Here is a 57,671-nt window from a genome sequence, read left to right as displayed (position 1 = left end):
TCACGCCAAAGGTGCCTGCCGTTACGAAAAAGGTGGAGGCAATGGAGTCGGCGGTGTAAACCAGGAACACCACGCCCAGGGTAAGGCCATTGAGCAGCGCGTAGCCCACAAAGGCCGCCTGCGTCTGCCCTATTGTCCAGTCGAAAGCCTTGCGGGACAGGAAACCGACCACCACCAGCTCCAGCAGCAGCAAACCCATAAATACCAGGCGGTTGCCGAATACCAATTGCTGCACCATAGGCGAGGCGCCTACAAACAAGGCCACCCCACCCGTGAGGGCCAGGGCCACCGTCATCCAGGTATACACCTGGCGCATATAACCGGAAATAACCTGCGAAGCTTCCTCCGCTGACAGCATCAACTCGGGCTGCTCATTGATTTCTTCGGGTACAAATTCTTCCATAAATCAGGTAAAGGTTAAAAAGTAAAAACACAGAATTAGCCACCCAAAATACTGGATTAGCAGGACTGCACCACGCTGCGATGCTGGTTTTCTTCTGCCTCGGCCCTGGCTGCTACAACCCTCCAGGGGATGTTGTGTATCTTAGCATAGGATTTCCACCTTGCCGCCTTTCTTCTATGTTCCGATTTGGTGCTCTTTTCGCTGCCTTGAGCCTGCTGGTTAGCTCTGCTTCGGCACAGACAATGGCTAGCGGAGCTGCCACGGCCTCGCGCCCGGTCCCCGGTCTGCTGGGCGGGCGCGCTTCCTACAGCCTCACGGCCGGCGCCATGTTTGCGGGTCGTTATGGCTCTGCTTCTTACCTGAGTCCTTCCGTGGTATACCGGCTTGCTCCCCGCTTTTCTGTGTTTGGGGGCGTTACGTACCTGCGTACCATGCCGGGGGCGCCGTATGCCACGGCCGAAAACGGCGGCTCCCGTTTGGGACCTATGGGTACCCATCATTATTTGATTCAGGCTGGGGGAATTTATGCGGTATCGCCGCGTCTCTCCCTCACCGGAACGGCCTGGAAAGACCTGACGCCTACTATGGCCGGCCGGCCAGTAGTAAATCCTTACGCGGGCTTTGGCACGCCAGGCTCCGGCATGAATCTGCGGGCCGACTTCCAGATTTCCGAGAGTGTTTCGGTTTCCGGCGGCATCCGGGTTTCCTCCGGCGCTGCGCCGGGCAACGGCATGTACTACGGCCCGGCTTCGGGACAGCCCTTAGGGTACTAACCTGCTTTTTTGTTTTGCTGAAGCTCTCTGAAATCGATTTTTCAGAGAGCTTTGTTTTAAGCTGATAATCCATACAAACCCGCCCGCTGCCGGTTTTTCCCTGTTACCACCTGCCACTTATTTATGGCTGAACGCATTACGTACGCCCGCAACGAGCAGCTGCGCACCATCAAGCCCAACTACCCCGGCAACAAGCTCTTCGGCCAACAGTTCGCCAATGGCGATAAGCTGTACAACCCCGACTTCAGCAACGTTATCCGCTGGAAGCTGCTCACCGAGAATCCGCAAAAGCAGGAAAAGAAGCAGGATACCTGGGCCCCGGCCGTAGTACCCTGCACCGACTTTTTCACCTCGGCCAACGACGCGCTGGTATGGCTGGGCCACGCCACCTTTCTACTCCGCGTGGCGGGCCTTACCCTGCTCTTCGACCCCGTCCTGTACGACTCTCCGTTTCTGCGCCGTCGTCACCCGCTGCCTTGCCGCCCGGAGGATATCGTCGGAATTGATTACCTGTTGCTCAGCCACGGCCACCGCGACCATCTTGATGAACAGTCGGTGAAGCGGCTGGCCGGCCAAAACCCCCAAATGCAGGTCCTGACTTCCCTGCGCATGCAGCCCCTGCTCCAAAAAATGGCCCCGACACTCCGGGTGCAGGAAGCCGGCTGGTGGCAGCAGTTTGACCTGGGTCCCAATGCCCCGCTGGAAATTTTCTACCTGCCCGCTGCCCACTGGCACCGCCGGGGCCTTACGGATATGAACCAGGTACTCTGGGGTAGCTTTATGATTCGCACCCCGGATGGCCGCCTGATTTTCTTTACCGGTGATACAGCCTACGCGGAGCACTTCGAGGAAATTGAAAAGCTCTTCGGTCCCATTGATGTCTGCCTGCTGCCCATTGGGGCCTACAAGCCCGCCTTTATGATGCAGCTAAGCCACGTAAACCCGCATGAAGCCGCCAAGGCGGCCAACGTGCTGCGCGCCGGCCACGTGGTACCCATGCACTACGGCACCTTCGACCTCAGCGACGAGCCCGCCTCGGAGCCCCTGCGCCTGCTGCAGGAAGTGGCAGCCGGCGGCATGCTCCGGGGTGAGCTCCACGCACCCGCCGTGGGCGAGGTGCTGCGCTGGAGTGAGTGGGAATAGGTAAGTAGCCGAATAGCTGGATGCTTCGGTGTACGCTACAATTTGATACCGGCACAAGCAGAAGCATGTGCTACATTTGTCTTTATGTCCCCTACCCTGATTCTGAGCCTGATTGCGGGCTACTTCACTGTTCTCATCATCATTGCGGTGCTCACCTCCCGCAAAGCCACCAGCGAGTCGTTCTTCATTGCTAACCGCAATGCGCCGTGGTATATGGTAGCGTTTGCCATGATTGGCACCTCGCTGTCGGGCGTCACGTTTATTTCGGTGCCGGGCATGGTGCAGTCGCAGGCCTGGAGCTACATGGCGGTGGTATTTGGGTATCTGGTGGGGTATTTAGTGATTGGGCTGGTGCTGATGCCGCTGTACTATCGTTTGCAGTTGGTATCTATCTACACTTATCTGGAGCAGCGGTTTGGGTTCTGGAGCTACAAAACCGGCGCGCTGTTTTTCCTGATTTCCCGGGCCATTGGCTCGGCGTTCCGCCTGTACCTGGTGGCGGGCGTGCTGCAGCTGGCCGTGTTTGATCAGATGGGCGTGCCGTTCTACGTGACGGTGATTGTCAGCATTCTGCTAATTTATCTCTACACCTTTAAAGGCGGCCTCAAAACCATTCTCTGGACCGACACTTTCCAGACGCTGGCTATGCTGACCTGCGTAGGCGTGAGCATTTACCTGATTTCTTCCGAGCTGAACCTGGGCCTGAAGGAGCTGGTGAAGACCGTGAAGGACAGCTCCATGTCTCAGATCTACTTCAGCCACCTGAAAGACGACAAGTTCTTCTGGAAGCAGTTTGCCTCCGGCGCCTTTATCACCATTGTGATGACCGGCCTCGACCAGGACCTGATGCAGAAAAACCTGAGCTGCCGCTCCCTGGCCGATGCCCAGAAAAACATGTTCTGGTTTACGCTGGTGCTGGTTTTCGTGAATGTGCTGTTCCTGACGCTGGGCGTTCTGCTCTATCAGTATGCCGCCGTAAAGGGAATTCAGCTGCCCACCAATGCCGAAGGAAAAATCATTGGCGACAACGTATTCCCGCTGCTGGCTACCAACCATTTTTCCCTGTTTGCCGGCATCATCTTTATTCTGGGCATTATTGCCGTTACCTACGCCTCTGCCGACTCGGCCCTGACGGCCCTGACCACCTCTTTCTGCGTCGATTTTCTCAACATCAAGCAGTACCCCGAAAACCGGCAGAAAAACCTGCGCCAGCTTACCCACCTTGGCTTTTCCGTGGTGCTGATGGTGATTATTCTCATTTTCCAGGCCCTGAACGACCAGAGCCTGATTACGGCCGTGTTTAAGGCCGCGGGCTACACCTACGGGCCGCTGCTGGGCCTGTTCTCCTTCGGTATTCTTACCCGTTTGCAGTTGCGCGACCGGATGGTACTGCCCGTGTGCGTGGCCGCGCCTATCATTACGTACATCATCAACGTTAACTCTGAGGCCTGGCTGGGCGGCTACAAATTTGGGTTTGAGATTTTGCTGCTCAACGGCGCCCTCACGTTCCTTGGGTTACTGGCTATTTCCCGTACAGCGCAGGTACACGAATTGAACCCGGCTCACGCCTGAGGGGTTAGGCAACAACGGTAATGGGAGCAGTTGTGTGTACCTTTACGGGTCCGTGCGGTGCCTGCCTGTTTTTACCGGTTTGTCCTGTTCACCTTGTAAGCCTGCTCCCTCGTGAAACATCTGTTTTTTCTCCTGCTGCTGGTTGGCTTGGCGGCCTCAGCGCAGGCACAAACTCAGCCTGCTCCCGCTGCTAAGCAGCCCACCGTACTCCGGCCCGGCCATATGCAGGTGCAGCGCACCCCCGCCACCAACCGGCCCGATATTCCACCGCAGTTTCCGGGCGGTGCGGAGGCCCTGGGCGAATTTTTTGCCCTGAATGTACAGTATCCGGACGCCGCGCGCGTCAAGCATATTACGGGCAGCGTGCTAACCACTTTTACGGTAGAAGCCGACGGCCACCTGAGCAATGCAACGGTGGTTAAAGGCCTCTCGCCGGAGTGCGACGCCGAGGCCCTACGCGTGCTGGCCTTGCTACCGGCCTGGAAGCCTGCCACCCGTAAGGGCGTGGCGGTATCAGTACCGGTACAGTTGCCCGTGCCATTTGCTGACAGCTCTATTTTAGAATTTGAAAAATCGAAGACGAAAGTCAAGTTTGAATAACCCTCAATGAGTAGAGCTACGAGTTAAAAGTTAGTTCCCCTCCTCAGATGAGGAGGGGCTAGGGGTGGTTGAAAACTAGAGCTAGAAACCTAGAGTTAGTTATCGTTCAACGACAGTCAACCACCCCGCCCTTCGGGCACCCCTCCTCATCTGAGGAGGGGAACTAGTCCCATCCGATATATAGCTCCGAATACCCCAAACATGGCCCGAAGCGGAATGAATACCAGCGGTACAACCCTTGATCCGGATGTACCCAAGAAGAAATTAACGAAAGAGAATCTGCAGAAAGCCCTGCGGATTTTCCGCTATGTACTACCGTATCGGACCAAATTCATTGTGGGCATGGTGCTGCTGGCCTTGTCCAGCGCTACCGTTATGTGCTTCCCCTGGGTAATTGGCAAGCTTACGGACACCGCTAACGGCAAGCCCTTCATCCTCCCCAATGGCAGCGCCATTTCTATCAATCAGATTGCGCTGGGCCTGTTTGTCATCATTGTCTTCCAGGGGCTGTTTTCGTTTGGCCGCATCTGGTTTTTCACGCAGGTAAGTGAGTTTACGGTGCGTGATATCCGGCAGGCGCTTTACGGCAAGTTCGTGAGCCTACCCATTCCGTACTTCGAGAAGAACCGGGTGGGCGCCATCACCTCGCGCATCACTTCCGATGTCAGCCAGATTCAGGATTCTTTTTCGCTGACCCTGGCCGAGCTGTTCCGGCAGATTATGACCTTGGTGGTGGGCATCGTGTTCATCATGATGGTGTCGGTGAAGCTGTCGATGTTTATGCTGCTCACCTTCCCGCCCATTGTGGTGCTGGCCATGGTGTTCGGGCGCAAAATTCGGGTGTTGGCCAAAGCCACGCAGGATGAGCTGGCTAAGACCAACGTTATTGTGGAAGAAACGCTGCAGGGCATTAACACGGTGAAGGCCTTCACCAACGAGCAGTTTGAAACCCGCCGCTACTCTGCCTCGCTTACCAATACGGTGCGGGCAGCGCTGAAAAGCAACCTCTACCGCGGCGGCTTTGTGTCGTTCGTCATTATCGGCCTGTTTGGTGGCATTATTCTGGTGCTGTGGCGCGCCGCCTCCCTGGTAGCCGCCGGTCAAATGACTATCGGTGACCTGACGTCTTTTGCGCTCTACACCATCTTTATTGGCGCTTCGGTAGGCGGCCTGGGCGAGCTGTACGGCAAAGTGCAAAGCACATTGGGCGCCTCCGAGCGGATTCTGGAAATTCTGGATGAGCCCTCCGAGCCTACGCACCGCGCCCGCGTGGCCGGTACTGCCCCGCTCCAAGTGCGCGGCGACATCGACTACCGCCACGTGGCCTTCAGCTACCCTACCCGCCCCGATCTGGCGGTGCTCAAAGACATTACCTTCGATATTCAGGCCGGCGAGAAAATTGCGCTGGTAGGCCCCAGTGGCTCCGGCAAAAGCACCATTGTACAGCTGCTGATGCAGTTTTACGAGCTAAGTAGCGGTAAAATCCTCATCGACGGCCACGACATCCGCCAGTTCGACCTGACGGAGCTGCGCAGCCACATCGGCATTGTGCCCCAGGAAACCCTGCTGTTTGGTGGGTCCATTCGGGAGAACATTGCCTATGGCAAAACCAACGCTACGGACGAGGAGATTATCACAGCCGCCCGCAAGGCCAACGCTTGGCAGTTCATCTCCACCTTCCCCGAGGGCCTGGACACGCTGGTAGGCGAGCGGGGCGTGAAGCTCTCCGGCGGCCAGCGCCAGCGCGTGGCCATTGCCCGCGCCATCCTGAAAAACCCCGCCATCCTGATTCTGGATGAAGCCACCTCCGCCCTCGACTCCGAGAGTGAAAAGCTGGTGCAGCAGGCCATGGACGAGCTGATGCAGAACCGCACCAGCATCATCATTGCCCACCGGCTGAGCACCATCCGCAAAGTGGACAAGATTCTGGTGATTGATGGCGGCCGCATTGTGGAGCAAGGCACCCATGATGAGCTGGCTCACAATGAGAATGGCCTGTATGCGAATTTACTGAAGCTGCAGTTTGAGCTGAGTTAAGGCTTCCCATATCATCTGAGAAAAGGGCGAAGCATAGCTTCGCCCTTTTTCGTTACATTGATTCGGTCAACTATCTAAACAATTGATGCGCACTACTTCATATTCCCTCCGTCGTGTGCTAACCCTCGAGTTCGGGTCAGTTATTTTCTTTGGGGTGTGGCTGATGGTGGTGCTATTCTATATGCTGACTTCTACGGGTCCGTCGCCCATTACGGCTCCTTATGTAAATACTCCTACTTGCAGTAATAACTGCTCTAAAGGGCTTGAATATGCCCTTATAGTTCACCTTGATGCGCAGGACAGGTTTCACCTTTCTGCAAACCAGCCGCACCTGTTAGCAGCCATTATACAACGGGTAGCAAAACAGCACAACGTCTTGTTCACACCGCAACAAGAAGAGCAGCTTGAACAGTTGCCTTTTCTCAGTCAGGATGTTAGGCAATTGCCAAAGTGGCTCGATATGCCACCTGCACGGCGTCAGCTACAGCTTAATGGAATTCCACTAACGCTTGAAAACGATTCAGGGCTATTAACAGAACTTCTCTTAGCCGGGCTTCAGGAAGTGGAGAATCAAAGCCCCGCAAATACATTATCTCCGCCACCGGATCTGGGAGTAGAGCCGGAAAATGATACAGGTCGTGCTCTTGCTATTCGAGCTGATAAAACGGTTCCTTCTCATCGGGTTATGGCTTTGATTCACCAATTTGAAGAGATAGGTATTCGACGAGTAAAGTTTGTGACTGAAATGGAATAGCAAACTCTATTCTCCGGCTGATAAGCTTCTTTCATATACCTTCTTCATGAGTGTACATATGCCTGACCAATGTCACCTCCCCCTATGATATATATCAACGCATAAGCCCTTTATCCCCCGCATCTTAACGATTCCTCCTCACTGGCTGCCAGTAACCCGGCCGTATTGCGAGAACAGTCATGGACGCGACCTACACTATTCCTTTCCGGGATTTATCCAGCAGCGAGGTAGCCATAGTTGGCGGCAAAAATGCCTCGTTGGGCGAGCTGTTCAACCAGCTGACGCCAAAAGGCATCAACGTGCCGGATGGATTTGCCACCACGGCCGCCGCGTATTGGCTGCTGCTCGATGAAACCGACATTCGGGAGAAGCTTACCACCCTTCTGCATACCGTCGATGCCCAGGAGTTCAGCAACCTGCACGAGGTAGGAACTGCTGCCCGGGCATTGGTGCAGAATGCTACCATACCGGAGCCAGTACGCGCTGCCATTACTGCCGCTTATCAGCAACTTAGCGCCGATACGCCGACCGGCGCCCAAGTAGCAGTCCGCAGCAGCGCTACGGCCGAAGACCTGCCCTCCGCCAGCTTTGCAGGCCAGCACGACTCATTTCTGAACATCGAAGGCACAGACGCGGTGCTGGAGGCTTGCCGCCGATGCTACGTGTCGCTGTTTAACGACCGGGCCATCAAATACCGCATTCAGAATGGCTTCCCGCACATGCAGGTGGCTTTATCAGTGGGCGTGCAGCGCATGGTGCGCTCTGATCTGGCCTCGGCGGGGGTGGCGTTTACCATTGAGCCCGAAACTGGCTTTGAGCCCATGATTTACCTGACGGGCAGTTGGGGGCTGGGCGAAAACGTGGTGCAGGGCGCCGTGAACCCCGATGAGTTTTACCTTTTTAAGACTTCCATGCGGGCCGGGCACCAGTCGCTGGTTAGTAAAAAGCTGGGCGACAAGGCCCGTACCATGCGCTATGCTGCGGCGCACACTGGCCCCGGCCCTACTATTGAAAATGTGCCCACGCCTCCGGAGCAGCAGGCGCAGTTTGTGCTCACTGATGCCGAAGCCGAACAACTGGGCCGCTGGTGCCTGCTGATTGAGGAGCACTACGGCCAGCCCATGGATATAGAATGGGCTAAAGACGGCCAGAACAACCAACTCTACATTGTGCAGGCCCGCCCGGAAACCGTGCACCACGGCCACCAGGAGCTGCAATTGCACGAATATCACCTGAAAGAGCGCGGCCCCGTTCTGGCGGTGGGCAAAGCCGTGGGGCATCAGATAGCCTCCGGTATAGCGCGCATCCTGTCCTCTCCCGCCGAAGGCCACCGCCTGCAGCCCGGCGACATTCTGGTGGCCGACATCACTAACCCCGACTGGAACACGGTGATGCGCAAAGCCTCCGTACTGGTTACCAACCAGGGAGGGCGCACCAGCCACGCGGCCATTGTAGCCCGGGAGTTGGGCCTCTCGGCCGTGGTGGGCACCGGCAACGCCACCCAGCAGATTCAGGATGGGCAGCGCATTACTGTTTCCTGCGCCGAGGGCGACGAGGGTCAGGTGTTTGCCGGTGAGCTGCCCTGGCAGGAAACCACCATCAACCTGAGTACCATCCGGCTGCCGCGCACCAAGCCCATGTTTATTCTGGCCGACCCCGATCAGGCCATACGGCTTTCGCGCTACCCTAACCAGGGCGTGGGGCTAATGCGCATGGAATTCGCTATCAGCAGCAACATCCGCATTCATCCTATGGCTCTGGTCAAGTTTGACGAGCTGAAGGATGAAGCCGCGCGTCAGGAGATTGATAAATTGACGCGCTACTACTCATCCAAATCGGAGTATTTCGTGGAGAAGTTGTCGCAGGCCATAGCACTGGTGGCCGCCGCGTTTTTCCCCAAGGATGTAATAGTGCGCATGAGCGACTTCAAGACCAATGAATACGCTAACCTGTTGGGCGGGCGGCAGTTTGAGCCGGAGGAAGAAAACCCCATGCTGGGCTTCCGGGGCGCCTCGCGCTACTACCACCCCGCCTACTGCGACGGTTTCCGGCTGGAGTGTGAAGCCCTGAAACGGGTGCGCGACACGCTGGGCCTCACCAACGTAAAGGCCATGATTCCTTTCTGTCGCACGGTGGAGGAAGGCCAGAAAGTAGTGGATATTATGCGCGACTTTGGGCTGGTGCGGGGGGTAAACGGGCTGGAAATCTATGTCATGGCCGAAATTCCCAGCAACGTGCTGCTGGCCGAGCAGTTTGCCACCGTGTTCGATGGGTTTTCCATCGGCTCCAATGACCTGACGCAGCTCACCTTGGGCATTGACCGGGATTCAGCCATCATTGGTCAACTGTTTGATGAAAATAACCCGGCGGTGAAGCGGCTGCTGCACCAGGTCATAAAGGCGGCGCACCAGAGCGGCTTGAAGATTGGCCTTTGTGGCCAGGCCCCCAGTGACTACCCGGAGTTTGCGCAGTTCCTGGTGGCCCAGGGTATCGACAGTATTTCCTTTACGCCGGATGCTTTACTGCAGGGCATTCAGAATATGGTGCTGGCGGAAACCGGCCAGCAGACAGCGCCTGTCTCCAAGGGTTAGCGCCTTTTCTGATTGCCTATAAACGGATGATACAAAGCATGGAAGCACCCTCTGGGAACTAACCTCCTGGGTCCAGGGAGTACCGCTGGCGGCCGGTAAATGAAATTTTCTGATTTTCAGGGAGTATTTAATGTACTTTTACCAGTAATGCGGAGCAGGGCAGTGCCCTCCCCCAGTCGGAGTGGGCATAATAAGCGGCTCCGGCTCTACCTGCCCCTGCGCAGCTTTAAGGCGCTTCTTCCACCTTCCCTTCCGATTAGTAGATGACCATTCAGAAGCTGGCCACCGGCATAGCAGCCTTCGACCACATTTCCGACGGAGGCTTACCTCTGGGCCGTACCACCCTGCTAGCGGGCAGCCCCGGCTGCGGCAAAACATTATTCGGGTCGCAGTTTCTGGCCATGGGCATTCAGCACTTTGACCAGGCGGGTGTGTTCGTCACCTTTGAAGAGCAGGTAGAAGACATCCGCCTTAATCTGCGCAGCCTGGGCTGGGATATAGACCAGTGGGAAAAGGATGGCAAATGGGTGTTTCTCGATGCTTCTCCCAAGGATGGCGACGCGCCGGTGACGGTGGGCACCTATGATTTAAGTGCCTTTCAGGTGCGCCTGGAGCGGGCCGTAACCAAGTGCAATGCTCAGCGCGTGGTGTTGGACTCGATGGGCAATGTGTTTGCCCAATACCCGGAGATGAACAGCTTTCGGCGCGAGCTGTTCCAGGTAACCCAAACCCTGGGGCGCCTGCGGGCTACCTCGCTCATTACCACTGAGCGCAGCGAGGAGTATGGGCGGGTGTCACGTTCGGGGGTGGAGGAGTTTCTCACGGACAACGTCATCATCCTGCGCAACGTGCTTTACGATGAAAAGCGGCGTCGCACCATTGAAATTCTCAAATTCCGGGGCAGTAAACACGAGAAAGGCGAAAATCTGTATACCATCGTACCTGAGCGGGGCATTGTTATCATCCCACTCTCGGCAATGGATCTGCGCTACCGCTCCTCGGGAGTGCGCGTCACCTCGGGCGTGGCCAAGCTGGATGAAATGTGTGGGGGCGGTTTCTACCGCGACTCCATAGTGCTGGTATCTGGCTCAATTGGAGCGGGCAAGACGCTGCTAGTGGCCAGCTTTCTGAACGGAGTACGGGAGCGGAAGGAAAGGGCCCTACTGCTGGCCTTTGAGGAAAGCCGTGAGCAGATCTTCCGCAATGCTGCCGGATGGGGTTACGACTTTGCCGGCCTTGAAGCCGACGGCTCCCTGAAAGTGGAATGTCTTTACCCGGAAGTGTCTTCGCTGGAAGACCACTATCTGCACATTCAGCGGCTGGTGGAGGAATTCAAGCCTGACCGAATTGCTTTAGACAGCCTTTCGGCCCTCTCGCGCACCAGCACCGATAAGGCCTTCCGCGAGTTTGTTATTGGCCTTACTTCCTTTCTGAAGCATCAGCAAATTACCTGCCTGCTCACCGTTACTACCACGCTACTCTCGGGTGGCACGTCCGATACAGAGGGTAACATCTCCCCACTCACTGATACTATTATACTGCTGCGCTATGTGGAGATGTCGGGTGATATGCAGCGTAGCCTTTCCGTGCTGAAGATGCGCGGCTCCAAGCACGACTCCTCCATTCGCGGGTTCACCATTGATGACAAGGGCCTGAACCTGGGCGCTCCTTTTACGGGCGTCAGCGGCATACTTACCGGCATTGCGCCAGTGCATAAGCTTTAGTAATCGGCTCCTGTAACACAGCAAACACGCACACACCGGGTGTTTTCACCCTATTCCATGGCCAAACCCATTCTTCAGCTCTTTGTCAACGGCAATAGCCCCACCTCGGTGGAGGCCATCGGCATGCTGAATGGCATCTGCAAAGAGGATTTAAAGGGCACCTACGAGCTCGAAATCATTGATATTCAACTTGACCCTGACCGTGCCGAAGAGGCCGGCATTATGGCTATTCCAACGCTGATCCGTAAGTGGCCGCTGCCGGAAACCCGCCTGATTGGGGCATTAAGCGTGAAAACCCGGGTGCTCACCGGCCTGGGTTTAGTTATGTCGTACACCTGAGTCCCGGTTCATCAGCCGCCTACTAAACCCGCTATTTCTAAAGCGCCTTTTGCCCCTAAAATACCCGAAATAAGGGCAGAAGTTAGCTTAGGCTGCATGCCAGTATAGTGGCTTTTGGAAAGATGACTATGCCCCCCGCAGCTCATTGATGCACGTTCCCTTTTGCTCCCAGCAGGTGATGTTGGCTATGGTGGTGGTGGCAATGTTAGTGAGAGCCTCGTGGGTGAGAAATGCCTGGTGGCCCGTTACCAGTACGTTGGGCTGAGTGACCAGTTCGGCGAGCAGCGCATCGGTTTCCAGTAGTGGCTTCTGGGAACGGTCGTTGAAAAACAGCCCTTTCTCAAACTCATATACGTCGAGCCCCAGGTAGCCTATCTGCCCCGATTTCAGCGCAGCCAGGGCGGCTTTGGTATCTAAGACACCACCGCGGCCGGTGTTCACCAGCATAACGCCGGGTTTCATTTGCGCCAGCGCTGCCTCATCCAGCAGGTGGTGCGTTTGGGCCGTGAGCGGGGCGTGCACCGTGATAATATCGGCCTGGGCATACAGCTCCTCGCGCGACACATACGCCAGCCCGAAGCGCTGACACAGTTCCGGGTTTTCTACTACGTCGGCTCCCAGCAGATGGCAGCCAAACCCGTGCAGAATGCTGGCCATAACGGATCCGATGCGTCCGCAGCCCAGAATACCAACGGTTTTACCATGCAGATCGAAACCCACCAGGTTATCGAGGCGGAAGTCGCCGCGGTGTAACTGCTCGTTGGCGCGGCAAAGCTGACGATTGAGGGCCAGCATCAGCGCTACGGCATGCTCGGCCACGGCGTAGGGAGAATATTCGGGCACGTTTGCGACGCGCATGCCCAGGCGGGTGGCCGCGGCCAGGTCTACCTGGTCGTGGCCCACGGCACGCACGGCTAGGTAGCGCACCCCCAGCGCGTGCAGGCGTTCCAGCACCGGAGCTGAAGCATCGTCGCTGGTAAAAAGTGCCACGGCCGTGCTGCCCTGTGCCTTTTCTACAGTATCGGGTCCCAATACTTCGGTAATAAAGCGCAACTCATGGCTTTCCTGGGCAGCCTGGGTCAGGTAAGGCTGTTCAAAGGCGTGGGCACTAAAAACGGTGAGCTGCATATAAAAGGTATTACACCGGGAGAAAGAGGCCGCCAACTTGCGCATGACGGTAATACCAAGGCTGTGGTCGTGTGCATGAAGGTGCGGCCCTCACAGAATCAAACCAATGATATATATCAGTAATCTAAGCTTATTAGCGGCACTTCCATCCTAAAATCAGGGATATACAGCCAGGCAGGTACTTAGCCAGGCAGCTATGGGGCCGCAGTACCGGGCATAGCCCAAAAGGTGTACTTTTACCCCACGTATCCACCTTTCTTCTACTTTCTATGATGCTGAAAACATCTTCTGCTTTGCTGACCAGTGTGGCACTGGCCGGCGCCCTGTTACTCACCGCGCCTACCGCCCAGGCGCAGCTAAACACCCCGGCGGCCAGCCCTAAAAGCACCGTAACACAGCGCGTAGGCCTCACCGACATTACAATTACCTACTCTCGCCCCAGCGCCAAAGGCCGCATGATTTTCGGCGACTCTACCAGCAAAGCCGTGGTAGGCTATGGTAAGCGTTGGCGCACGGGCGCTAATGCTACTACGGCCATCAAGTTTTCGGATGATGTGACGGTGGAAGGCAAGAAAGTGCCGGCCGGCGAATATGGTCTGTACACCATTCCCGGCAAAACCGAATGGACCGTAGTTCTCAACAAAAGCCTGAAGCAGGGCGCCGACGTAGCTGGCTTTAAGGCGGCCGACGATGTAGCTTCCTTTAAAGTGAAGCCTTACAAGCTGGGCCAGAAGGTGGAAACCTTCACCATTAACTTCACGGACCTTACCCCCGCCACCGCTAACGTGGATATGCAGTGGGAAATGACCGGCGCCAAGTTCAAGGTGATGGCTGATGTAGACAGCAAAGTGATGGCGCAGATTGACGAAAAAGTCGTTAAAAACGCTTCACCTAACGCCAACGACCTGGCCGCTGCTGCTGCCTATTACCACGATAACAACAAAGACCCCAAGCAGGCGCTGGCCTGGATTCAGAAAGCCAATGCCACAGACCCCAAGTTCTGGAACATGCTGACCGAAGCTAAAATCCGTATGAAGCTGAAGGACTACAAAGGCACTGTGACGGCCGCAGAGCAATCCAAGAAACTGGCACAGGAGGCAAAAAATGCTGACTACGTAAAAATGAACGACGCCTTAATTCTGGAAGCCAAGAAAGCCGGCAAGCTGTAAGCGGCTGGTTCCTACTCTACCGGGATTCTGACCAAAGACGTCCTAATCCATCTTTCATTGAGAAAGCCCTGATGTCCAGCCGGACATCAGGGCTTTTTTATTACAGCGAAGCCGGCTGCTGCAGGCGGATTTCTCGCCGGTTTGCCAGCCTTTGAGCGCCTTCTGCCAGCAGCATCACGGCAAAACAGCCCAGTATATTATACCACAGATAGGCAATGTCAGTGAGCCAGAAAGCCAGCAAGGTTGCCAGCTGCGTAACGACAGCCGCCCAGAATACTGCCCGGCCATGTACCCGCTTCTGGAAAAAAGCCACCGCAAAAATGCCCAGGATAGTGCCGTAGAACAGGGAGCCCAAAATATTGACGGCCTGAATAAGATTTTCCATTTGCGCCGCAAACAGCGCAAAACCTACCCCCAGCACACCCCAGCCCACCGTAGACCAGCGCGAAACGGCTACCAGGTGCGCATCGGGGCAGTGCAGGCGGCGCGTGAAGGGGCGGTACAAATCAATAACGGTTGTAGAGCCCAGGGAATTGAGGCCGGAGGCGGCAGAGCTCATGGCCGCGCTCAGCACTACGGCCACTAAGAGCCCCACTAGCCCGCGTGGCAGGTAGCGCAGCACAAAGGAAATGAAGACATAGTCAGTGTCTTTGGAATCGGCAGCGGGGGCTACCTGCTGCACCAGGCCTTTCCACGATGCTCGAATGCCGGCTGCGGCTGCCTGGGTGGTCTGCAGGCGCAGATTGGCGGCAGCCTGGCCCGGGGTGTTGCCTTGTTGGTGGGTGGCCACCAGTGCCGTAGCCGCCTCGCGTTGCGCGTCCTGAATAAGCGTATACTGCTGCTCCAATTGCCTGGCCTGTGGTGCCATGTCGCTGCGCATCACCCGCTCATACATGGGGCGGTTAAAGGTGAGCGGGGCGGGCTGAAACAGGTAGAATACGAACAACAGCACGCCTACCAGCAGAATCCCGAACTGCATGGGCACTTTTACCAGCCCATTCATGAGCAGGCCCAGGCGGCTTTGGGTCACGCTCTGGCCGGAGAGGTAGCGCTGCACCTGGCTTTGATCGGTACCGAAGTAGGAAAGTGCCAAAAACAAGCCGCCCGTCATACCGGTCCAGAAGTTGTAGCGGTTTTCCCAGTCGAAGTGGAAGTCAACCAGGTTTAGCTTGCCCATGCGGCCGGCCACATGCATGGCATCACTAAAACCTACCTCCCTGGGCAGATAATGCACCAAAAGGTAGCCGGCCACTACCATGCCACAGAAGATTACCGCTACCTGCCCTTGCTGTGTTACGGTAACGGCGCGGGTGCCGCCGCTAACCGTGTAACCAATAATAACGGCCCCCAGCAGGCATACCGTAACAGTAGTATTCCAGCCCAGAATAGCCGACAAAACCAAGGCCGGAGCATACAGGGAAAGTCCGTTGCTGAGCCCGCGCTGCAGCAGAAACAAGCCGGCCGCCAGGGTGCGGGTACGTTTATCAAAGCGGCTTTGCAGGTATTCGTAGGCCGTAAAAACCTGTAGCCGCTGGTAAATGGGCACGGCTACAATGGAAATCAGCACCATGGCTATAGGCAAGCCAAAGTAAAACTGGATAAAGCGCATGCCATCGGCATAAGCCTGGCCCGGCGTGCTGAGAAAAGTAATGGCAGAGGCCTGCGTGGCAATAATACTCAGCCCCACGCCCCACCAGCGGGTTTGGCGGCCGCCCAACAAATAGCCATCCAGGGAGGAGCCGGCTCGGCGCGTACGCCAGGCCCCGTACCCGATGATAAACGTCAGCGCGCCTGTCAGCACGGCCCAGTCCAGCGCGCTCATGTAACGAAGTAGCGACTAAGCCACACAAATAGCGCTATTTCCGCCGCCAGCGCCGCCAGCACCAGCCCATACCAGGCACGCCAGGAAGGCAGCATGGGCGGCTTATTTATTTCGGGGGTTGCGGGCATGGAATTAAAAAAGTTTGTCATCCTGAGGTTTGCAAAGGATGACAATTATGTGCGCTAGACGATTACTTCTTACCTCCCAACTCAATCATGTTCGTGAGCAGGCGGTAAGCCCCTGGTACGCCGGCCGGCAACTCCCGAAAGAATGAGAGGCCGGTATAGATATAGTGACCTTTGCCATAATCGGCTACCAGAATGGCGCTTTCCTTGGCTGCCTCGCCGGGGTCGTGGCTGCTTATGATAGTCTGATATTTTGGGTCCCATTGAGAAGGGTAATATAGACCCTGTTCCTGCACCCAGCCCTCAAAATCCTTGCTGGTAATCTTGTTAGGTGCGTTCAGCAAGGCGTGCTGGGGCTTGAGGAAAGTTATGGCTGCATTTTCCACTGTAACCCGGTCGTTGGAAAGCTTCATGGGGTACGGCCCTATTTCGGGCAGCACCGTGCCGCGGCTTACCGTGTACTGCACCACCAGATTGCCACCATCCTCCACGTATTTCAACAGGGCAGGTTGCAGGTACTTGAGGCGGTCTATTGTGTTGTAGGCGCGGATACCGACTACCACGGCCTGGAAGCGGCGCAGACGCTCGGCGGTCAGGTCTTCAGGCTTGAGCAGCGTTACGTTATAGCCAATCTGGCGCAGGGCATCCGGCACGTCGTCGCCGGCCCCCATGAGGTAGCCGATATCCTGCTTCCGCCGCATCAGGTCCAGCTTAACCAGTGGAGCTACGGCTTCGGGGAAGAGAGTTTGGGTGGGAATATGGTTGTAGGCAATAACCTGAATGCCGCGGCTATATGCCTGGCCATTCATGGTTGCCACGGCGCGAAGCTGGCCGGTGCTCTGCTGGCTATTAGTGGGTTGCACCCGGAACTCCACCGTGCGCTCTTCGTCCTTGTTCTTGATATCGAACGGTATGCTGGCAGGTTCTACTTTCCAGCCAGCGGGCACTTGCAGCGCTACCGTGCCTTTTGCATCTGCCTGGCCAGCTTTTAGGGTAATGGGGACGGTTTTGGGCTTGTTTTCCGCAAAGACGTAGGCATGGCCGCCGATGTTCACGGCTACGGGCGGCACTATTGTTAAGGGGCGGTACTTCTCTCCTTCTACCGGGTCGGTGCTTTTGTATTGGACGGGAATACCACGACCTATATAAGGTTCTAGTGATAGATGAACTGTAGCGACAGGATTGCTTTCTGGCTTGCTTACTAATATACCAAGATCTGGGTAAGACCAATTTAGTGATTTACTATAGATACTATCAGACAGTTTGTACATGCCAATACTACCATTTTCTTGAAGCCAGTAAGGCTGTGAAACTAGTTGGTCTTTGGGAAGCTCAATCGAATACTTAAGCTGAAGACTTTTACCTGGTTTCAATACATAACTTTTAGTTGTGTCGCCAACCAATTTTGCTTCTTTAAAACCGTTTAATAAGCCACTCACCGAATTCATAGTCAACGTTGTAGATGACCTGTTTACTACGTCTAAGCTCAGATTAATTGACTCTCCTGGCGCATAAGATGGTTGACTTGCTGTTGCTTCGATGCTAATTCCTAAACAAGCAGCAATCATATTATCTACCTCTGCTAATTTCTGTCGAACCCAGAACCTATCTGTTGGCGAAGTCAGTAGCCTTGGATGTTTTGATATTATCATTACCTGTAGCTCTCCTTGAGCCTTTTTCAAGGCTGATACACTAGCTGCAGGATTGTTCGCATCAAATTTTTTGATGATTTCATCTATCAGTTTCGCAATGTGTACCCCGTGAGACACCCGGTTCCAGCTCATATCCACGCCCTCAAACAAATCCTTCTCCGCCTTCTCCCCTTTTAGGGGCTGAAAGTATTCCAGCGCCTCACCGCGCGTAGCGGCCGCGCCAAAGCCCTGGCTTTTGTGCTGGGAACGGCTGCGGGCCGCAATTTCGCCGTAGCTCTGACCCAGCAATGGGTTGTAGCCGCCGGCATCCAGCTTGAGGTAACCCCTCATATCATCTCCTGCCTTCACGAAGAAGGAGCCGGTGTTCCAGAGCAGGCGCTTGGGTTGCCAGGCCTGCACATATTTTAGCTGCTCAGGAAAGCGCTTGGGGTCACCGGCGGCATCAAAGGCCTCAATGGCCAGCATGGCCGAGGCGGTGTGGTGCCCATGGCCGGCGCGGCTGTCGGGCGGAAAGCGGGTGATAAGCACATCGGGCCGGCGCTGGCGGATAACCCAGACCATATCGGACAGCACCTGCTCCTTGTCCCAGATGGTAAAGGTTTCTTCGGCGGTTTTGCTGAAGCCGAAGTCATTGGCGCGGGAGAAGAATTGCTGGCCGCCATCAATACGGCGCGCCGCCAGTAGCTCCTGGGTGCGGATAACGCCCAGCTGCTCGCGCAGTTCCGGGCCAATAAGGTTCTGCCCCCCGTCGCCGCGCGTGCAGCTGAAATAGCCGGTTTCCAGCAGGCGCCCATTGGCCATATAGGCAATCAGGCGAGTGTTTTCATCATCGGGGTGGGCGGCAATATAGAGTACCGAGCCTAGCACGTTGAGCTTCTTCAGGCCCAGCAGGATTTCGGAGGAAGTGTAGGTTTTGGGGGCTTGGGCTATGGTGCTAAATGGTAGCAGCAGTGTAGCCAGCAGCAGAATACGAAAACCAGAGAGGCGCATATGAATTCGGAAGAAATAGGGCGTGAAGATACAGGCCGGAACTGAAGTACTCCTGCCAGTGCCAGGTAAGTATACTTCGAACAGAAAAGTTGGGCAACCTTCCTGAAGCATGGCTTCACGAAACAGGTACCACCTGTTTTTCTCTACAGACAGGAGTAATATCCGAGGCACTGCTGTTTTTCTCCCTGTACCTTTGTACATATGACTGCCTCTCCCCTTACGCTCTCCGCCCTTTATATTTATCCTGTTAAGTCCCTGGGCGGTATTGCGCTGAGGGAGGCAGAAGTAGAGCTTCGCGGCCTGCGCCACGACCGGCGCTGGCTGATTGTGGATGCCCGCAACCAGTTTATGACGCAGCGGCAGCTGCCGCATATGGCTCTGCTACAGGTTTCGCCGGCCTATAATGGCTTCCTGCTCACCCACCGGCAGCGCCCGGATCTACTCCCATTATATATCCCCTTTGAAGCTACTCCCGAGCGCACCCTGTTTGTGACTATCTGGGACGATATGGTTTTTGCGTGGCGCGGCAGCCAGGCCGCCGATGAGTGGCTCACGCAAGCTCTGGGCCAGCCCTGCAAGCTGGTTTATATGTCGGATATGGTGATGCGGGCCACGGAGCCAGAGCGCAACCTGGAAGGTCAGATGGTTAGTTTTGCCGATGCATACCCATTTCTACTGGCCGGCGAGGCCTCCCTGCAGGAGTTAAACTCGCGGCTGACCGAGCCCGTACCCATGGACCGTTTCCGGCCCAACTTTGTCTTTTCTGGTGGCGCACCCTGGCAGGAAGATACCTGGGGCCATTTTCTGATTGGCAAAGTGAGTTTTCAGGCAATAAAGCCCTGTGCCCGCTGCCCGGTTACGACTATTAATCAGCTAACCGCGCAAAAGAGCGCTGAGCCCCTGCGTACGTTGGCATCCTATCGGGCAGCAGGCAATAAGGTGCTGTTCGGGCAAAACCTGACGGGCCCGGGCCGGGGCACTGTGCGCGTGGGTGATGTGCTGACGATACAGCAACTGAAAGAAATACAGCTATAGCGCCACAAAAACAGTTGCGTTCCAAAGCGCCAAAACCGTCAGCAAAGTCCCTGCGCTGGCTGACCAAACCCCGGCCAAATAGCCGATAAATGCGTTTGCAGCCTTCTCAAAGGCTTTTTGAAGCCAGGCGAGGGTAATAAGCCTCTGATTTATCTGGAGTTATGGTGCATTTTCTGGGCAAGTAATTACCTTTGACTAGCCCAATTCTGCTTTTAGCAATAAAAGCGGCCTGGGGCCTTGTTACTGCTCTCTTACAGGCTGGCCTTCAAACCGCTTGCCTGCCCCGCTCCTCACCTCTATTGCATTTCTTCATGGTTTTCCCTTCTCGGCTCCTACCCGCACTAATGGGTTGGTTGGTGCTGTGTATGCTGTACACCAACGCCACGGCGGCCGATAGCCCTGCTCAGGTACACCAGCTTTGGAATGAACTGCTCTTCCAGCACGTTACCCCCGACGGCCGCGTTGATTATCAGGGTTTTTTAGACGATGAGGACAAGCTGGCTGAATACCTGCAGGTATTAGCGCATACTACCCCCAATGAGCAAACCTGGAGCCGCGATGATATAAAGGCATTTTGGCTGAATGCCTATAATGCCACCACTGTCTCGCTGGTTCTGGAGTACTATCCCATCAACAGCCTGAATACCATTCGGCTGAAGTCTGGATCAGGCTTCTCCCCCTGGGAAGCCCTTACCGTAGCCGCCGCCGGGCACGAATATTCGCTGAACCAGGTAGAACGCACCTTATTGCGCGACCAGTTTCACGACCCCCGCATTCATTTTGCTTTGGTTTGCGCAGCAGTTTCATCCCCCGTACTGCGTAACGAGGCCTACGAAGGCCATCGGCTGAATGCTCAGCTAGATGATCAGACCCAGCGTTTTCTGGCTGATCCGCTACTGAACACCATTACGGCAGAGCGACTACAGCTCTCCAGCCTGTTCGACTGGTATTCCGCCGAATTTGGCAGTGGCGAAAATGCCCTGGTGGCTTTTCTCAACCGCTATTTGCACACCCCGGTACCAGCTACGGCCAAAATAGAGTTCCTGTCGTTTGACTGGCGCCTGAATGACCGCCAGGCCCTGAGTGGCACGCAGGCCCTCACTCGCTAGTCCGGTTTTCCAACCTCCGGTACCCCTGCCGAGTTATAGCAGGTATGGATAGAGCTTTTCTTCTGGATTTCCTGCGCCAACTGGCAGCTAACAACCACAAAGCCTGGATGGATGCCAACCGGGCCGACTACCACCGTGCCCGCGCCATTTATACCGAGTTTGTAGCGGAGCTTTTGCGCGGGGCAGCCCGCTTTGAGCCGGACTTAGCACCGCTCACGCCCTCCGACGTGATGTTTCGCATCAATAAAAACGACCGATTTCAGCAAAGTAATGAGCCGTATAAGCGCCACATGGGAGCTGGCGTAAAGCCTGGTGGTCGGCATAGCCCATGGGCCGGCTATTTTATTGCTCTGGAGCCTGGTGGGGCAAGCTACGTAGGGGCCGGCCGCTGGATGCCGGAGCCCGCCCAGCTAACCCGCATTCGCCAGGAAATTCACTACAATGGGGCTGGGTTCCATGCCATGCGGCAGCAGCCGGACCTGCTACGCCACTACCCCAATGGCCTCGACCGGAACCAGGTGCTGAAAACCGCGCCTAAAGGCTACGACCGCGCCGACCCAGACCTGGAATGGCTGCAGCTGAAAAGCCATTTTGTGTGGCACTCCATCCCCGATACCCATGTGCTATGCCCCGACTTCCCCGAGCAGGTGCTGACGGCCTGGCAAGCGGCCCAGCCCTTGGTGCATTTCTTGAATGAGGCCATGCAGCCGGACGCTGATTAAATTTTTTAGAAAAGCCTTCGGCGCACGAATCAGGTTATTCCGGGCCCTAAGCATTCTTAATCAAAAAGCCCTGGCCATCTGTATAGATGGCCAGGGCTTTTTGGTCTGGCTCTTCAACTGTCAACAGCTTAAAATAAGCCAAACAGAGTGCTGTTAATTCGGTCGACGATGACACCCAGGTCTTCCGGGTTGTTTACGTAATCGAGGCCGTTCACATCGATTACCAGCAGGCGACCGGCATGGTAGTTACTGATCCACCGCTCGTAATGCTCGTTCAGATTCTTGAGGTACTCAATCTTAATGTTGTTTTCGTAGTCCCGGTTGCGCTTCTCAATTTGAGAAATCAACTTCGGCAGATCCGCTTTGAGGTAGAGCAGCAAATCCGGCGGGTCTACCATGCTTACCATCGACTCGAACAAGCCCAGGTAGTTGTGGTAGTCGCGCTCCGGCATTAGCCCCGACTCGTGCAGGTTGGCCGCGAAGATATGCGCGTCTTCGTAAATCGTGCGGTCTTGAATAACACCCTTGCTGGCCCGTTGCAATTCCTTAATGCGCTGGGTTTGGCGGAAGCGGCTATTGAGAAAGTACACCTGCAGGTGAAATGCCCAGTGGTGCATATCGTCGTAGAAATCTTTCAAATAGGGATTGTGGTCCACATCTTCCAGAAAGACTTCCCAATTGAAATGATGCGCCAGTTTGTTGGCCAGCGTGGTCTTGCCGGCGCCAATGTTGCCGACGATTGCAATATGCATGAGCGAAATGAGGGACGATAAGTGAGCTACAAAAGTAGTGGAAACCCTCGGCCTCCGCATCATGCACTGCCCAGCTTAACTGCACAAATTGCGACTAAGCAACCTTGTCTTTTTACAGAACTAAATCCTTAAAAAAAGGTATCTTTTCGCTTCTTGCTCATTCAGGATTAACCCGAAGAGGCCGGCAGCCAGTATCAGGCACGGCTGTAGATGCCTTTCCCTTCCTGACTCTGACGGTGCTGCTCCTGCTGTGTTGTTGACTTTTGCTTCTCGCCCATGCCATTTTTCTCCACTACCTACGCCGATTTAGGAACTGTCTCGGATAAGCATGGCGTGGCCATTGCCACCTTTCGGCACTACCCCAGCGAGCAGCTTTTGTATATCATCTGGAATGGCAACCTGACCGGAAAGGAAGTGATTCAGGTAGCAAAGGAAGGTTTGAAAATCCTCGAAGAGTTTCATATTCCTTTGGTGCTTAACGATAAAACCAAAGCGACCGGCGACTGGTCAGAGGCCTTGCCTTGGTTGGAATATGAGTGGCTGCCGGACGCTATGCAGGAGGGACTACGCGCCTTTGCCTATATTTTCTCGCCTGATGTACAGAGCCATATCGTGTCTGCCGAGTTCGTAGAAAAGATTGGAAAGTACCTGCCTATCCAACTTTTCTACGACATGCCTTCAGCTATGCAGTGGCTGCAGCAGCAGCATAAAGCGGCCTGACTATACGGCACCCTCCTTATTTGTCGCCTAAATATTCTTTGGTAGCCCGGGCGGTTTCCAGCGTGCGGAACTCACCTTGCAGGGAGCGTACCTGAAGCCGCTCTTCCAGGGAGAGCTGCTGGCGCACCTGCTCATAGCGCGTGTTCAATCGGGTTAAAACTTCGCTGGCCGAGGCCCAGTCTTGGGGTGTCCATTGGCGACGATGCTCCCGCGTATAAGCCAGTAGGTGTTCATACAAAGTGGGCAGATCTGTAGCGCGGGCGCGGCTGATGTTTACCTGCTCGTTCAGCAGCCGGTTTTGCGTTTGCTGGGCCGTCTCGGGCTGGCGGGCCTGGGCTTCCAGACGCTGCTGTTCTTTGGACCAAGCCTGATAGCGGGCCTTTTGGGCGCTGTACTCCCGGCGCGACTGCACCGATAAACTATCAGTTACCTTATCCAGGCGCTGGCTTTGCCGGTCGAAATCAGCCATCATGCGGGGCCACTCGCGGCGGGCACCTGTTTCGGCCTTGTCCATCTTTTCGCTTACCCAGTCCACAAAGGAGCGTAGGTCGCGCTCAGCGGCAGAAGCCGTTGGCTGGATAGCGCGCGTAGCGCCGGTTTGCTGGGCCGAGGCAGCCAAGGGTGATAGGGAAAGGCCGGCGGCCAGCAGTGCAAAAGCAAAGGAAAGTCGTTTCATGCGGTGGAAAAGTGTACAGGTAAGTAGAACGGAAAGCCTCATTGATGAGGTATAGGCAGCCCGGCAATTTCCTGCCCAAAAACGTTGCCATACCGGGTACAGGTTCGTTTTTTGTTTAAAAAATGACGTTTTTGCACCGGTTATGACGTCTGCTGCCTCTGCTTCTGTTACCATCCGGCCTGCTACACTGGATGATATTCCTACCATTATTGCGCTGGCAGAGGCTACCTGGGAGCCCACCTACCGGTTTATTATCTCCCGGGAGCAGATTGAGTACATGTATCGGGTGATTTACACCCCGGTTTCCCTGCAGCGGCAGATGACGGAGGACGGGCACACCTTTTTGCTACTGTATTCAGATGAGCATCCGGCGGGTTACGCTTCTTTTTCCCGTCAGCCAGCCGGCGAGGCGTTATACAAACTGCACAAGATTTACCTGCTTCCGTCCCATCAGGGGCAGGGTCTGGGCCAGCATCTCATTCAGGCAGTAGAGCAGGCTACCAGCCAACTGGGGGGCCGTACGCTGGAGCTGAATGTAAACCGCTACAACCCCGCTATTGCGTTTTATGAGCGCCAGGGCTTCCAGCGCCACCAAGAGGTCGATATTCCCATTGGCCCTTATTGGATGCACGACTACGTAATGCGTAAAGAGCTGCCGTAAAGAGTGCCGGTGGCTATTTAGCAGGAACAGGCTGTACCCGGCAGCTTTTTTCATTGTTTTTCAACTGCTATTCCGCCACTTCACTGCCCGGCGCAATGCCTTTCTTCCTTCTCAATCAAGTTTAAAACCAAGACCCTATGGCCACTAAAATCACAGTACTCAGCAACGGCTCCCTCCGCGTAGAGGGCGAATTTGAAATTGTAGATGCGCAGGGTAATACCTATGGCCTGGCGGGCCGAGAGCGGGTCAGCATCTGCCGCTGCGGGTTGTCACAAAACAAACCCTTCTGCGACGGTTCCCATAAAGGCCACTTCGAGCACAATGCCGTAGCCTTTGATTTGCCAGCACCCAAGGCCGTATAGTGCGTCCTTGCCAGTCATAAAAAAGCCCCGGCGTATCTACGCCGGGGCTTTTTTGCTGGGTTTTATTCCTGAAAGCTACGCGCCCTGAAACAGGGAATCTACCAGCGCTACATACTCCTGGCGAGCCTCGTCCTGGTTTTTGCCGTTGAGGTTGGCCCAGGCATCGTACTTAGCAATGGCTTTAAAATCGAAGCCACCGGGCCGGTCGCCCTGGATGTCGCCTTCGGTGGCTTGCTTGTAGAGGGCATACAGCTGGAGCAGCACCATGTTGGAGGGTTTGCTGGGTAATTGCTGGGCACGCTGGGCAGCAGCTTCAAATTCTTCCTGAGTTGCCATGAAAAAACGGGGCTATTAAGAGGGAAAATACGCTATACTCGTGGCTGGCAAGTTACTTATCCTACCGGAAATAATGCTGCATGCAGCATTATTTCCGGCTCTCCTCTTTCGTTACCTATGCGTCGTCCTTTCCTGTTGCTGGCTTTCATGGCCGGCACTTTGCTGAGTAGCTTCTCTGCTCAGGCCCAAAAAACCTACGTGCATTGCGGCCGGCTGCTGGATATGCGCAGCCCCCGGCCCCAAACCAGCATGACGGTGGTTATCGAGCAGGGGCGCATTGTGGCAGTTTCCCCGGGCTACCAGACGGGCACGGCAACCGATAAGGTGATTGATTTAAAAAATAAAACCGTGCTACCGGGGCTGATTGACTGCCATGTGCATCTGGAAGGTGAAACCAGCAAGGACAACTTCCTGAAGGAGTTTACCCAGAACCCCGCCGATGTAGCCTTTGCCTCCCTGGAGCATGCCCGCAAAACATTGCTGGCTGGGTTCACTACGGTCCGTGACCTGGGCGGCACGGGTGTGAATACGGCGCTACGCAATGCCATTGCCCGCGGGCAGGTAGTGGGCCCCCGGGTGTTTACTGCCGGCAAAGCCATTTCGGGTACGGGTGGCCACATGGACCCCACCAATGGCTACCGCCAGGACCTGATGGGTGTGCCTGGCCCCGCCGAAGGTGTAGCCAACGGCCCCGACGAATGCCGACAAGCCGTGCGGGAACAGTACAAGCGCGGCTCCGACCTCATTAAAATTGCCTCTACCGGCGGGGTGCTAAGCGTGGCGAAAGATGGCAGCGGCGCCCAAATGACGGAGGAGGAAATAAGAGCCATTGTACAAACTGCCCACGACCTGGGCCTAAAGGTGGCCTGCCATGCCCACGGGCCGGAAGGCATTAAGCGGGCCATTCGGGCCGGGGTAACCAGCATCGAACACGGCTCTTTGATGGATGATGAAGGCATTAAGCTGATGAAGAAATACGGCACCTGGTACGTGCCCACTATAACGGCCGGCAAGTCGGTTGCCGACTCAGCCAAAATACCCAACTACTATCCTGCTCTCGTTACGCCCAAGGCGCTGGCCATTGGCCCCAAGCTACAGGACACGTTTGGCCGCGCCTACAAAGCAGGGGTAAAAATTGCATTTGGCACCGATGCATCCGTGTTCCGGCACGGCGTAAATGCCCTTGAGTTTCAGTATATGGTAGAAGCCGGCATGCCTGCCCGGGAGGCGTTGCAGGCGGCTACGGTGCGGGCGGCAGAACTGCTGGGCCAGCAGGAGCAGCTAGGCACGGTGGAGACCGGCAAGCTGGCCGACCTGGTAGCCGTGGAGGGTGACCCGGAGCAGGATATCCGGGTCATGCAGCACGTACGTTTTGTGATGAAGCAGGGCGTGGTGTATAAGCAGGAGTAAAATGAGCTGACCAGAAAACCTACTGGCATCCGCCTGGAAAAGCTATTGCGCCGTGTTTCTGCCTAGCAGGAGCACGGCGCTTACATTTAGAAAATTGATCAGTCTACGAATTCCTGCAACTCCCCAAGGGTAATCCGGCGTATGGGAGCCATACTTACTATAGTACTGCTACCCCCCTTTATGAAAGATACGTTAGTTGATGACCTGGTGAAGCAATTCCTGCAGCATAAGCTTAAGCTGGCCCTGGCCGAAAGCTGTACCTGTGGTTGGGTAGCCGCCCTGCTGGCTCCGGCCCAGGGGGTGAGTGAAGTCCTGCTGGGCTCAGTAGTCACCTACCACGGCGAGGCCAAGCAGCGTTTGCTGGGCGTGAAGAAGAAAACCCTGGACACGTATACCGCCGAAAGTCAGCAAACCACCAATGAAATGGCGCAAGGCCTGCATCAACAGCTTCCCATGGCTGATGTGTGCGTGGCCATTACCGGCTTGTTTGGTCCGGGCGCCTCCGAAACACCGGATAAGCCCTCCGGCACCATTTTCGTAACTATTTTGCTGGAAGGCCATGCCCAAGAGTACCGGGAGCTGTTAAAGGGCCCCACCGACAAGTTTCGGGACCAGGCGGCGGCGTTTATCTTCACGAAGCTGGATGAGCTGCTCACGCGCCGGCAGGAAGCGCCAAGCTCCAGGGTAAATGGCAGTTAGCCAGGGGACGGGAGTAGCTTTTTTTGCTGGGTTTTCTATTGCTGATTAGCCACTATTTTTTCTAAATGGCTGCATTTCTCCATGCAAACCATCCATATTTGTGGCACTATGAAATTAGCTATACTACTGGCCGCTGGCCTCACCTTCACTGCTCTCAGCAATGCCGATGCACAGACGGAGCTAAACGCTCAGCCTACTGCCCCGGCCCAGCCTACAACGCCGGCGGTTTCTACCCCGGCCGCCCCGCTGCTCTCTCAGCAGCCTTCCCACTACACGGGTTCTTTGCTGAGTATGGAAGTGGGCTGGGGTGCTCCTTATGGTGGCTTAGGATTTTCCTACGGGCACCACGTGTTGCCCAATTTGGATATAAATGCAGGCCTGGGCCTGGGTGTGGGTGGTAAAATAGGCGTAGGTGCCCGGTATTACCTGCGGCCGCAAAGCCAGGTGTCGCCGTATCTCGGCGTAAATCTGGTGCGCTCCGGTCGGCTGGATAATGTAGAGGTCACGCTTGATCAGGAAACGGCCGTATATAGCATGGCGCCCAGCGGGGTGCTGCACCTGCGCGGCGGCTTGCGCTGGCAGCCCGGCCGTCTGGGCTTGCTGGGCACATTGGGCTACGGCGTGCGCGTCACCGGCGACCCGGTGACGTATCAGAACGGCTATAACCCGTCGATGGAGCTGCGCAATCTGGTGCAGACCATCAGCCCGGGCGGGGTTGAAATTTCACTGGGACTGGCCATTAACCTGGGCCATTAGTAATATTAACTATAAATACACAACCCTAATTAAATTAATATATAAGGTGAAATATCCTTTTATACTATGCTTGCTATTACTCACGGGTTGCGACCCAAATGATGTACGATTTAAAATCGTTAATAAATCAAATAAGCCTATCTATTTTGTCCTTTCGAAGGATGACTCTTTTAAAATGGATGACTGGCCCCGCGGTTATACTACTGAAGATGATCCATTGTGGAAAGTTCAAAATAGCCTCTTACCAGATTCCAGCAGTTCTGACTATCGGGCTGGCCCAGATGGCTGGCCCGATTATATTAATCATGAATGTAAAGACAGCCTTTTAACGATTTTTATATTTACTCAAGCTCAACTCGCACATAACACTTGGGAGTCCTTGTATAAAAAGCAATTATATTCAAAGAAATATAAACTATCAGTTCAAGACTTAGAAAGAATTAATTGGCAAGTGATTTATAAATAAAAGCAACATCGACAGATAAAATAATTCTACTTAGCCATCCGGGCCCGGCCCAGCATCAGTTTCAGATGCAGGTGCACCACATCACCCATGGAGTCGCAGCGGCTGAACCGGGTGCTGTGGTGATATTGATTGAGCTCTAATTTCAGCTGCTCTACTTTACCACGGGGGGCCAGTTCGTCCTGCCGCATGCAGTCAATGAGGTTTTTAAGGCGGTAGCGCTCGGCCCGGGCGCGACGCAGCATGAGTGTGCGCTCCTCCGTCTGGTACTGCCGTATGGTTTCCGGGGCCAGCAGGCGGGTACAAAGCTGCACAATGGCGCGGTTATCCTTGAAATACTGGGGCAGGTACATGGTTTTCTTGCCCTCGTAGCTCTGCTGGTCAAAGTCAATGGCGCGTACCCGGTACTGCTCGTCCTCAAAATCGGCCGTTACATCTACCACGTAATTGTAGGCACGCATATCGCCCAGCAGACGGGCAAAGCACCGCTCATTAAACTTCACAAACTCTTTGGCAATGCGTACCTGGTTGAGGTGAGGACGCTGCAGCCGGTCCCGGATGAAGTCGTCGCCGGGAATGCCAGCAATGTGTTCCTCAATTAAGGTGTCGCCGCACACCAGGTAGTTAATACTGTTGGGGGCCAGCACGTGCTCCAGCTCCAGGCCATATACCCGTGAAGCATCGGCCCGCTTCACGTAGAAATAATCATAATTATCATTGAACTGATTCACGATGCGTACCCGGAAGGGCTGGCTGTTGCCAAAGCGGCAATAGTCGATGCGGTCGGCCAGCAGGTGCTCGGTGAAAGACAGGTCGCCGCCGGTTTTTAGCAGCGCATATACTTCTGTGAGGCCGCGGGAAAGCTCCTGCAAGGTTTGAGGCTCATAAAATACCGTTTCCCAGAGTGTATCGCGCCCTTTGCGGTCTAAAAGCGGGTAGGCCCCACTGATGCGCAGCAGGTCCAGATAGGTAATGGGCAGATGCGCTTCCCGGTCGTACTCGCGCAGATAGCTCCGCAACGGCGTGCTGATGGCGTAGGGAATCTTCTTTTTGGAGATGCTGGTCACAGGGGCAGAAATAACGGTTACAAGGTAGAGAACCAGCGGCCTTATCTGGCTGTCATTCCTTTGGTCGTCGTGGAAAAATACCGAACTTTGGGATTGTCTGGTCAGCTCATTGGCCGCTCACTGCGCTTATGAAGAAACTACTTACTACGCTCTTACTGGTCCTGCTCTGCCCTATGTTTTCGCCGGGCTGGGGCTATTTTGGCCACAAAGTCATTACGCAGATTGCCGTATACTCGCTGCCCAGCGGAATGCAGGGCTTCTACTTCCGCAACCTCAACCGCTTGGTGCAGCTTTCCACTGCCCCCGACCAGCGCCGCGAGATTGATACGCTGGAGGCCAGCCGGCACTTCATCGACATGGACCATTTCGGCGACGACCCTTTTAACACCGTGCCCAAAGCCTGGGACAAGGCCGTAGCCAAGTATTCTGCCGATACGCTGCGCAAATATGGTACGGTGCCGTGGGTAGTGCTGGAAGTGCAGAACAAGCTAACGCAAGCCTTCCGTACCGGCGATACTACCGCTATTCTGAATCTGTCCGCTGATTTGGGACACTACGTGGCCGACGCCTACGTACCGCTGCACACCACCGAAAACTACGATGGGCAGCTTTCTAACCAGCAGGGCCTGCACGCCTTGTGGGAAAGCAAATTGCCGGAGCGCCATATTGGCGAGTACAAGCTGATGGGGAAAGACGCCAAGTACCTGAAAGACCCGCAACAGGCCATCTGGGAGGTATTGCAGCAATCCTATGGTTTCCTGGGGGCTACGTTTGATCTGGAAGAGAAAGTAGGCCGGAACTTTACGCCGGAGCAGAAATACACTTTCTCCCACCGGTTTGGCAAAACCCGCCGGGCCTATTCCGATGCTTTTGCGGATGCCTACCACAAGCAGGTGGGCGGCATGGTCATGTTTCGTCTGCAGCTGGCTCCCGCTACCGTGGCTTCTATGTGGCTAACGGCCTGGCAGGATGCCGGCCGCCCCAACCTGGAAAAGCTGCTGAAAAAGCCCATCAGCAAGGAAGAAAAAGAAAAGCTGGACGAGCACCTCACCGCCTGGAAGAAAAACCAGCTGGTACCCAATTCTATGCTACTGGGGCAGTTGAAAGAAAAGCCCGTGGAAGCGCCCGACCAGATTAAACCGGCCGCCGATATGGCTCCACCACCTGTTGAGGCTGCTGTTCCGGTTGCTACACCTACCCTTCCGGTTACAGCCCCAGCGGCCACTCCCGAAAAGGTGAAAGAAAAAACCAAAACCTCGAATGGCAAGAGCAAGCAAAAGGTAAAGAAAGCTGCCCCCGCCAACGACGGCTGGAATTAACCGGCAATCAATAGCCCGCACGGCGGGTAGCGAGCTATGGGCAACCGCCTGTACTCGCTACCCGCCGTTTTTTGTTGTTTTATTGCGGCATGAAAGCGCTGTATTTCTCTCTGATGCTGGCGGCCCTGCTGGCTGGCTGCGGACAAGCCCAGAAAACCACCCCGGTAGAAGCCCCTACCGGCTCTGCTACTCCCCCACCTGTGCCCGGCCCGGACCTGGTAAGCCTGGCTGATACCAATGTGGCCCGCTTGCTGCCCGCTTATGCCCGTGCGTATCCGGCATCCGAAGTAATCCTGCACACCCGCCTGGGCAAAATGCGCATCCGACTTTATGACGATACGCCTATACACAAAGCCAATTTTCTGCTGCTGGCCCGCAAAGGCGTGTTTGATGAAACGGTTTTTAACCGAGTGGTGAAAGGCTTTGCCGTACAGGGCGGCCGCTCCGACCACCGTACCATTCGCATTGCCGATTACCACCTGCCGCCCGAAATCAGCCCCCGGCACTTTCATAAGCGGGGGGCACTGGGCATGGCCCGCTATGATGATGAGAAGAACCCCGGCAAGCTTTCCTCCAATACCGATTTCTACTTGGTCCAGGGCGAAAAACTAACCCCTTACCAGGCGCGGGCCATGGCCGGCCGGCCGCTCATGCCTGAGCAGCTCCGCACCTACCAAACGGTAGGCGGCGTGCCCTCTCTGGATGGCCAGTACACCGTATTTGGGGAAGTAGTGGAAGGCCTTGATGTCATTGATAAAATTGCCGCAGAGCCCGTGGATAACACCAAATGGCCCAAGCAAGATGTGGATATTAAGATGGAAGTGGTGGCAGTGAAAAAGTAAGGTGGAGCATGTTTAAAACTGCTCATCTTTCTGTTCCTGTTACCAAACAAAAAAGGCGGCCTGCACAATGCAGGCCGCCTTTTTCAGGCTACTTAGTAGTAGACTCTTTAGCTTACCACACTTTGGCGCGCACATTTTGGGCGCGCACCATCTTGGCGTCTTCCTTGCAGCCAAAGGCTTCGTAGAACTGCGGCATATTTTGCAGCGGGCCGTTGGTACGGAACTGCGCCGGGCTGTGCGGATCGGTCATCACCTGCTGGCGCAGGTACTCGGGCCGGGCGTTGGTGCGCCAGATCTGGGCATAAGCCAGGAAGAAGCGCTGCTCCGGCGTGAGGCCGTCGAACTTGGGGCGCGGACCGTTGCCGTACTGCTTCTGAAGCTGCTTTTGCAGCGCAGTGTAGGCAATGTTCAGGCCACCCAGGTCGGCAAGGTTTTCGCCCATGGTCAGCTTACCATTCACGAACACCGAGTCTATCGGCTGGAAGGCATCAAACTGCTTGCCCACGATGTCGGCACGCTGGGTAAATTTCTCGGCGTCTTCCTTGGTCCACCAGTCTTTCAGGTTGCCCTCAGCGTCATACTGACGGCCCTGGTCATCAAAGCCGTGGGTAATTTCGTGGCCAATAACGGCACCCATGCCGCCATAGTTTACCGCATCATCGGCGTTGGGGTCGAAGAACGGAGGCTGCATAATGCCGGCCGGGAATACAATTTCATTCAGCGACGGATTGTAGTAGGCATTAACCGTGGGCGGCGTCATACCCCACTCCTTGCGGTCTACCGGCTTGCCGAACTTCTTCACATTATCCTGGTACGACCACTGACGAGCCGCCAATACGTTGCTCAGGTAGGAGTCGCGCGAAATGTTTAGGGCCGAGTAGTCCTTCCACTGATCGGGGTAGCCGATTTTCACACTGAAGGCATTCAGCTTTCTGAGGGCTTCCTGCTTGGTGGCGGCGCTCATCCACTCCAAGCCTCGGATGTGCTCCCCCATGGCTTCCTTAATGTTGGCCACCATTTCCAGTGCCTTCTGCTTGGCTTCCGGCGGGAAGGCTTTGTCTACATACATCTGGCCGAAGGCCTCGCCCAGGGCACCGTCGGTGGAGCGCAACATGCGCTTCCAGCGGGGCTGCTGCTTTTTAGCGCCCGTCAGAACCTGCGTGAATTTAAATGACTCGTCGCCATAGGCCTTTGGCAAGGCAGAGGTAAAGGCCGTAACCAGGTGCCAGCGCATGTAAGTTTTCAGGTCAGCCATGGGCTCAGCCTTCAGCATAGTGTTCAGCTCCTGAAAAAACGCCGGCTGTCCCACAATTACCTGCTTGGCCGAGGACAGACCCAGGTGTTCCAGGATATGCTTGGGGTTCAGGTTCGGGTATTTCTTCTGCGCTTCCGCCAGCGTCATCTTATTATAGTTGGCGTAAGGGTCGCGCAGGTCTACGCGGCTCTTGCTGGCTTTGGCCAGGCGCGTTTCGAGGCGGATAACGGTAGCGGCGTTTTTGGTGGCCGTGGCCTGGTTGTCGCCAATCAGCTTGAACGTATTAACCAGGTAGGTTTGGTAGGCCGCGCGGATGCTCTTGGAGCGGGCATCGTCTTTCAGGTAATAATCCCGGTCGGGCAGAGAGAGGCCGCCCTGGTACAGGTTTACGGCATACTCATCACTCTTCTTGTCGTCTTGGCCTACATAGGCCCCGAAGAACGCGCCGGTCTGCAGCTGCTGGTCGCGGGCAATGGCCATCTGCAGGTTATCGAGCGTTTTTACCGCGGCAATGCGGTTCAGCTCGGGTTTCAACGGCGTGATGCCCGCCTTCTCAATGGCCATGGAGTCCATGGCGGTGGCATAGTAGTCGCCTACTTTCTGCGCATTCGTGCCTTTCTGTGCGGAGGTATTAGCGGCGGCTTCTTCCAGAATCTGGCGCATGATGGCGCTGTTCTTATCCGCTAGCTCGTTAAAAGAGCCCCAGCGCACTTCTGCCGCTGGTATAGGATTGTTTTTGAGCCAGTTACCTGAAGCGTACTGGAAGAAGTTGTCGCAGGGCGCAACGGAGGGGTCCAGATTCGAAATATTCAGGCCTACGCCTTTGGGAACCTCCTCGGCCGGGGCTGCCGCAGGGGCGGGCGTAGCGGCGGCCGTAGGCGCCTGGGCCGTGGTAGCACAGCTGGCCAGGGCCAACCCGGCTGCCGCCACTACCAGCAAAGAAGCGTTTGTACGCTTTTTCATAAATAAAATGGAAAGATGACTGAATGGGAATGGGCAGAAATATAATAAGAATGCGCGTTGGGAAGCACATAAGCCCAGCATGAGTATTGCAGAAAGTAGACGCCCTGCCCGCCGGGATGCTTGGGTGCGCCGCGCCCAATTCCGTACCTTTCGGCTATGCCACCGCTGTACAACCGCCGCCCTGACCCTGGCCTGACGCCTCAGCCGCCTGCCCCGCTGGCCCTGAGCGAGCTGTTGCGCCGGGTGCGCGAGGCGCTCAGCGGCACTTTCCCGGATGCCTACTGGGTGGTGGCCGAAATAGCTGAGCTTACCCTGCCGCGCTTTGGCAGCGGCCACTGCTACCTCACCCTCACGGACCAGGCCCAGACCGGACGCGGCGCCCAGCTGAAAGCCCAGGCCCGCGCTACCATCTGGGCGGCGCGCTACGAGCAGCTGGCCCCACAGTTTGAGTTGCTCACTGGCCAGACACTGCGGGCCGGGTTGCGCGTGCTACTGCGCGTAAGCATCAAATTTCACGAGCAGTACGGCCTCAGCCTCGATGTGCTGGCCATAGATCCTACCTATACCGTGGGCGACCTGGCTCGGCAGCGTCTGGAAACCGTGCGCAAGCTGGAAGCGAAAGGCCTGCTCACACGCCAGCAGAAACTACCGCTGGCACTGGCGCCGCAGCGTCTGGCTGTCATCTCCTCCCCCACGGCTGCAGGCTTTCAGGATTTCATGCGGCAGCTGGATGAAACGGTCTATGCCTTTGAGGTGACGCTGTTTGCCGCCGTAATGCAGGGCACCGAGTCGCCGGCCAGCTTGCTGGGTGCGCTGGAGCACATCCGCCGTCAGCACGGGCGCTTTGATGCGGTGGTGATTATTCGGGGAGGCGGCTCTAAGACTGATTTGCTGGCCTTTGATGACTATGGGGTGTCGGCAGCGGTAGGCGCTTTCCCCCTGCCGGTGCTCACGGGCATTGGGCATGAGCGGGATGAGGCCGTAGTAGACCTGACTGCCCACCTGGCCCTGAAGACTCCAACAGCCGTAGCGGTGTTTCTGACCGAGCGCCTGGGCCGGCTGGATGCCGTGTTCGATGGCTATGCCAGCCGCATTCGGGAGCTGGCCAATGAGCAACTGAACGACCAGCAGCGGCAACTTTTGCAGCTCGGGAACCAGTTGCGGCAGGCAGCCAAGCACACCTACCAAAGCCAGCATCTGGACCTGCAACAGCATGCCCGCCAACTGACCCATGCTGCCCGCACCGTGGTAACGGCGCAGCAAAGAGCGGCGACCACCCGCCGGCACCGCCTGCAGCATGCTGCCCACCAGGCCAGCCAGCGCCAGCAACGCCGCCTCCGCCGGCTGGGGCGTGCCTTGGCGCAGCGCTTCCGCCGCCAGCATCGTCGGAGGCACGATGCTCTGGTGCGGCTGCGCTACCAGGTGGAGCTGCAAACCCGCCTGCAGGCTACAGCTGCTAACACCCTACAGCTGCTGGCTGCTGAGCGCCTGCGCCTGCTCACCGCGCTTTTGCCTCGCCGCTGAGCTGATTTTCCCGCTTTATTTTGATGATTTACTGCTTATAAAATGAGTACCGAATTTACCTACCGCAACGCCATTGAAGAGCTGGAAACCATTCTGCGCGCTCTGGAAACCGATACTGTAGATGTGGACGAGCTGACGGCGAAAGTGCAGCGCTCCTCCGAGCTAATTCGCCTATGTAAACAGAAGCTGCGGGCTGCCGAGGCGGCTATTGACCAGGTGTTTGACAGCCTGGACGAAGAAGAAGCCGACGAGGAAGAAGAAAGCTGGGAAGAAGCCCCACGCAACACCCCGCCTCCTGGTATACCGGGCATGTTGTTTTAACCTCCTTTTTAAAGCCCAATAGGCCCGATATATTATCATTTTGCGCCGCGCGCGGCATTGTATAACATACTTTAAAATCTATATTTGAAAACGGCTGCCAAGGCGTCGTTTCAATCATTTTATAGTTTACTCAGTTTACCAGCTTTTATGTCATTCACCGGATCAGAAGGAACATTCATCGAACTAGGCGTAGGCCACGATCTTACCAGCTGTTATCAGGGAGAACATACTGATGAAGTAAGGGGCTATTTTTTTGGCAAGACCAAACTCCAAAGTCTGCTTAACCAACCTGGATGCGTAGGCATCCGCATTTATTATGGCCAGGATGGCACCGGGCCCAAATTAGTGTTGGCAGGTGTTACCAACAACGAAAATGACATTATCACCCTTGTGCTGGATGCTGGTGTCCCTTCTCCCCCAGCTTCTGGTATATCAAATCAACTAAATAACATCACATCTATTATTTTATAATCCTAACCTGATGGACTATACGCTACCTATATGGTTACGAGAGACGGGCGTTATCATTTACTGGATTTGCCAGGTGGCCCTGCTGTATCCGCTTTGGGTAGCGTGGCGTCGGCGTGATTACTGGACTCTTCCAGTTCAGATTCTATTCTGGGTATTGGTAGCGCTGGAAGTCAACTGTTTTTTTCTGGACCTTTTCAATCTGCTCGACAATTCTGCGGAATTTCGGGCCAGGTTTCCGCCATATGGCATTTCAACCTGGCCGTTTGTGCATGTGCAGATTAATTTGTGGGGGCTAGGGTACATAGCTATGTTTTACTATGCTCTACAGAGCCCAAAAATCCGGCAGGTGCTGCGTATCTGGGTACCCGTTTTGCTGATTATATCCTTACTGGATTCGTTTTACCTGCATCCGTTCGTTGATTTTAAAGCTGATCAGTACGCCCAAACCAGCCAGTTTATTACGGTGATAGTGCTGTGCGTCCTGTATTTTGAACAGCTCCTGCAGCAACTGCGCATAAGTCAGGTAGAGCGAGACCCTCTGTTCTGGATTGCTACGGCTAGTATATTATATTTTACCTCTTCACTGGTAATGGGCAGCCTCACCAACAAAATGTTAGCCGATACGCATTACACTAATGGGCGGAACTTTCAGGCTTTATTTGGCCTAATTAGCTCTAGTGCCTGCCTGCTAAGCTATGTGCTGCTGACGATAGGTTTCTATCAGCTTGGCCGGGAGCAGAAACTGGTTCTGCAGTAAGTATAGTAGTGTTTCTATTCCATTAACCGCGTCGTAAGCCGCACCCCAGGAAATTCATGGAGATTTTACGCGTTTTCGCGGTTGTACTATCCGTTCTTCTCTTCCTGGCCCTCAGTATTGTGGTTTTTGTGGTTCGCTATCAGCGGCGGCTGATTCGGCAGCAGGCGCACTTGCGCAGTGTGCAGGATGCCGCCCAGCGCCAGGCCCTGGAAGCTGCCCTGGTGGCGCAGGAAGAAGAACGCCGCCGCATTGCCTCGGATCTGCATGATGAAGTAGGCACCACCCTGGCCATTGTAAAGCTGCACCTCACGGCTATGGGCCAGCCCGGAGAAACCCGGGAAATGACCGGGCTCCTGGATCAGGCTATCAGTGAGGTGCGCCGGATTTCGCGGAACCTCCTGCCGGCGGCCCTCGTGAAGTTCGGGCTTACGTTTGCGCTGGAAGCCCTGGCCCGGGCTGTGCCCCCTGGCGGTACCCGGGTGGAGCTGACGCAGCATGGCAAACCCATCGGACTAAGCCCTATGCAGGAGCTGGCCGTGTACCGCATTGTACAGGAGCTGATGGGCAACGGCCTGCGCCACGCCCAGGCCAGCCTCATTCATATTCATCTGGTATTTGCCACCAATCATCTGAATATCACTTATACTGATGATGGTATTGGCTTTGATCTTTCCGGTAGCGAGGTAGTACCGTCTCCGGACACACGCACGGGGCTGGGACTCACCAACATGCGCAGCCGCGTTACGCTGCTGCAGGGAACCTTGCGGCATCAGTCGACGCCAGGCACCGGAACGCGGGTTTGGATTTCCTTCCCGGTGCTGTATCTTTCTGACAATTAGTCTACTGCCCCGCTATATTCCTGCCTGCCCTACTACCTATTGCCTGTTTATCCTATGAACCAGCCTGTCCCGCTTATCCGCCTTGCCCTTGCCGATGACCATGTGCTTTTCCGCAAGGGGCTGCGGGCGCTGCTATCCAGCTTTCCGAACGTGGAAATTGTAGCCGAAGCGGGCGACGGCCAGGAGTTGCTGGAGCTGATAGACCAGCTGCCTACCCCGCCGCAGGTAGTACTGATGGATTTGCAGATGCCTGTACTGGATGGCCTGCAAACCACCCGCCTGTTGCGGGTGCAGTATCCCCGGGTGCGCGTGGTAATTATCTCCATGCACGATGAGCCCGAGCTGATAGAGCAGTTGGTAACTGAAGGCGCGCACGGCTACCTGCTGAAGAATGCCAGCCCGGAGGAAATGAGCCTCGCCATTGAGGCGGCCGCACAGGACCATGCCGCCAGCTTAAGCATAGCTTAGCCCTTACAATACGCTCTTTTTAATACTATGCCAGCTCTACGCTGGGGTCCCAGAACAGGCGGGTGAAGTCCTGCACCTGGTCGTCTACTACCCGGATGCCTTCTGCTTCCAGGGCTTCCTGCATGGCCGTGGGCGTAGTATAGTGCTGGCGCCCCGTGAGAAGCCCCTGCCGGTTTAGCACCCGATGCGCGGGCACGCCGGTTTCCGTGTGCGCGGCCATCATGGCCCACCCTACCATGCGGGCCCCGTGCTTAGCTCCCAGGTAGTGCGCAATGGCCCCGTAGGTAGTAATTCGGCCCGGCGGCACCAGCCGCACTACATCGTGCACATCCTGAAAGAAATTGCGGTGTTTATCTGATGGGGTTGGCATGCGGCAGTGGTTAGAAAGACCAAAATAACGTAACAACCCCTCTCTTCGATAGGCGTAAGGATATAATGTATTCCGAAGACCGGAACGATTTATCTATTCACCTTACTACTATTGACTTATGTTTGGTAAACTCAAAAGCCTCGACGACCTGTTTCACGAACAGTTAAAGGACCTCTATAGCGCCGAAAATCAATTAATAAAGGCGCTGCCCAAAATGGCGGCGGAAGCGCAGGACTCCCGTCTACGCCAGGGCTTTGAAAAGCACTTGAAGGAAACCGAGAATCAGATTACCCGCCTGGAGAAAATTGGCAAGATGCTGGATGTTTCACTCAGCGGGCATACCTGCAAAGCCATGCAGGGTCTGGTAGCCGAAGGGCAAGTAGCTATTGACGAAAATGCCACCGATGAGGTGAAAGACGCCGCGCTGATAGCCGCTGCTCAGCGCGTGGAACACTACGAAATTTCCGGCTACGGCACCGCCGCTCACTACGCTGAGCGTCTTGGCCACACCGATGCAGCCGTGCTATTGCGCCAGACGCTGCAGGAAGAGCAAATGACTGATACCAAGCTCAATGACCTGGCCAAGAACTATATTAACGCCAAGGCCATGTAGGTATTTGCGCCTTAAATCAGGAAAAGCCTGCAACATGCAGGCTTTTTTTGTGTCAATGGCCCAATGTTCATGCTTTTGATAACCTTATCGGAAAGCATGGTGTTGTGTAGAGCGGATAATTTCGTAGCGGATAAAAGCGCCCCTCCAGTTGAAGTAGGCGTTTCTTTTTTTACAATATGCAGACGAAGGAACAAGAAGAACAAGTAGTAGCAGAGCCACGTACCGGCCGCCGGTTTTTATGGATTTTTCTGGCGCTGGCCCTAGTTGCAGGGCTGGTTTTTGTGAAGATGCGCTACTTCCCTGCTACAGCGTCTGGGGGCAAAGGCGGCCCCGGGGGTAAAGGTGCACCTGGTGGTAAAGGCGGAAAAGGCGGCGGGGAGAAAGGCGCCAAAACGCCCGTACAGGTATATATTGTGAAGCCCACTAACCTGGCTGATGAAGTAGCCGCTACGGGTTCCGTGCTGGCCGATGAGGCCGTGGTTATCAAAAGTGAGATATCCGGCAAGATTACCAGTCTCAATATCCGGGAGGGCCAGCCGGTACGCCGGGGCCAGGTGCTGTTCAGCATCAACGCCGATGAGATTCAGGCAGACTTGCGCAAACAGGAGTACAATATCAAGCTCTACCGCGACCAGGAGCGTCGCCAGCGCGTGCTGCTTAATAAAGAGTACATCAGCGCCCAGGAATACGAGCAAACCAACAACCAGCTGCTCACGGCCCAGGCCGAGCTACAGTCCTTGCGCGCCAACCTGGCCAAAGCCTATGTGCGCGCCCCCTTTGATGGGGTACTGGGCCTGACCACCGCTACCGTGGGCACCTACGTGAGCCCTGGCACTGAAATTACTACTCTCTCCCGCATCCGCCCCGTTAAGATTGACTTCGCGGTGCCGGGTCGCTTTGCTTCCAACGTTCGGGTAGGCGACGTAGTAAGTGTAACGGATGAAGCCACCAACAAGCAATACGAGGCTAAGGTATACGCCATTGACCCGCAGATTGACCCGGTGAGCCGCACCCAGCCGGTGCGAGCCCGCTTCCCCAACACCGGCAACGAGCTGCGCCCCGGCGCCTTCGTCAAAGTAAACCTAGAGCTGGGCGAATCGACGAATGCCTTGCAGGTGCCAACAGAAGCCGTTATTCCCGAGGCCAGCGGCTACACCGTCTTTACTGTGAAAGGCGGCAAGGCCGTTTCTACCAAGATAAAAATTGGTGTGCGCTCGGAGAAGGTTATTCAGATTACGGACGGCCTGGCCGTAGGTGACACCGTTATCCGGACCGGCATTTTGCAGTTGAAGCCCGGCGACGCAGTGCAGATTCAAAAAGCTGAGCTGTAAACTACTTCTCCCGTCGAAAGGATTTACCCATGAACGCAACCACTCCCACTCTTTCGGCTGAAATCAACATTCGGCGGGCAGCGCCGGCTGATGCAGCGGCCCTGGCAGAGTTAGTAGCGGAACTTGGGTATCCGACCGACAGCCAGGACTTAAAACACCGCCTGGACAGCCTCACTGCCGCCGGTGACCAGGTGCTGGTAGCCGTTCGGCAACAGCAGGTGGTGGGGTTTGTGCTGCTCCATTGCACATATTTTCTGCACCGCCCACCCGATGGCCGCGTGGTTACCTTGGTCGTAACGGCCGAATACCGCAGTCAGGGCATTGGGCAACAGTTGCTAAGAGCCGCGGAACAGGCGCTTTTGGAGTTGGGGTGTGGTCGTATTGAAATAAGTAGTGGCGCCCGGCGCGAGGCAGCCCACCGGTTTTACCTGCGCGAAGGATATACTGAGCAGCCGAAACGGTTTATCAAGCCGGTATTGGCTGGTTAGCACATTGTTGTAAGCTGACCGGCGGGCTTTCGGGCCGCTGCCTTCAGCAGTTTTGTAGAGTATAGAGTAGTAGAAGCGCTTCCTTATGAGCTTATCCTCCACCAGTATCAACCGCCCGGTCCTCGCCATCGTGATGAGCCTTGTCATCGTGATTTTCGGCGTTATCGGGTTCCGGTACCTCAGCATTCGGGAATACCCGAGCGTGGACCCACCGATTATCACGGTTTCGGCCAGCTACACCGGAGCCTCGGCTGATGTGATGCAGAGCCAGGTTACCGAGCCGCTGGAAGAAGCCCTCAATGGCATTGCGGGCATCAAAAACATGACGTCGAACAGCCGCGACGGCCGCACCCAGATTACCGTGGAGTTTGACCTCGACGCTGACCTGGAAACCGCCGCCAACGACGTGCGCGACAAGGTATCCGGCGCGCAGGGCCGCCTGCCCCGGGATATTGACCCGCCCATCGTGAGCAAGGCCAACGCCGACTCCCAGCCCATTGTCATTACCTACCTCAGCAGCAACAAGCGCAGCCTGCTGGAGCTCACGGACTATGCCAACAATACCCTGAAAGAGCGTCTGCAGACTATTCCGGGTGTGTCGGAAATCAGGGTATATGGGGAGCGGAAGTACTCCATGCGCCTTTGGATGGACCCCGTGAAGCTGACGGCTTTGGGCGTGTCGCCGGTGGATGTACAGGCCGCCCTTACCCGCGAAAACGTGGAACTACCCAGCGGTGCCGTAACCGGGCAGAACACCCAGCTCACGCTGCGTACCATGGGCCGCCTGACTTCAGTAGAAGACTTCAATAACCTGATTATCCGCAAAGATGCTGCCTCTTTGGTACGTCTTTCTGATATAGGCTACGCCGAGCTGTATCCGGAAAACGACCAGACTATTTTCCGGGTGAATGGAATACCGGGCGTGGCCCTGGCCGTTATTCCTCAGCCAGGCTCCAACCAGATTGATATTGCCGACGAGTTTAACAAGCGTATCAAACAGTTCGGCAAGGATCTGCCCAAAGACCTGGAGCTGCGCCCGGCCATCGATAACTCTGTTTTTATCCGCAACTCCATTAAGGAAGTAGAGCACACCATTATCGAGGCATTTGTGCTGGTAGTGGTCATCATCTTCCTGTTCCTGCGCGACTGGCGCTCTACCCTGATTCCGGTAGTAGCCATTCCGGTGTCGCTGGTGGGTATTTTCTTCGTGATGTACCTGCTGGATTTCTCTATTAACGTGCTGACGCTGCTGGCCATCGTGCTGGCCATTGGTCTGGTAGTGGACGACGCCATTGTGGTGCTGGAGAATATTTACTCCCGCATTGAGGATGGCGAAGACCCGAAAGAGGCTTCCATTAAAGGCTCAGAAGAAATTCTGATGGCCGTCATCAGTACTACCATTGTACTGGCGGCCGTGTTCCTGCCCGTAGTGTTCCTGACGGGTATTACCGGCCGTCTTTTCCGGGAGTTTGGTATTGTGGTGGCCGGCTCCGTGCTGATTTCGGCCTTTGTCTCGCTTACCCTTACCCCCATGATGTGCTCCCAGCTCCTGAAGCGGCAGGAAAAGCACAACTGGTTTTACCGCAAGACGGAGCCCTTCTTTGAGCGGTTGATTGGCGGCTATCAGGACAGCCTGCAAACCTTTTTGCGCAACCGCTGGCTGGCTTGGCTGGTAGTGGCGGGTACGGGCGTGGGCATCTGGTTTTTCATGAAGACGCTGCCTTCGGAGCTGGCCCCAGTGGAAGACCGCAGCCGCGTGAACGTTAACGCTACCGGCCCGGAAGGTGCCTCCTTTGAGTTCATGGATGAGTACATGGCCCAGATTACCAAGCTGGCTATGGACTCTACAGGCGCTGAAAACCTGAACAGTGTCTTTACGGTAACCTCGCCAGGCTTTGGCGGGGGCTCCAATTCCGGTATTGCCCGCGTGCTGCTGGTAGAGGCCGACCAACGTCCCAAAACCCAGCAGGAAATTTCGGATATCATGAGCGCCGGCGTAAAGCGCCTGACGGCTGCCCGCACCTCGGTTTCCCAGGATCAGAGCATTGGCGGCGGTGGCGGCGGCCTGCCGGTGCAGTTTGTAGTGCAGACGCAGGACTTTGAGAAGCTGCGCACGGCAGTACCCAAGTTTTTGGATGCAGCCCGCCAGGACCCCACTTTTCAGTTTGTGGATGTCAACCTGAAATTCAACAAGCCCGAGCTGCGTATTAACATTGACCGGGAAAAGGCGCAGAGCCTGGGCGTATCGGTGCAGAGCATTTCGCAAACCCTGCAGGCAGGCCTCAGCGGACAGCGCTTCGGCTACTTTATCCGGGAGGGCAAGCAGTACCAGATTATTGGGCAGGTAGCGCGGGAAGACCGCAACCAGCCGCTGGATGTGCGCCAGCTCTCCGTGAAAGCCGCCGATGGCAAGCTGGTGCAGCTGGACAACGTAATTCGCCTGACGGAAAGCAGTACGCCGCCTCAGCTCTACCGCTTCAACCGCTATAACGCGGCTACGTTCTCCGCCTCGCTGGCCCCGGGCAAAACCCTCGGCGACGGTATTGCGGCCATGCAGGCCATTGCCGATAAAACCCTGGACGACACCTACACCAACGAGCTTTCCGGCCCATCCCGCGACTTCCAGGAAAGCTCCTCTTCCCTGGTATTTGCCTTTGGCCTGGCTCTGGTGCTGATTTACCTGGTGCTGGCGGCGCAGTTTGAAAGCTTCCGCGACCCGGTCATCATCATGGTGACGGTGCCGCTGGCACTGTCGGGCGCCTTGCTCAGTCTGTGGTATTTCAACCAGACACTCAACCTGTTTTCCCAAATTGGCATTATCATGCTGGTGGGACTGGTAACCAAGAACGGTATCCTGATTGTGGAATTTGCCAACCAGCGCGTAGAACAGGGCGAAGACTATATGACTGGCCTGGTGGAAGGCGCCACGGCCCGTTTCCGTCCTATTCTGATGACTTCTCTATGCGCCATTCTGGGTATTCTGCCGATTGCCATTGCCACCGGCGCAGGTGCCCTCAGTCGGCGCGCTATGGGTATCGGCGTGGTGGGTGGCCTGTTTTTCGCCACGGGCCTCACGCTTTACATTGTGCCGGTGATGTACTCTTATTTCGCTACCGCTAAAAAGCACAAGCACGCCGAAGAGAAACAAGCCGTAGCGGCATAAGCAGCAGAACAATTCTCCCCTGCTCAACCGAGCGGGGGCCGCAGCAGTAAACGGCTGTCGGGGTGGTTAGTTTTCTTGCTGATCCGGCTTTATGGAACAAGGTGCCCCTGCCTTGTTCTATCCTTAACCACCCTGCCCTTCGGGCATCCCTGCTGCCGAGGCAGGGAACTGGTTTCCAGCTATAGTATCCCATTCATGATCTTTCCGCTTCGCGCCTTTCTCGTCTCCACCTTCCTGTTACCCTTGCCTTTGCTGGCCCAGCAATCGGCCAGTCGGCCGCTTTCTTCCTCCGCGCAGTCGCAGAATATGGGCCCAACACTTACGCTGGCCGAAGCCATTCGCATTGGGCTGGAAAATAACTACGGGGTCAGGCTGGTCCGGCAGGATGAGCGTATTGTGGAAAACAATGTCACGCGCGGTAATGCAGGCCAATTGCCAGTAGTAACGGGCAATGTAACGCGCAGCTTTACCCGCAATAACGTACGGCAGGAATCCTTAAGCCGCCCTTTGCCCAGTACCGCCAGTGGTGCACAGTCGAATAGGGCTAACGCCAACGTAGCGGCTACCTGGACAATATTTGATGGTCTGGGAATGTTCATTGCTTATGACCGGCTAAAGACCCTGGCCCAGGGTCAGCAGCAGGTTACCCGGGCTACGGCCGAGGAAACCGTGGCCGATATTACCAGCGCCTACTTTGCCGTAGTGCGCGAAGCTGGTAAAATCCGCAGCTTTGAGGAGGCCCTCCGCATTGGGCAGCAACGCATTGACCTGACCCAGGCCCGCGCTGATGTGGGTGTGAGTGCCAAGGTAGAAGTACTGACCGCCCGGGTAGACTATAACGCTGACCGCTCGGCCCTAATTCAGCAGCAGGAAGCCCTAAAAACAGCCAAAATCAACCTAAATAATCTGTTGGGCCGCTCCCCTGCTCTGGATTTTCTGCCCGCTGACTCGATTGTAGTAAGCCGCGACCTGAGCCGGGAAACCGTGGCGCAGGCAATTCGCCAGAACAACCCCCGCCTGCAACAGGCCCGTATTAATACGCAGGTAGCTACTTATGACCGGCGCCTGGTGCGGGCGTCGCGCCTCCCCCAGATAGGTCTCACGGGCGGCTATGGCTACAACCGCAACATTAACGGGGAAGCTTTCTTCGGCACAGAACTCACCACCAACACCAGCCGCACCTATGGGTTGAACTACGGTGTGGTAGCTTCCGTGCCCATTTTCGATGGCTTCAACCGCAACCGGCTGGAGCAGAATGCCCGCATTGTGGAAATGCAGAGCAAGCTGGAGCTGGACCAAACGCAACTGCAACTGGATACGGAAGCCGAGCAGGCTTATGCACAGTACCAGAACCGCCTGCAACTGCTGCAGCTGGAAGAAGATAATATTCTGCTGGCCCGCCAGAACGTGGCTATTGCCCTGGAGCGTTACCGCCTGGGCCTGCTCACGCCCCTGGCCCTACGGGAAGCCCAGCGCAGCCAGCTGGACGCCGAAAACCGTCTGCTCGATATCCGCTTCCAGGCTAAGCAGGCCGAAACCACGCTGCGACGCCTGAGCAGCGGGCTGGTTCAGGAGTAGACTGGGGCAGATAGCAGTAGCCAGCGAGCTGGAGTTTAGGCTATTGTTCGGCTTATTGTCCTTTCTTTGCCTAATGTATTTATCGCCTAGACTCGAAATTCAGTACCGCTCCGACCTGGATGTACTTACTGTACGCTGGCTGAATGCATTGCAGCCCGACCTGTTTCAGCAGGACTATCATACTATCCTCTCCGAGGCCTGCACCCACAACACAACGCGCTGGCTCATTGATGTACGCCGCCGGCCTCACCCCACCCCTGACATGGCCGAGTGGGCTGCCAACGTTTGGCTGACAGAGGTGGTAGAGACAATGGCTCCGCACCGGGCACGTCTGGCCTATCTTATTTCGCCCAGCCGCGAAGAAGCCCTGCAAGCAAGCCCCTCCCTGCAGGCCAGCGTGAAAACCGCATCCAATCCCAACCGGGGCTACGACGTGTCTATCTTCAACAACGAAGGGGAAGCCAATACCTGGCTTATGGCGAACTAAGCCCCGAAAATCGGTGGCACTTCCTTTTAATCTGCTCACCCATTTTTATTAAAAGGCCCGATTCAGAAGGCTACACCTTTTGAGTCGGGTCTTGTTCTGTGGTGCGCAGGCCATCGGGGCCTTTATGTGGGCATTACTGGAGCTTTTTGGCCCAGCGTACGAGGGCAGCGCGGAAGGCTTCCGGCTCTTCTACAAAAGGTACATGGCCGGTTTGCATCTGTGCTACCTGCTGGTGGGGGAAGCGAAAGAGCTTGTAGTGGTCGGGGCCGATGCAATAGTCCTTGGCACCAGTAACCACCAACACTGGGGCTGTAATCTGGGGAGTGAGCAGGGTAAAGTCCTGCCGGTAATCGGGCAGACGGAAGCCATAGCCGCCGAACTCCCCGGTCTGGGGGTTGCCTTTGTCAGCCTCGTCAATCTGGCGCTGGCCGGCCTCCGTCTGAAACTGCAGCTTCTGAAATAAGCCCTTCGAGTTCAGAAAGCCCAGCATCTGGCCAAAACGGGCATCCAGCGCCTGTGTGGTGTCCTGGTATGCGGCCTGCTCGGCAGTGGGAACATATTGCAGGCCGGCGGCAATAGTGTTCTTCATGGAGTCCTTCAGGTACAGGGTACATTCTACCAGCACCAGGCCGCGTACGTGCTGCGGATATTTAGCGGCATAGGCGGTGGCAATGGTTCCCCCGAAGGAGTGCGCCATCACCACCCACTGCTCCACGCCCAACTGCAGCCGAATTTCTTCCAGATCCTGCACCATGCGCTCCAGGGAGTAGTTATGGCGCGGGTCGTTCTGGGAGCGGCCGCTACCGCGCTGGTCGTACCAGATCATCTGAAACTTATCTTCCAGGGTGGGGCCAGCCAGCGCCTGCGGCATGCCGCTCCAGGCGCCCGGCCCACCATGCACAAACACACACGGAATGCCTTTCCCGGAAATGGAAGCAAAGAGCTGTACCCCATCCGAGGTCAGCAGTGTGGGCGTACCATTAACCAGCGGCACGCGCGGAGTAGCAATTGCCAGAGCAGGCAGCAGCAGAAAAAAAAGCAACAGGCGAAGGTGAGCGAGCAGATACATAGCAACTATGTTTTGCTGCCTAGACCACGCTTTTTCAGAAAGGGTTGCCCGGAAGAAAACACGAGAGCCAACTGGCAGGCCTACTACTCCCTGGTAACAAGTGCGCGTAAATGTGTCAGCGCCTCCTCCGTTTGCCGTTGCTTGTCTTCTTTAATGGTAGGGCCTGGCTTTATGCCCGATGAAGTGTAGAAAGCCAGAATGCTTTGTTTCTGCGGGGTAGTCAGGCCTTCAAACTCGTTGTGGTCCAGTTTGAGCAGCCACTCACTATAGGTTTCATCGGCCAGGGGGTACTCGCCGGTGTGGGTAGGGTGGCCAGTGTCAAAATCGGTGTTGGGCAGGGCCGCAGCCGGAATGTAGCCTTGTTTATTCAGCAGACCACAGTACTTGCCTATCACCTGATGAAAGCTACTCCGAAAAAGGGTTTGCGCTTCGGGAGTGGGCAACTTAAAAGCGAATGGCTTGAGAGGACCTATCTTAGGCAACACCCGCACCAGGTAGGACAGCAGGCGGGCCCCCACCCCGGGCTGCTGGTAACTGCCGCCAAACTCCTGGCGGTACTGGCGCTTGCTAAGATGGTAGATATAGTCGCGGCGCCGGGCCTTGGGGCTGAGGGCTAGAATATCCTTCTTCTTGCTCTGCCACGCTGCGCGGGTAGCCATGGGAATAATTTCCTTTACGGCGAAGCGGTAGGAGCCAATGCTCAGGTCCACGTTGGCAATAACCTGCCCTAGCTTCAGTGCATATGTTTTTTCAAAAGCCCTTTCCAACGCTTCCTTGCTTACTTTAAACCCGATGTAGTTGTGGTAATCATCGGAGCGGTAACGGCCGGCGGCTACTTGCAGCACATCAAAAGAAAACTCCAGTTGGGTGTGCTCCTTGGGAGCTTCATGGTACGTAATGACTTCACCAAACTCAGCTTTCAGCTTCGGATACACAAAGGGCAGTGCCTTGTTAGTGCCTTCCGGGTGGCCACTGATATCAGCGGTATAATGCCCCAGCGCGCCTAGAGCAAAGGCGTACTCGTTCCGGTCGTGCGCCTCATCCAGCAGATTGCGCACAAAGTCGCCGCTGCGCACATAATGGGTGAGGTTAGTAAAAAGCTTGGAGCCGAAGGGGTAGAAGCCCATATCCTGAATAATAGCGCCGCCATAGGCATAAGCTTTGGCTTCTTTCAGCTCCTCGGGGGTGGCACCGGGAAAGCGGCGTTGCAGAGTGGGTATCAGGCAGGGCTCCCAGGTAGAATCAATGTTGGCCTGGTGCGTAAGGACCGAATAGGCCGCCGCCGGTACCCAGGCAAGTACCAGTAGCAGACCGGTCAGTAAAATGCGTTGCATAGGAAAAAAACAAGGAGCGTATAGGTCCGCAACGTAGAGGCGGGGCTTTGCGTTGCGGGCCGCTGGGGCAGCAGAAGCGGAATAGGGAGAATAAAATGAGGCAGAACCCGGCGGGGTCCGTATTTTTGCCCGCGTTTGTCCGGTGCGCAAGCACGACGGTTTGGTTTGTTCTGCTTTGTTTGTCTGGTGAGTTACCGTTGGATTTTTCTTGGATGCCTGCTTCTCCTGGCTCTGTTATCTGCTCCCGCAGCAGCCCAGAGCCCAACCGCACCTCCCCTCTTGCGCGACGTAGTACTGCGTACTGATACGCTTAGCTTCAGCCTCGGGCACAATATTTACTCGCTGAAGGGCGAGCCAAACGTCTACTTTACCTACCGGCGCGATGATGAAACGGTGGATCTGACGGTATATCCCTACCAGCCGCAGAAGGCACTTCGCCTGGTGCGCTCCGCCGATTTTCAACTGCTCGACTCACTCACCTCGAGTCCGGACGGAAAGACCTTCCGGGCCAAGCTGCGCTTCCGCGACCTTACCTCAGCCCAGTTTCTGCGCCTCTCCTTCACGGCACCTGCTGACAGTGCGGGTGGCCCCCTGCTTTCCCAAACGGTAAACCTACTGCCGGTTACGCGCACCACCCTCGATTTCCGCCCCAACGACACAGAGCTGTTTGTAGGCGAGGAAAAGGTCTACGACCTCAACAGCAATAATGCTAAGAACGTGCGCACCACCGGGGAGTGGACGCGTGGCCAGGACATCGACTACCGCCTTACCCAGGACAAAGGCCAGTTGCGCCTGCACGTATTGCCCAATACCCTGGGCACCCGCATACTGACCGTGCGGGCCCAAACGGAGCGCCCTTTTCTAACGGATAACAACCGCCGCCTGACCTACGCGCTGCCGCCACTACGGCAGGAATTTACGGTGAAGGCCTCCCGGCTTCGCTTTTTGAGTGTCGATAAAAAGGAAATTACCCTAACGGAGGCCACCCGCCGGCAGGGCGTGGAACTGATTCTGGACAACGGCCGCACCTTCGACCTGAAGCGCACCTACCGCATTGAGGATCAGGAAGAGGCAGGCGGTGCGCTTATTGCCGAGCTGTTTACGCGCCAGTACCTGACTAACGACCGGGTACTATGCTGGCTGCGTGTGTTTAACACCCACCGCCAGACCGATAGCTACCTCTATATTAAGGAAGACGACAAGGCCAAGTACGTTACCAACTTCAACATCTCGCCAAAAACTACCGTCTCTGCCCTGAGCGTGCGCCACCGCGGCGGCGACTGGACCAACAGCAACACCGTGAACCCTGGCGAAACGGTAGATGTGCGCCTGGAAGGGGAGTCATTGCAACGGGCGCGGTTTCACTTTGAGGATGTGCAGACTGTGCCTTCTGATTCCAGTATCCGCTCTGATGCGGCCGTGGTATACCGCGTACAGGTGCCGTTAAACATTGACAAAAAGCGCATCACCATCTTTAATGCCGGGCAACCCACAGGTTTCCAGCTGGCTATTAAGGAATTCCAGCGCCCGCACCCCCTCGATTTTGTAGCCGTTACCTTTGGGGAGGCCCCCCGCCCTATTACGCGCTTCAACGGTCCAATTCTCTACGACCGTACCGTCAGCGACGTCGTCTTCAGCTTTAACTCTGCGGCCATCGATTCTGACCAGCAGCTCTATGGCAAACAGTACCTCACTTTCGATATCCGAACACAGAACAGCAAGGGCGAGCTGATTGAAATGCGTACCCTGGAAAATGTGGTGGTTTGCCCTGATGGTTCTTCGGTACGGGCGGCTTTCTATCAGGATAAGCAGTGCCAGGTAGGCAACATTAGCCTCAACAGTCTATTATCAGCCCGTAAGACCTATGATCTGGATGACTGGAGCACAGCTATTATCACTATAAAGCATACCTCAGGACAGTACCAGGAGCCCGGCTTTTCCCAAAAGCTGGAACTGGTACTCAAGCGCAAGATGAAGTTCGATATTGACGTAAGCTTCCCCGGCGGCTTACTTACCCGTAAGTCCGGCGACACAGGCTTTGGCTCATTTGGGGGTATTTCACTGGCCATGTTGGGCCAGCTCAGCTTTTATCATCCGGAAAAAATTAACCGTCTGCGCCCCTATAAGGTTGGAGCCGGCTTCGTAGCCCTCAACGCTTTTAACCTGAATAGTAACGATACAAGCGTTAAGCGTGACTTAGGCATCGTAATTCTGGGCTCAGTTTATCCAACGCGGCGCGATGCTAAGCTTTCATTCCCACTATATCTGGGCGGCGGGTGGCTACTTTCAGAAGGCAAGCCTTTCTTCCTGCTGGGGCCAGGCATTGGCGTTCGACTGTAAATACAACGCCTAGCAAACCCATTTCATAGAGAAGGGGGCCGCCGGCATATATGCCGACGGCCCCCTTCTGTGTTTTTGCACCTTCCGTTCCTTACGGAATGGTGACGGTTTTCTTAATGTAGTAAGTGGAAGTTGCTGGATCCTTCGGAGGATTTAGCGTATCGAAATCCAGGGAGGCAATTACCTTCCCATCAGCCAGTAATTCTGCGTGCACGTTGCCTTCCACCGGCTTGAACTCCGTTTCGGCACCAATCATAAAGGTAGCATCAACCCCATGTCCAATTTGCCTGGCCGTTTCTACCTTAGGCGTTTCGGAGTAGCTCACATCGTAGGTGAAACGCTCTTCCGGCTTGTCCTTAGGGTATACAAACACGTGCAGGTCCTTAGCCGTTGTGGGCGAGGTAACCTGTAGCGTAAGTACCGGCTTGTTTGGGTCTACAGTGGGAGTAGAATTAGGCTTCGTCTCATCTTTATCACAGGCGGTGAACAGAAAAAGGAAAGAAGCCAGATAAGTTAAAATACGCATTTGAATGGGTTATGGGTAGAAGGATGCAATATACCGGATGAAGGATAATTCCTTCATAGGCAGACTGAGCAGGCGTTCAGCTGGTCAGCAATAGTGCTTTGCCTGAACCGATTCTCTTTCCCACAAGTTCCTTACTCCCTTATCCTGTTATCGGCTGCATTGGCAACGCTTTAATGCAAGCTTAAAAAAGCGCTAAGCAGAGGATTGCATAGAAAAGGGAGTTCACTCCTTCAAGCGAAACGGCATTACACACGTACAGCTCACGTAATCTGCTTTTCTGGGAAGGATATCAGAATACAAACAGAGGGATAAACTCCCTGCCGGGTTGCCAGAGTCCAGGCCATACGCCGAACACAAAAGAAGCGGTGTGCTTCGATAGACCAGAATTTGATGGCACCTTTGAGGTCCATTTTCCAATAGCCGCCCGTGATCAACGCAACGGAACCAGAAGAAAGAGAATACCTGGAAGAAATCAAGGAGAAACTGACGCTGGCCATTCGGCGGATAGAGGATGCCGTCAAGCAGTTTTCCGAGGAACTCCGGCAGAAGAAGGAATATATCCATGAGCACCAGTCGGGCATGGATGATGCCGATATGGTGGCCGCCGGCCAATCGATTAACCGCATGGCCTTTACAGGGGAAGCTGCCGTCAGCCGGAAACGGAAGCTGATCAAGCTGGGACAATCCCCTTATTTTGGCCGTATTGATTTCATCACGCAGGCCCAGGAACGGTTGCCGGTCTACATCGGTGTATATTCCTTCCTAGACGAGCGGCAGCGCCAGAACCTGATTTACGATTGGCGGGCTCCTATCTCCTCCCTATTCTATGATTTCGAACTTGGGGAGGCTTCCTTTACTACCCCCTCCGGTACAATTCAGGGCACCATTGCCTTAAAGCGGCAGTACAAGATCCGGGACGGCCGCCTGGAGTTCATGCTCGAAAACGACGTGAACATTCACGACGACGTGCTGCAGCGGGAGCTGGCCAAGTCCTCGGATGACAAGATGAAGAATATTGTCGCGACTATTCAGCGCGACCAAAATGCGGTAATCCGCAACGAAGACGCGTCGGTGATGGTCATCCAGGGCGTGGCCGGCTCGGGCAAAACCTCCATTGCCTTACACCGAATTGCGTTTCTGCTGTACCGCTTCCGGGAGACCATTGCGGCCAAAGACATCCTCATCATTTCGCCCAATAAAGTCTTCGCCGATTACATTTCGAACGTTTTACCCGAGTTGGGAGAAGAGCACATTCCGGAGATGGGCATGGACGAGCTGGCGGCCGACCTGCTCGACACCCGATACTCGTATCAGACCTTCTTTGAGCAGGTATCCGCGTTGCTGGAGGCGCACGACCCGGCTTTCATTGAGCGCATCCGATTCAAATCATCCTTTGAATTCCTCAGCCAGCTCAACCAGTATCTGCTCCACATCGAGAACCACTACTTTGCCTGGCGGGAGTTACGGGTGGGCCGAACCGTCGTCCCCGTCGCCGTCCTGCAGCAGAAGTTCAAGACCTACCACCGGGTGCCACTCCTGAAACGATTCGCACTGGTTGCCAACGATATCCGGGCCTACGTGCGGGACGCTGCCGGCCGCAAGCTCACCGGGCAGGAGAAAGCCACCATCGGGGAAGCCATTCCCCGGCTGTTCAAGTTCCATCAGGTGCCGGACCTCTACCGGGATTTTTTCCGCTGGCTGGGTAAACCGGAGCTCCTGAAGCTTGACCACCGCCTACACCTGGAATACGCCGATGTCTTTGCCTTGATCTACCTGCGCCTGCGGCTGGAAGGCATCACCGCTTACGAGCAGGTGAAGCACCTGTTGGTGGACGAGATGCAGGATTACACCCCGGTTCAATATGCCGTGTTGTCCCGCTTGTTCTCTTGCCGGAAAACCATTCTGGGGGATGTAAGCCAGACAGTGAATCCTTACAGCGCTTCTTCCGCCGAAACGATTGAACGCGTCTTTCCGCAAGCCGATGTAGTTAAGCTATACCGCAGCTACCGCTCTACCGTCGAGATTACAGCCTTCGCGCAGCGTATCACCCCCAATCCCCACATCATTCCGCTGGAAAGGCACGGCCAGGAGCCCATGGTAGCGCGCTACCACAACCAAGGTGAGGAGCTGGCAGCTATTCAACAGATGATAACGGCCTTCCAAAGCTCCGGAAATCATTCGCTGGGCATCATTTGCAAAACCCTCCGGCAAGCCGAAGACGCATATCAGGCACTGCAGGCGCCGGGCATTCATTTGCTCACGGAGGAGTCTACTTCCTTCAAAGAAGGAGTTATCATTACCACGGCCCACTTGGCGAAGGGACTGGAATTCGATGAGGTCATTGTGCCTTTTGCCTCCGCCCATAATTATAAAACGGAGGTGGATAAGAGCATGCTCTATGTGGCGTGCACCCGGGCCATGCACCAGCTCACCCTGACGCATTCTGGGCCTATTACCGCCTTGCTGTCCGCCTAGTGAGGTTTGGTTCCTGCTGACTGGGAGCCAAGTGAAAGAGAGGAAAAAACGGCCATGCCATTAAGCGCACTTAAGCTGTATCCATCCATCATTAGGTTTAAGAATAGCTATGCACCTGCTAAGCCAAGCCAAGGCGTTTCTCGCCCCGGCTTGGCTTAGCAGGTGCATAGGCCTCTTTCGTTTGCTTACTGGCGTAGCAGCTTGAGCTGAACGATGAACTTCGACGGGCTTTCCAGCTGCAGGTAATAAAGGCCGACAGCCGGCATTTTCTGCGAGAAGTTGAATGGCAGTGTGCTGGTTGGGGCCGCCAGCTGTAGCTTTCCGGACGCCAATCGGGCACCCAGCGGGGAAAACAGCGTGTAAGTTACTTCGCCCTCCAACAGCTCACCCAGCCCTACCACATACTGTCCATCCGGGGAGGGATTTGGATACACAATGATGTCTGTGGCACCTGTGGCCTTAGCGGGTAACGGGGTGACGGTCCGGGCAATGGTCAACGAAGCGCTGGATCCGGAGCCTGTCAGGGAAAAGTCAAAGGACAGATCCGAGCTGACCGGATCATTCTGGTGCATCTCCACGGCAATAACATTGGTACCCACCACAAAAGCCGAGGCCGGAATGGTGAAAGTTTGCGCCGTAGCCCCGTCGTCCCCTGCCTGGGTCAGCGCTTTGGTCGTGTAAGTCACAGTGCCGGTGGGCAGGTTACTGCGGTACACCTCCGTGCCATTCACGTACACCACCGCCCCATCGTCGCGCTTCAAGCTGGCGGAATACGATGCAAAAGTACTGGTCAGCGAGATACTCTTCCGGAAGTAGGTGGTAATGTATTTGGCACTGGCATTAGGCCCGTAGCTGACGATAGTGGCTTCATCCCCATCCCCGTAGCCCAGCTGAGCGTTGCCGCTCTTCCAGGCCCCATCGGCAAAGCTGGTAGCCCGCCAGCCAGTACCCTGGTCAGTCCCATTATCCAGGTACTTCCAGCTGGCCCCATAAGCGAGGATAGTACTACTAGTGGTGCTGCTGGAAACAGAGACCGAAACCTGATCCGCCACGCTGGGGACACCCTGGTTATCGGTAGCCGTCAGGCTAAAGACATAGCTACCCGCAGCCAGTCCACTGACGTTAGGGGCCGCCACGGTTTTACTGGAGAAAGTAGCGGTATTGGGTCCACTGACCTGACTCCAGCTGTAGGACGCAATGCTGCCATCGGCATCGGTCGCTGATCCATCCAATACTACACTGCTTGTGGGCAGGGTAATCGATTTATCCGGGCCGGCATTCGCCACGGGGGCCTGATTGGTGCTGCCTGATCCGGAGCCGGTGAGGGAGAAGTCAAAGGACAGATCCGAGCTGACCGGGTCAGACTGGTGGACCTCGACGGCAATGACATTCGTGCCGGAGACAAAGGCCGAGGCCGGAATGGTAAAGGTCTGTGGCGTGGCCCCGTCATCGGTAGCCCCGGTAGCCCGGGTGGTGTAGCTCACAGTGCCGGTGGGCAGGTTACTGCGGTACACCTCCGTGCCATTCACGTACACCACCGCCCCATCGTCGCGCTTCAAGCTGGCGGAATACGATGCAAAAGTACTGGTCAGCGAGATACTCTTCCGGAAGTAGGTGGTAATGTATTTGGCACTGGCATTAGGCCCGTAGCTGACGATAGTGGCTTCATCCCCATCCCCGTAGCCCAGCTGAGCGTTGCCGCTCTTCCAGGCCCCATCGGCAAAGCTGGTAGCCCGCCAGCCAGTACCCTGGTCAGTCCCATTATCCAGGTACTTCCAGCTGGCCCCATAAGCGAGGATAGTACTACTAGTGGTGCTGCTGGAAACAGAGACCGAAACCTGATCCGCCACGCTGGGGACACCCTGGTTATCGGTAGCCGTCAGGCTAAAGACATAGCTACCCGCAGCCAGTCCACTGACGTTAGGGGCCGCCACGGTTTTACTGGAGAAAGTAGCGGTATTGGGTCCACTGACCTGACTCCAGCTGTAGGACGCAATGCTGCCATCGGCATCGGTCGCTGATCCATCCAATACTACACTGCTTGTGGGCAGGGTAATCGATTTATCCGGGCCGGCATTCGCCACGGGGGCCTGATTGGTGCTGCCTGATCCGGAGCCGGTGAGGGAGAAGTCAAAGGACAGATCCGAGCTGACCGGGTCAGACTGGTGGACCTCGACGGCAATGACATTCGTGCCGGAGACAAAGGCCGAGGCCGGAATGGTGAAAGTTTGGGCCGTATTGCCATCATCCGCCGCCGCGGCCACTGCCCGGGTGGTATAGCTGATGGTGCCCGTGGGCAAATTGCTGCGGTATACTTCCGTGCCATTCACGTACACCACCGCCCCATCATCCCGCTTCAGATTGCCCGTGAAGGAAGAAAAGGCGCTAACATTCGTGAGGGTGAAAGCCCGGCGAAAATAAGTGGTGATGTAGCGGTTGCTGGCATTTGGCCCATAACCCACGACGGTTGCCTCGTCGCCATCGCCATAGCCCAGCGGAGCGGAGCCACTTTTCCAGGAACCATCAGCAAAGCTGCCAGACCGCCAACTGGTACCCTGATCAGTTCCATTATCCAGGTACTTCCACGTGGCCTTGTAGCTCACCAGGTTGGTGGTGGTCGTGTTGCAATTCGGATTCAGGCGCACTTCCTGCCTGGTGGACAGCCCGGCGGCATCGGTCACGGTTAGCTCAATGCGGTAGTAATACTCCTCGTCCACGCAGCCCAACGGCTCGACGGTGGTCGTCGTCTGCCGGGCCGTGTCCACTGGCTCGGGGTGCTCGTGCGTGGCGTGGTGCAGAAACGTTTGCCAGGCATAGCGCAGCTGGCTGGCGGGATGCTCGGCATCACTCACCGTGGCCCGCAGCGGATAGGTCGTGTTGCCCGACAGCGGGTAGAGCGTGCCCGCCGCCGGGCTGGTAATGGTCACCTGCGGTGGGGTGTTATTGGGCGAAATGGTGAGCGGGGCCGTGGCCGTACTGCCCTGCGCGTCGGTTACCTGCAGCGTGACGGGGAACTTGGCCGGGCCGCTGCCCGGGGCCGTAAAGGTATGGCTGGGGTTGGCCAGCGTGCTGGTGGTGCCATCCCCAAACGTCCAGAGGTAAGTCAGCGGCTGGCCTTCCGGGTCGGAGGAGGCGCTGCCCGTGAACTGCACGGCCAGCGGGCTGGGTCCGTAGGTTTTATTGGCCGTGGCCACAGCCACCGGTGCCGAGTTATTGGCGCTATTGTAGGTAATCCTTCTAATTTCGGACGGCGCGAAGTTTACATAAAATAGGCCCTTTTGGGTTGGGCTGGTAGCCATGTAAACGACCACGCAGTTGTTGTTGACGAAGTTGCCCACGGCGCTGGGCTTATTCGCCCCATCCACCGTCAGCTGGCGCATCCACCCGCTGACATAATCCCCAAAGAAATAGCTGTTGGCATACGGGGCCGGAAAGTCGGTATAGGGGTAGAACACGCCCCCCGACACGGAAGAGCCCCCGAACTGCGGGCCCGCCACCGGCGAGCCGGCCGCCCCCAGGTTGGCTGTTGTGGCCGTGCCCCCGCTGAA

Annotated in this window: 51 protein-coding genes (1 of these 51 running past the window's edge); 36 read left to right on the top strand and 15 right to left on the bottom strand. The window is 55.9% G+C overall.

Annotated features, from left to right (window positions below):
* Window positions 1-403: the 5' portion of a Bax inhibitor-1/YccA family protein gene (locus Q4G72_RS07220; RefSeq protein ID WP_303310742.1), read on the bottom strand. The gene continues 332 nt to the left of window position 1, outside the view; 403 of the gene's 735 nt are visible here — the first part of the coding sequence; its start codon is at window positions 401-403; its stop codon lies beyond the left edge, outside the window.
* A gap of 176 nt (window positions 404-579) precedes the next feature.
* Between Q4G72_RS07220 and Q4G72_RS07215 the strand changes: the two genes are divergently transcribed.
* The 9 genes from Q4G72_RS07215 (at window position 580) to Q4G72_RS07175 (ending at window position 11,936) form a co-directional block, all read left to right on the top strand.
* Window positions 580-1,176, top strand: a complete 597-nt coding sequence (locus Q4G72_RS07215) for a hypothetical protein (protein WP_303310741.1) — start codon at window positions 580-582, stop codon at window positions 1,174-1,176.
* A gap of 123 nt (window positions 1,177-1,299) precedes the next feature.
* Window positions 1,300-2,319 (top strand): MBL fold metallo-hydrolase, encoded by a 1,020-nt coding sequence (locus tag Q4G72_RS07210; protein ID WP_303310740.1) that lies wholly within the window; start codon window positions 1,300-1,302, stop codon window positions 2,317-2,319.
* 84 nt (window positions 2,320-2,403) lie between these two features.
* A complete protein-coding gene (locus Q4G72_RS07205) occupies window positions 2,404-3,891 on the top strand; it encodes a sodium:solute symporter (protein WP_303310739.1) in 1,488 nt (495 codons plus the stop codon).
* Between the two features lie 111 nt (window positions 3,892-4,002).
* Window positions 4,003-4,491 carry an energy transducer TonB gene (locus Q4G72_RS07200; protein ID WP_303310738.1) on the top strand — a complete coding sequence of 163 codons (489 nt, stop codon included), beginning with the start codon at window positions 4,003-4,005 and terminating at the stop codon, window positions 4,489-4,491.
* Between the two features lie 201 nt (window positions 4,492-4,692).
* On the top strand, window positions 4,693-6,528 hold the full coding sequence (locus tag Q4G72_RS07195) for an ABC transporter ATP-binding protein (protein ID WP_303310737.1): 1,836 nt from the start codon (window positions 4,693-4,695) through the stop codon (window positions 6,526-6,528).
* Between the two features lie 85 nt (window positions 6,529-6,613).
* On the top strand, window positions 6,614-7,282 hold the full coding sequence (locus Q4G72_RS07190) for a hypothetical protein (protein ID WP_303310736.1): 669 nt from the start codon (window positions 6,614-6,616) through the stop codon (window positions 7,280-7,282).
* Between the two features lie 179 nt (window positions 7,283-7,461).
* Window positions 7,462-9,873 carry a phosphoenolpyruvate synthase gene (gene ppsA / locus Q4G72_RS07185; protein WP_303310735.1) on the top strand — a complete coding sequence of 804 codons (2,412 nt, stop codon included), beginning with the start codon at window positions 7,462-7,464 and terminating at the stop codon, window positions 9,871-9,873.
* A gap of 263 nt (window positions 9,874-10,136) precedes the next feature.
* Window positions 10,137-11,597 carry a circadian clock protein KaiC gene (gene kaiC, locus Q4G72_RS07180; RefSeq protein ID WP_303310734.1) on the top strand — a complete coding sequence of 487 codons (1,461 nt, stop codon included), beginning with the start codon at window positions 10,137-10,139 and terminating at the stop codon, window positions 11,595-11,597.
* A 57-nt stretch (window positions 11,598-11,654) separates the two neighbouring features.
* Entirely contained in the window at window positions 11,655-11,936 is a 282-nt protein-coding gene (locus Q4G72_RS07175) for a circadian clock KaiB family protein (RefSeq protein WP_303310733.1), read from the top strand.
* A gap of 126 nt (window positions 11,937-12,062) precedes the next feature.
* Here the strand turns inward: Q4G72_RS07175 and Q4G72_RS07170 are convergent, their stop codons facing one another.
* Entirely contained in the window at window positions 12,063-13,064 is a 1,002-nt protein-coding gene (locus tag Q4G72_RS07170) for a 2-hydroxyacid dehydrogenase (RefSeq protein ID WP_303310732.1), read from the bottom strand.
* Between the two features lie 269 nt (window positions 13,065-13,333).
* Here Q4G72_RS07170 and Q4G72_RS07165 point away from each other — a divergent pair, with 269 nt between their 5' ends.
* Window positions 13,334-14,233 carry a DUF2911 domain-containing protein gene (locus Q4G72_RS07165; RefSeq protein WP_303310731.1) on the top strand — a complete coding sequence of 300 codons (900 nt, stop codon included), beginning with the start codon at window positions 13,334-13,336 and terminating at the stop codon, window positions 14,231-14,233.
* Between the two features lie 100 nt (window positions 14,234-14,333).
* Here Q4G72_RS07165 and Q4G72_RS07160 read toward each other — a convergent pair whose 3' ends face one another.
* The 3 genes from Q4G72_RS07160 to Q4G72_RS07150 all read right to left on the bottom strand — a co-directional run bounded on the left by Q4G72_RS07160 (window position 14,334) and on the right by Q4G72_RS07150 (window position 18,822).
* Window positions 14,334-16,055, bottom strand: coding sequence for a sodium:solute symporter family protein (locus Q4G72_RS07160; protein ID WP_303310730.1), 1,722 nt, complete (start codon window positions 16,053-16,055; stop codon window positions 14,334-14,336).
* Window positions 16,052-16,183 (bottom strand): hypothetical protein, encoded by a 132-nt coding sequence (locus Q4G72_RS07155; protein WP_303310729.1) that lies wholly within the window; start codon window positions 16,181-16,183, stop codon window positions 16,052-16,054. The genes Q4G72_RS07160 and Q4G72_RS07155 overlap by 4 nt, the downstream gene beginning before the upstream one ends.
* Window positions 16,184-16,245: 62 nt before the next feature.
* The gene (locus tag Q4G72_RS07150) at window positions 16,246-18,822 is read right to left on the bottom strand and encodes a PIG-L deacetylase family protein (RefSeq protein ID WP_303310728.1); all 2,577 of its coding nucleotides are present in this window, start codon (window positions 18,820-18,822) and stop codon (window positions 16,246-16,248) included.
* A gap of 201 nt (window positions 18,823-19,023) precedes the next feature.
* On the opposite strand from Q4G72_RS07150, the gene Q4G72_RS07145 reads away from it, so the two are divergent.
* From Q4G72_RS07145 to Q4G72_RS07135, 3 genes are all read left to right on the top strand, one after another.
* Window positions 19,024-19,857 carry an MOSC domain-containing protein gene (locus tag Q4G72_RS07145; protein WP_303310727.1) on the top strand — a complete coding sequence of 278 codons (834 nt, stop codon included), beginning with the start codon at window positions 19,024-19,026 and terminating at the stop codon, window positions 19,855-19,857.
* A 311-nt stretch (window positions 19,858-20,168) separates the two neighbouring features.
* Entirely contained in the window at window positions 20,169-20,966 is a 798-nt protein-coding gene (locus Q4G72_RS07140; RefSeq protein WP_303310726.1) for a DUF547 domain-containing protein, read from the top strand.
* Window positions 20,967-21,010: 44 nt separating this feature from the next.
* Window positions 21,011-21,688 carry a DUF2461 domain-containing protein gene (locus tag Q4G72_RS07135; RefSeq protein ID WP_303310725.1) on the top strand — a complete coding sequence of 226 codons (678 nt, stop codon included), beginning with the start codon at window positions 21,011-21,013 and terminating at the stop codon, window positions 21,686-21,688.
* 128 nt (window positions 21,689-21,816) lie between these two features.
* Here the strand turns inward: Q4G72_RS07135 and Q4G72_RS07130 are convergent, their stop codons facing one another.
* Window positions 21,817-22,440 carry a deoxynucleoside kinase gene (locus Q4G72_RS07130; RefSeq protein WP_303310724.1) on the bottom strand — a complete coding sequence of 208 codons (624 nt, stop codon included), beginning with the start codon at window positions 22,438-22,440 and terminating at the stop codon, window positions 21,817-21,819.
* 276 nt (window positions 22,441-22,716) lie between these two features.
* Between Q4G72_RS07130 and Q4G72_RS07125 the strand changes: the two genes are divergently transcribed.
* Window positions 22,717-23,160, top strand: a complete 444-nt coding sequence (locus tag Q4G72_RS07125; protein WP_303310723.1) for a hypothetical protein — start codon at window positions 22,717-22,719, stop codon at window positions 23,158-23,160.
* 16 nt (window positions 23,161-23,176) lie between these two features.
* Here the strand turns inward: Q4G72_RS07125 and Q4G72_RS07120 are convergent, their stop codons facing one another.
* A complete protein-coding gene (locus Q4G72_RS07120; RefSeq protein WP_303310722.1) occupies window positions 23,177-23,836 on the bottom strand; it encodes a hypothetical protein in 660 nt (219 codons plus the stop codon).
* A 142-nt stretch (window positions 23,837-23,978) separates the two neighbouring features.
* On the opposite strand from Q4G72_RS07120, the gene Q4G72_RS07115 reads away from it, so the two are divergent.
* Both Q4G72_RS07115 and Q4G72_RS07110 read left to right on the top strand, forming a co-directional pair.
* On the top strand, window positions 23,979-24,497 hold the full coding sequence (locus tag Q4G72_RS07115) for a GNAT family N-acetyltransferase (RefSeq protein WP_303310721.1): 519 nt from the start codon (window positions 23,979-23,981) through the stop codon (window positions 24,495-24,497).
* A 137-nt stretch (window positions 24,498-24,634) separates the two neighbouring features.
* Window positions 24,635-24,859, top strand: coding sequence for a CDGSH iron-sulfur domain-containing protein (locus Q4G72_RS07110; protein ID WP_303310720.1), 225 nt, complete (start codon window positions 24,635-24,637; stop codon window positions 24,857-24,859).
* A 75-nt stretch (window positions 24,860-24,934) separates the two neighbouring features.
* On the opposite strand, the gene Q4G72_RS07105 is transcribed toward Q4G72_RS07110, so the two are convergent.
* Window positions 24,935-25,195 (bottom strand): acyl-CoA-binding protein, encoded by a 261-nt coding sequence (locus tag Q4G72_RS07105; protein WP_303310719.1) that lies wholly within the window; start codon window positions 25,193-25,195, stop codon window positions 24,935-24,937.
* Window positions 25,196-25,312: 117 nt separating this feature from the next.
* Between Q4G72_RS07105 and Q4G72_RS07100 the strand changes: the two genes are divergently transcribed.
* The 4 genes from Q4G72_RS07100 (at window position 25,313) to Q4G72_RS07085 (ending at window position 28,526) form a co-directional block, all read left to right on the top strand.
* A complete protein-coding gene (locus tag Q4G72_RS07100; protein WP_303310718.1) occupies window positions 25,313-26,605 on the top strand; it encodes an amidohydrolase family protein in 1,293 nt (430 codons plus the stop codon).
* Between the two features lie 180 nt (window positions 26,606-26,785).
* Complete coding sequence (locus tag Q4G72_RS07095; RefSeq protein WP_303310717.1) at window positions 26,786-27,304, top strand: CinA family protein; 519 nt, start codon at window positions 26,786-26,788, stop codon at window positions 27,302-27,304.
* 108 nt (window positions 27,305-27,412) lie between these two features.
* Window positions 27,413-28,060, top strand: coding sequence for a hypothetical protein (locus tag Q4G72_RS07090; protein ID WP_303310716.1), 648 nt, complete (start codon window positions 27,413-27,415; stop codon window positions 28,058-28,060).
* A gap of 175 nt (window positions 28,061-28,235) precedes the next feature.
* Window positions 28,236-28,526 (top strand): hypothetical protein, encoded by a 291-nt coding sequence (locus Q4G72_RS07085; protein WP_303310715.1) that lies wholly within the window; start codon window positions 28,236-28,238, stop codon window positions 28,524-28,526.
* 26 nt (window positions 28,527-28,552) lie between these two features.
* Here Q4G72_RS07085 and Q4G72_RS07080 read toward each other — a convergent pair whose 3' ends face one another.
* Window positions 28,553-29,590 (bottom strand): hypothetical protein, encoded by a 1,038-nt coding sequence (locus Q4G72_RS07080; protein WP_303310714.1) that lies wholly within the window; start codon window positions 29,588-29,590, stop codon window positions 28,553-28,555.
* Window positions 29,591-29,718: 128 nt separating this feature from the next.
* Between Q4G72_RS07080 and Q4G72_RS07075 the strand changes: the two genes are divergently transcribed.
* Both Q4G72_RS07075 and Q4G72_RS07070 read left to right on the top strand, forming a co-directional pair.
* Window positions 29,719-30,909 (top strand): S1/P1 nuclease, encoded by a 1,191-nt coding sequence (locus tag Q4G72_RS07075; RefSeq protein ID WP_303310713.1) that lies wholly within the window; start codon window positions 29,719-29,721, stop codon window positions 30,907-30,909.
* 89 nt (window positions 30,910-30,998) lie between these two features.
* Window positions 30,999-31,751: a peptidylprolyl isomerase gene (locus tag Q4G72_RS07070; RefSeq protein ID WP_303310712.1), complete on the top strand. Its 753-nt coding sequence runs from the start codon at window positions 30,999-31,001 to the stop codon at window positions 31,749-31,751.
* A 112-nt stretch (window positions 31,752-31,863) separates the two neighbouring features.
* On the opposite strand, the gene Q4G72_RS07065 is transcribed toward Q4G72_RS07070, so the two are convergent.
* Window positions 31,864-33,969: a M13 family metallopeptidase gene (locus tag Q4G72_RS07065; protein ID WP_303310711.1), complete on the bottom strand. Its 2,106-nt coding sequence runs from the start codon at window positions 33,967-33,969 to the stop codon at window positions 31,864-31,866.
* Window positions 33,970-34,125: 156 nt separating this feature from the next.
* On the opposite strand from Q4G72_RS07065, the gene xseA reads away from it, so the two are divergent.
* The 6 genes from xseA to Q4G72_RS07035 all read left to right on the top strand — a co-directional run bounded on the left by xseA (window position 34,126) and on the right by Q4G72_RS07035 (window position 38,349).
* Window positions 34,126-35,493 (top strand): exodeoxyribonuclease VII large subunit, encoded by a 1,368-nt coding sequence (xseA, locus tag Q4G72_RS07060; protein WP_303310710.1) that lies wholly within the window; start codon window positions 34,126-34,128, stop codon window positions 35,491-35,493.
* 42 nt (window positions 35,494-35,535) lie between these two features.
* Window positions 35,536-35,814: an exodeoxyribonuclease VII small subunit gene (xseB, locus tag Q4G72_RS07055; protein WP_303310709.1), complete on the top strand. Its 279-nt coding sequence runs from the start codon at window positions 35,536-35,538 to the stop codon at window positions 35,812-35,814.
* A gap of 84 nt (window positions 35,815-35,898) precedes the next feature.
* A complete protein-coding gene (locus tag Q4G72_RS07050; protein WP_303310708.1) occupies window positions 35,899-36,285 on the top strand; it encodes a hypothetical protein in 387 nt (128 codons plus the stop codon).
* A 10-nt stretch (window positions 36,286-36,295) separates the two neighbouring features.
* Entirely contained in the window at window positions 36,296-37,042 is a 747-nt protein-coding gene (locus tag Q4G72_RS07045) for a hypothetical protein (RefSeq protein WP_303310707.1), read from the top strand.
* 56 nt (window positions 37,043-37,098) lie between these two features.
* On the top strand, window positions 37,099-37,881 hold the full coding sequence (locus Q4G72_RS07040; RefSeq protein ID WP_303310706.1) for a sensor histidine kinase: 783 nt from the start codon (window positions 37,099-37,101) through the stop codon (window positions 37,879-37,881).
* A gap of 54 nt (window positions 37,882-37,935) precedes the next feature.
* A complete protein-coding gene (locus Q4G72_RS07035) occupies window positions 37,936-38,349 on the top strand; it encodes a response regulator (protein WP_303310705.1) in 414 nt (137 codons plus the stop codon).
* 25 nt (window positions 38,350-38,374) lie between these two features.
* On the opposite strand, the gene Q4G72_RS07030 is transcribed toward Q4G72_RS07035, so the two are convergent.
* On the bottom strand, window positions 38,375-38,719 hold the full coding sequence (locus Q4G72_RS07030; RefSeq protein ID WP_303310704.1) for an MGMT family protein: 345 nt from the start codon (window positions 38,717-38,719) through the stop codon (window positions 38,375-38,377).
* A gap of 118 nt (window positions 38,720-38,837) precedes the next feature.
* Between Q4G72_RS07030 and Q4G72_RS07025 the strand changes: the two genes are divergently transcribed.
* The 6 genes from Q4G72_RS07025 (at window position 38,838) to Q4G72_RS07000 (ending at window position 46,379) form a co-directional block, all read left to right on the top strand.
* Entirely contained in the window at window positions 38,838-39,332 is a 495-nt protein-coding gene (locus tag Q4G72_RS07025) for a YciE/YciF ferroxidase family protein (RefSeq protein ID WP_303310703.1), read from the top strand.
* 176 nt (window positions 39,333-39,508) lie between these two features.
* Window positions 39,509-40,663: an efflux RND transporter periplasmic adaptor subunit gene (locus Q4G72_RS07020; RefSeq protein WP_303310702.1), complete on the top strand. Its 1,155-nt coding sequence runs from the start codon at window positions 39,509-39,511 to the stop codon at window positions 40,661-40,663.
* Window positions 40,664-40,692: 29 nt separating this feature from the next.
* The gene (locus Q4G72_RS07015) at window positions 40,693-41,151 is read left to right on the top strand and encodes a GNAT family N-acetyltransferase (protein ID WP_303310701.1); all 459 of its coding nucleotides are present in this window, start codon (window positions 40,693-40,695) and stop codon (window positions 41,149-41,151) included.
* An 85-nt stretch (window positions 41,152-41,236) separates the two neighbouring features.
* Window positions 41,237-44,314 carry an efflux RND transporter permease subunit gene (locus Q4G72_RS07010; protein ID WP_303310700.1) on the top strand — a complete coding sequence of 1,026 codons (3,078 nt, stop codon included), beginning with the start codon at window positions 41,237-41,239 and terminating at the stop codon, window positions 44,312-44,314.
* Between the two features lie 195 nt (window positions 44,315-44,509).
* A complete protein-coding gene (locus Q4G72_RS07005; protein WP_303310699.1) occupies window positions 44,510-45,892 on the top strand; it encodes a TolC family protein in 1,383 nt (460 codons plus the stop codon).
* Between the two features lie 73 nt (window positions 45,893-45,965).
* On the top strand, window positions 45,966-46,379 hold the full coding sequence (locus Q4G72_RS07000) for a hypothetical protein (RefSeq protein WP_303310698.1): 414 nt from the start codon (window positions 45,966-45,968) through the stop codon (window positions 46,377-46,379).
* 133 nt (window positions 46,380-46,512) lie between these two features.
* Here the strand turns inward: Q4G72_RS07000 and Q4G72_RS06995 are convergent, their stop codons facing one another.
* Window positions 46,513-47,448, bottom strand: a complete 936-nt coding sequence (locus Q4G72_RS06995) for an alpha/beta fold hydrolase (protein ID WP_303310697.1) — start codon at window positions 47,446-47,448, stop codon at window positions 46,513-46,515.
* 83 nt (window positions 47,449-47,531) lie between these two features.
* Window positions 47,532-48,782, bottom strand: a complete 1,251-nt coding sequence (locus Q4G72_RS06990) for a zinc dependent phospholipase C family protein (RefSeq protein WP_303310696.1) — start codon at window positions 48,780-48,782, stop codon at window positions 47,532-47,534.
* 279 nt (window positions 48,783-49,061) lie between these two features.
* Between Q4G72_RS06990 and Q4G72_RS06985 the strand changes: the two genes are divergently transcribed.
* On the top strand, window positions 49,062-51,122 hold the full coding sequence (locus Q4G72_RS06985; RefSeq protein WP_303310695.1) for a hypothetical protein: 2,061 nt from the start codon (window positions 49,062-49,064) through the stop codon (window positions 51,120-51,122).
* Window positions 51,123-51,213: 91 nt separating this feature from the next.
* On the opposite strand, the gene Q4G72_RS06980 is transcribed toward Q4G72_RS06985, so the two are convergent.
* Window positions 51,214-51,648 (bottom strand): hypothetical protein, encoded by a 435-nt coding sequence (locus Q4G72_RS06980; RefSeq protein ID WP_303310694.1) that lies wholly within the window; start codon window positions 51,646-51,648, stop codon window positions 51,214-51,216.
* Window positions 51,649-52,074: 426 nt separating this feature from the next.
* On the opposite strand from Q4G72_RS06980, the gene Q4G72_RS06975 reads away from it, so the two are divergent.
* On the top strand, window positions 52,075-54,123 hold the full coding sequence (locus Q4G72_RS06975) for a HelD family protein (RefSeq protein WP_303310693.1): 2,049 nt from the start codon (window positions 52,075-52,077) through the stop codon (window positions 54,121-54,123).
* A gap of 185 nt (window positions 54,124-54,308) precedes the next feature.
* On the opposite strand, the gene Q4G72_RS06970 is transcribed toward Q4G72_RS06975, so the two are convergent.
* A partial coding sequence (locus tag Q4G72_RS06970) for a PKD domain-containing protein (RefSeq protein ID WP_303310692.1) occupies window positions 54,309-57,671 on the bottom strand: 3,363 nt, incomplete at its 5' end.

The organism is Hymenobacter sp. BT730 (assembly GCF_030542105.1).
GTDB lineage: Bacteria > Bacteroidota > Bacteroidia > Cytophagales > Hymenobacteraceae > Hymenobacter.
The sequence above is the reverse complement of the archived record's forward strand: the minus strand, read 5'-3'. Positions and strand labels throughout refer to the sequence as shown.

Bases quoted from the DNA above. Each gene is read 5' to 3' on its own strand.
- Q4G72_RS07215 (WP_303310741.1), top strand. From the start codon at position 580: ATGTTCCGATTTGGTGCTCTTTTCGCTGCCTTGAGCCTGCTGGTTAGC.
- Q4G72_RS07210 (WP_303310740.1), top strand. From the start codon at position 1,300: ATGGCTGAACGCATTACGTACGCCCGCAACGAGCAGCTGCGCACCATC.
- Q4G72_RS07205 (WP_303310739.1), top strand. From the start codon at position 2,404: ATGTCCCCTACCCTGATTCTGAGCCTGATTGCGGGCTACTTCACTGTT.
- Q4G72_RS07195 (WP_303310737.1), top strand. From the start codon at position 4,693: ATGGCCCGAAGCGGAATGAATACCAGCGGTACAACCCTTGATCCGGAT.
- Q4G72_RS07190 (WP_303310736.1), top strand. From the start codon at position 6,614: ATGCGCACTACTTCATATTCCCTCCGTCGTGTGCTAACCCTCGAGTTC.
- ppsA (WP_303310735.1), top strand. From the start codon at position 7,462: ATGGACGCGACCTACACTATTCCTTTCCGGGATTTATCCAGCAGCGAG.
- kaiC (WP_303310734.1), top strand. From the start codon at position 10,137: ATGACCATTCAGAAGCTGGCCACCGGCATAGCAGCCTTCGACCACATT.
- Q4G72_RS07175 (WP_303310733.1), top strand. From the start codon at position 11,655: ATGGCCAAACCCATTCTTCAGCTCTTTGTCAACGGCAATAGCCCCACC.
- Q4G72_RS07170 (WP_303310732.1), bottom strand. From the start codon at position 13,064: ATGCAGCTCACCGTTTTTAGTGCCCACGCCTTTGAACAGCCTTACCTG.
- Q4G72_RS07165 (WP_303310731.1), top strand. From the start codon at position 13,334: ATGATGCTGAAAACATCTTCTGCTTTGCTGACCAGTGTGGCACTGGCC.
- Q4G72_RS07160 (WP_303310730.1), bottom strand. From the start codon at position 16,055: ATGAGCGCGCTGGACTGGGCCGTGCTGACAGGCGCGCTGACGTTTATC.
- Q4G72_RS07155 (WP_303310729.1), bottom strand. From the start codon at position 16,183: ATGCCCGCAACCCCCGAAATAAATAAGCCGCCCATGCTGCCTTCCTGG.
- Q4G72_RS07150 (WP_303310728.1), bottom strand. From the start codon at position 18,822: ATGCGCCTCTCTGGTTTTCGTATTCTGCTGCTGGCTACACTGCTGCTA.
- Q4G72_RS07145 (WP_303310727.1), top strand. From the start codon at position 19,024: ATGACTGCCTCTCCCCTTACGCTCTCCGCCCTTTATATTTATCCTGTT.
- Q4G72_RS07140 (WP_303310726.1), top strand. From the start codon at position 20,169: ATGGTTTTCCCTTCTCGGCTCCTACCCGCACTAATGGGTTGGTTGGTG.
- Q4G72_RS07135 (WP_303310725.1), top strand. From the start codon at position 21,011: ATGGATAGAGCTTTTCTTCTGGATTTCCTGCGCCAACTGGCAGCTAAC.
- Q4G72_RS07130 (WP_303310724.1), bottom strand. From the start codon at position 22,440: ATGCATATTGCAATCGTCGGCAACATTGGCGCCGGCAAGACCACGCTG.
- Q4G72_RS07125 (WP_303310723.1), top strand. From the start codon at position 22,717: ATGCCATTTTTCTCCACTACCTACGCCGATTTAGGAACTGTCTCGGAT.
- Q4G72_RS07120 (WP_303310722.1), bottom strand. From the start codon at position 23,836: ATGAAACGACTTTCCTTTGCTTTTGCACTGCTGGCCGCCGGCCTTTCC.
- Q4G72_RS07115 (WP_303310721.1), top strand. From the start codon at position 23,979: ATGACGTCTGCTGCCTCTGCTTCTGTTACCATCCGGCCTGCTACACTG.
- Q4G72_RS07110 (WP_303310720.1), top strand. From the start codon at position 24,635: ATGGCCACTAAAATCACAGTACTCAGCAACGGCTCCCTCCGCGTAGAG.
- Q4G72_RS07105 (WP_303310719.1), bottom strand. From the start codon at position 25,195: ATGGCAACTCAGGAAGAATTTGAAGCTGCTGCCCAGCGTGCCCAGCAA.
- Q4G72_RS07100 (WP_303310718.1), top strand. From the start codon at position 25,313: ATGCGTCGTCCTTTCCTGTTGCTGGCTTTCATGGCCGGCACTTTGCTG.
- Q4G72_RS07095 (WP_303310717.1), top strand. From the start codon at position 26,786: ATGAAAGATACGTTAGTTGATGACCTGGTGAAGCAATTCCTGCAGCAT.
- Q4G72_RS07090 (WP_303310716.1), top strand. From the start codon at position 27,413: ATGAAATTAGCTATACTACTGGCCGCTGGCCTCACCTTCACTGCTCTC.
- Q4G72_RS07085 (WP_303310715.1), top strand. From the start codon at position 28,236: ATGGATGACTGGCCCCGCGGTTATACTACTGAAGATGATCCATTGTGG.
- Q4G72_RS07075 (WP_303310713.1), top strand. From the start codon at position 29,719: ATGAAGAAACTACTTACTACGCTCTTACTGGTCCTGCTCTGCCCTATG.
- Q4G72_RS07070 (WP_303310712.1), top strand. From the start codon at position 30,999: ATGAAAGCGCTGTATTTCTCTCTGATGCTGGCGGCCCTGCTGGCTGGC.
- Q4G72_RS07065 (WP_303310711.1), bottom strand. From the start codon at position 33,969: ATGAAAAAGCGTACAAACGCTTCTTTGCTGGTAGTGGCGGCAGCCGGG.
- xseA (WP_303310710.1), top strand. From the start codon at position 34,126: ATGCCACCGCTGTACAACCGCCGCCCTGACCCTGGCCTGACGCCTCAG.
- xseB (WP_303310709.1), top strand. From the start codon at position 35,536: ATGAGTACCGAATTTACCTACCGCAACGCCATTGAAGAGCTGGAAACC.
- Q4G72_RS07045 (WP_303310707.1), top strand. From the start codon at position 36,296: ATGGACTATACGCTACCTATATGGTTACGAGAGACGGGCGTTATCATT.
- Q4G72_RS07040 (WP_303310706.1), top strand. From the start codon at position 37,099: ATGGAGATTTTACGCGTTTTCGCGGTTGTACTATCCGTTCTTCTCTTC.
- Q4G72_RS07035 (WP_303310705.1), top strand. From the start codon at position 37,936: ATGAACCAGCCTGTCCCGCTTATCCGCCTTGCCCTTGCCGATGACCAT.
- Q4G72_RS07030 (WP_303310704.1), bottom strand. From the start codon at position 38,719: ATGCCAACCCCATCAGATAAACACCGCAATTTCTTTCAGGATGTGCAC.
- Q4G72_RS07025 (WP_303310703.1), top strand. From the start codon at position 38,838: ATGTTTGGTAAACTCAAAAGCCTCGACGACCTGTTTCACGAACAGTTA.
- Q4G72_RS07020 (WP_303310702.1), top strand. From the start codon at position 39,509: ATGCAGACGAAGGAACAAGAAGAACAAGTAGTAGCAGAGCCACGTACC.
- Q4G72_RS07015 (WP_303310701.1), top strand. From the start codon at position 40,693: ATGAACGCAACCACTCCCACTCTTTCGGCTGAAATCAACATTCGGCGG.
- Q4G72_RS07010 (WP_303310700.1), top strand. From the start codon at position 41,237: ATGAGCTTATCCTCCACCAGTATCAACCGCCCGGTCCTCGCCATCGTG.
- Q4G72_RS07005 (WP_303310699.1), top strand. From the start codon at position 44,510: ATGATCTTTCCGCTTCGCGCCTTTCTCGTCTCCACCTTCCTGTTACCC.
- Q4G72_RS07000 (WP_303310698.1), top strand. From the start codon at position 45,966: ATGTATTTATCGCCTAGACTCGAAATTCAGTACCGCTCCGACCTGGAT.
- Q4G72_RS06995 (WP_303310697.1), bottom strand. From the start codon at position 47,448: ATGTATCTGCTCGCTCACCTTCGCCTGTTGCTTTTTTTTCTGCTGCTG.
- Q4G72_RS06990 (WP_303310696.1), bottom strand. From the start codon at position 48,782: ATGCAACGCATTTTACTGACCGGTCTGCTACTGGTACTTGCCTGGGTA.
- Q4G72_RS06980 (WP_303310694.1), bottom strand. From the start codon at position 51,648: ATGCGTATTTTAACTTATCTGGCTTCTTTCCTTTTTCTGTTCACCGCC.